Below are 57671 nucleotides of genomic sequence, written 5' to 3'. Positions count from 1 at the left end.
TTTTCGTTCGGTTCGCCCATATCCATAATTACTTTCATGGGTTCCCAGCTTTTACCGCCATCGGTACTTCTGCTCATGCCCACGTCGATATTTCCGGGTAAATCCCCTGAGTTTTTATAGCGGATATCGTATACAGTAATCAACGAACCTTTGTCTGTTGTAGCAATTCCAGGGATCCGAAAGGTATTAATGCCGTTTTCGCCAGCCTTTTTTACTGCTATCCCCAATCTTTTAACAAAACCTTGCCCCTCTTCCTTAACGGTATATTTTTTAGCATTGGTGTCTTCCATCTGATTCACATGAAATTCAATTTTCGAATCGATATCGGCCTGATCTTTTAATTTTGCACTAAACCAAATGTAATACATACCCGGCTTGAGCTTAATGTTCACCTCAATGCCCATATTTACAGCTATTGGATTAATGGTAGTTAGTTTATTTTTTGCTGAAAAAAGTGGTTCCTGATCGGTAAAATAAACATCAATCTTTTCAACCGACTGCAGTCCAGCGGGATTGAGCTTGGCCGCTATTTTTTTAAACGTAATTTCTTTATCACCTTCCGGGATATAAATCAATACCCGCAAAAGTGGGTTTGAATCCATCCCTTTTAAAACAGGAACTACGGGTGAAGAAGCGGTAATGCTTAACCCTTTTAATGGGGAAGCCTGTAAGGTGAATGTGGTAAGCATGAGCAGCAAATTCAAGACTGCCCCTATTTTAATAAGTTTCATATTTTTTTCTGTTGATTTAAGCATCTTCAAAATCGTTAAATTTTGGACGCAGGAAATAAAGTTGAATCATTAAGGCAATAAAAACAATGATAGAAAGCATGGCAAAATCTTTCCCCAGACTACCTGAATCGGTCGATTTGCCCAATAAATCGGTAATGAAAGCCCCGGCAAAAACACCGGTCATATTCATCACCCCATATGCTGTAGCCCTAGATTTTGAGGAAACAAACTGACAAAGAATTGGCATATTGTTGGCATCAAACATGCCATAACCGAAACCAAAACAAAAAGCAGCTCCAATGATATTGAACAAAGAGTGGCCAAAACCAATAAGCAATAGTGATGGAATGGTTAAACCCAAGCCAATGGCACTGGTGTAAATACGCCCTTTGATATTTTTTTGCACCCACCTATCGGATAAAATACCTCCGAAAATTACCCCTAAAAATGAGGATGCCGCAATCGTAATGGTCGAAATGGGTCCGGCCTGTGCCATATCGATGCCTAAATTATTGGCAAATAAAGTAGGGAGCCAGTTTTTAGTGGCCCAACCAGGCAAACTGGGAATGGCAAAATAGATGAGAATTACCCAAAAAGAAATATTGCTGAATAAAAGCGCCAGTCCTTTAAAAAGCGGTTGTTTAATCCGGATCGTTTCGGTACCCTGTATTTCAGTATGTTTTTTCTCTCTTAAAAAGAACATCAGGATTAATGCATATACAATACCTACGAAGCCGAAAGAATGAAAGGTAGCCTGCCAAGAGAATTTTGAAGCTATAGTTGCACCAAAACCACCTAAAGCCTGCCCCATGTAAAGTCCTGTCATGTGTATACCAATGGCGACAGATCGTGTTTTAGAACTGTGGTAATCGGCAATGAGCGATAATCCCGCAGGAATATAAAGTGCTTCACTAACGCCCATTAATGCCCTTAACCAATAAATCTGATTAAAAGTAGTGGCGTAGCCCATTAAAAAAGTAACCAGCGACCAAACCATTAAACTACCAACAATTAACCACTTACGATTCAATTTATCGGCAATGATTCCTGAAACAGGGCTCATTAGACCATATATCCACAAAAAAATAGCCATCAGATAGCCGAAATTAGTGGCCGATTTTAGCTCAGCAATATCCATCTGCATGGCAGGTTTCATGGTCGAAAGCATTTGGCGGTCCATGTAATTCAACAAGGCTACAAACCAAAGCAATCCCACTACTACCCATGCGTATCTTTTCTCTCTCATTTGTTTGGTTTTAATTTCCCCATTAAAATATTAGGCGTTCTTACCCCCGCTTTAATTTCACCACCTGGGATAATCACCTCCTGACCTAAAAGCACGGCATTGGTGGTCACTGTACCATAAGGCAATAAACCATTTAGGCTGAGCCAGGTATTCTGTTTTAGATCATATTTTAGCACCGACTTACTAAAACCAGGGTGATTAGACTGAAGTTTAATTTTCTGCTGATTTAAACTTTCTTTTTTTACAGGATCTTTCTCCCGATCTATTCCGGCAATTAGTTTTTCTGCCTGATGAAAGGTTTCACCCTGATCTCCACTAAAAATGAAAAGATCTTGCGCATTTGCTACACCCGAGGCGGCAGATAAAGCATAAGGTAATGATTCTTTTATGGTCCAGGTTTGCTTGTCGATATTATAGGTAAATACATTTTTATAGAGCGTACTGGTATCGCCCTGGTTTCTTTTTCTACCCCCGATGATGAAAATTTCCCGGCTGGTTTCAGGATGCAGCAATACCGTATGTGAAACGGGATGAGGAAGATTGATCATTTTTTTCCATCCATCTTGTGGTTTTGTTAAATTCAAGGATAAAAATTGATCTGTTGCTCCATTTTCTACTTCGCCTCCAGTGAGGTAAACAACATCTCCTACTGCGGTTAGCGCGCCATTGCTTAGTCCATTTGGTAAATCGGGAAGAAAGCTGATCTGCAATTCATTTGCTTTCCAATTCAGGATCAATACTTTTTTGCTCAGTCCGTTTTCATTTTCACCGCCGGCAACAACAATACCATGTGGAGTACTACAAACTGCACTGTATGCCAGGTTAAAAGGTAATTTTAAGTCTTTCTTAGCGGGCATTAAACGCAGGTTACTATTGGCTTTTCGATACAGAAAAACATCATCGTAGTATTTCTTTTTGCCACCGTTCCAGGGCATTTCATTAGGAAAATTTGTTCCTCCTGCAATAAGCAACATGTTTTGACTGGTACCTGAAATCGCACCAGCTAAACCCATAGCGGTTGTTTGTTTAGGAGCAGGTGGTATTTTGGCGGCTATATTCCAGCCTATATTTTTAACATAGTGGTGCTGAGCCGATAATTCTGGTGATATGATAGATGTAAGCAAGAAAGTAAGGTATAAGATGATCTTTTTCATGAATACGAAATAGGGATTAAATAAAGATAACCATTGCTTAATGATAATTGAGCGCAATGCGGTTAAGCTTTAAACCTTTTCAATTTTATTTAGCCCGGCTGTTGATTTAAAACCTTCAAAGTCTAAACTTTCAACATCCTTTTTAAAGCGTTCGAATGCGGCTGTATCCATATTTTTAACCGGCAACCTGAATTCGCCGCAGTCTAAACCGATCATTTTCATATAAGCTTTACCTGTTGCAATTCCACCATATTTACCCAATAAGCGAATAAAATCAATTGATTTCTGCTGGAAGGCAACGGCGGTTTTCAGGTCATTTTGCTCAAAAGCTTCAATTAACCGGTTGTATAAAGGCGTCAAATAGTTAAATGTACTGCCTACAGCGCCTTTCGAACCTAAAACCAGCGCAGAAAGCATATTTTCATCACGTCCCCAAAGCATATCGTATTTATTATTTTTGAAACTCATGCAGGAAAGAAAGTCCATAAAATCCTCGTGGGTATATTTTACGCCTGCGAAATTTGCAATTTTACCGTCGACCGCTTCCAATAAATCGATCATATTGAGGTTTGCCCCGGTTAATACCGGAATGTGATAATAATAAAAAGGCATTTCGGGCACTTCTGCAGCAATTTCGGCACACATTTCGGCTAAAACCCCAACATTTGAAGGCTTGAAATAAGAAGGTGCGGTAAAGGAAACACCATATAAACCGATTTCGGCTGCATGTTTTGCCAATACTTTACAATCGGCCAGACAGGTACCACCAAGCAAAGTCATTACCTTAAAATCCTGATCATTTTTGGTGGCTGTTGCCCAGGCTTCGGCAACTTCCATTTTTTCTTCACGGCTAAGTGAAACCCCTTCTCCTGTTGAACCACAGATAAAGGCTCCTGTAACACCGTTTGACTTAAGAAACTGGTAATATGCTGGTATGATTGATAAATTTAATTTTCCTGATGGATCAAACGGCGTGAATGGCGCAGCGATTAATCCTTGTAAATGTTCGTGTTTCATTTGTATTGTTGATAATGGCTATGATGTAATTTGATAGCAGATAACTATCGGAAGGCACTTATCCCGATAGTTATCTGGTGTTATTATGTCCCTTTATATCCAGGGTTTTGATCGCCTTTTAAAGTTTCATCCTGGTTCAAAGTCGATAAATCAATCGGCCACAAAATTTTGTGGTTTTGCCCGGCAATGTTATCTAAAACCCCAACCAATGGCAAATCTTTACGAAAAACCAGTGGATTACCCGAAGCATCCTGCATTCTGCGTAAATCGTACCAACGTTTACCCTCAGCCACAAATTCTTTGGTTCTTTCGGTAAATATGGCCAATTCATTTTGCTCAAAGGTACCGTTAACAAATACTGGCGCAACGCCTGGTGCATATGCGCGATTGCGGACGATCATTATTTCTGCCGCAGGGCTTTGGCCTTGTTTGTTTTTCACTTCAGCCAGCATTAAATAGGCTTCTGCCAGGCGATATACCGGAAAATCATCAGAGTAGTTACGCGCGCCCTCTACTACCACACCAGGGAATTTTCGCAAATTAGTGGCATGAATGGTACCTTTGTTGAAATTCAAAAATGTAGCATTTGCACGTTTATCGTCAACATCAAACAAATTGTACAATTCTATTTTGTATTCGTACCGAATAATTGTTCCACCGCCATTTACCTGTAACGGGTCGGCAGGAATAGCCACACCCTTATCATCTACATAACCGCTTAAAGGATCGGTGATGGCGTAAATGAACTGGGAATAACTATTAGTTGCTTCACCAAACTGATTTCTCATGGCAAATATCATTTCGTTATTACCTTTACTCGCAGCAATACTTGCCGATTTAAAAACGTTACCAAAATCGGGCAATAAACTATATTTCGAAATTACATCTTCCAAAGCTGTTCTGGCCGTAGCTAAATCTGCTACAGTTGTTGCAGGCACCGCATTATCAATTTTAACCTTGGCCGACCATAGGTACACCTCCGCTTTCAACATCTGTGTGGCGCCAAGCGACCATTGTGCTTTTTGAAATTTTGTAGTGTAATTGGTTCCAAAGCTCGATGCCGATTTATCGATATCAGCTTTAATAAAATCAAGCGTTTCTTTTTCTGTTTTTGCCCTCGGCAAGTACATTTCCTGAGCCGATTTTGGATTTTTAATCAATAAGGTTGGCTCCATGGCTAAAGGTACCCGGCCAAAAGTACGGAACAAATGAAAATAATAAAATGCCCTTATTCCGTAAGCCTGACCTAAATAATAAGCCTTATCAGCAGAGGAAAGGTAATTCGCCTGTTCTACCTGATAAATGAAATTATTCACATCAAAAATTGGACGGTAAAAGCCCGACCAGCCGGTTATGCCAGTGCTCGATTCGCGGATATCCTGATTGATTACATTTGCAGAATTCAGCGATGCTGTACCTGTAAAACTGGTTCCGGTTCTTAAAGTTCCGCCACGCATTTCGCCCAGTGTGAATATGGTAAATTGAAAACCTCTCAATTGACTATGAAGACCAACCATCCCCCCCTCTACCTGGGCCGGACTTTTCCAGAAACTTTCGCTGGCAAAATAATCCTCAGGGGTGAGTTGTAATTTTTTACACGCACTGAAAGCGGTGCTTAATATGATTAAGGCAAAGCCTATTAGTATCTTTTTCATTGCAGTTTAATTAGAAAGTAAATTGAAGACCAAAAATTATCGTTCTAGGTAAAGGGTAACCACCACTTCCGGCACCACCAATTCCTATGCTGCTGCTTTCTGGAGAATAGAGGGTCGACTCGCTAAAATAAGCCAGGTTCTGTCCACTTACCGACAGGTTAATTCCTTCACTTTTTAACTTACTGGCCAATTTAGCTGGTAACTTATAGGTTAAGTTAACTTCTCTCAGTGCCAGATAATCTCCTTTATGATAATACATGCTTGATTCGCGGAAAGTATTGTTTTTATAAAGTTGATCTGCCCAGTAATAAGTTGGGAATTTTGCATCCGGATTACTTGGCGACCAGGTGTCCAAAACATCCGTAATGGTGTTAAATGTGCCCTGTGCATTACTTGCAAACCACGATCGTGGTCCATCATAAGCCATAAAACCTAAAGCATAATCAAAACGGGTACTTAGGGTGAAACCTTTCCAGCTTGCGTTTGCACCAAAACCTCCGGTAAAACGCGGAACGGTACGTCCCATGTAAACACGATCGAAGCTATTAATCACATTATCTCCGTTTACATCGGTCCACATTACATCTCCTAAAGCAATCGGAAAGTGCAGGTTTTTATCAGCAGCGCTCATTGCATTATACACATTAGGGTGCACAAGTCTTCTCGCTCCAATTAAATCAACAAAAGATGATGAAGCATAAGCATCTAAATCGGCCTGGGTCCTGATGATGCCTTTAGCCTGATAGGCATAAGCCACGTTTGGATCCTGACCTTCCTGCAAGCCTCCAACCCAGATCAACTCTTTGGTATTGGGATCGTAAACCTGCGTACCCCCTTGCCTGTTGTTTTCTAACCCGTTGGCAGGAAGTTTTAAAATTTTATTAGCATTATAAGCCATATTGAAATTAAAGTTTACCGTCCAGTCTTTGCTTCTCCATACGCTGTAATTCAAATCAACCTCTACCCCCTGGTTTTGCATATCGCCGTTATTGGTCGTAATGGAGGTTATCCCTGCACTGAGCGGAAATGTTAAGGATGCAATTTTATCACTGGTGGTTCGGTGATAGTAAGCCACAGAAAGATCAATCTTGTTTAACAAACGGGTTTCTAAACCAACCTCTTTTGTAATTAAACTTTCCCAGCGCAAATTGGGATTTGGAATATTGCCCAGCAAATAACCAATGCTGCTGTTGTATTTATTAGAGCCATACGATCCCTGTAAAGTATAAGCGCCAATAAAATCGTCACTCACATTACCGTTTGCACCATAACTGGCCCTTAATTTTAAAGTATTCACCACGCCGGTAAGTGATTTAAAGAAATCTTCTTTATGTAAGTTCCAACCTACCGAAACGCCTGGAAAATTACCCCAGCGATTGTTTAATAACCTGGAATATCCATCGCGGCGTAAGGTTGCGGTTAGCAGGTATTTTCCATCATAATCGTAATTCATACGACCAAAGAATGATAAAATGCGCTGACGGGTATGATAGGTATCTGTAGCACGTCTATCTTTTTCTGAATTGGTAAGTGCCAGATCAGAAAAGTCGTCAGTAGGTGCGCCGCTTCCTGAAGCAGATAAACCCTGGGCATACGTATCATAATATTCAGTACCCACCATGGCATCGATATGATGTTTGGTTGCTATCGTGGTGTTATAATTGATTACGCCATTATAGGTTTGGCTTAGCGTTTTATCAAAAGATGCCGACGAAGTACGGGTTCTGTTATAATTTCCGGGGCTAGATAAAAAATCCCTGTTGAAAGATTCATAATTCCCGTTGTTAAAGAAGTAGTTTCCACTCACCCTTAATGACAGGTTCTTCAAGAAATCTACTTTTAAAGCCTGGCTTAATGTAAATTTATCTGTATTGTTATTCCGGATAAACTTATCGTCGTTTACCGCCGGGTTGCCATCAAGATAATCTCTGCCGACCAATAAATCACCATTCTCATTCATTCCCCTCATGGTTGGTGGCGCACCTAAAGCACGGGTAAGATAATTTCCTTCCGAGTTAATCGCATCTCGCCATTTGGCATTGGCAAAATTTAAACTGGAAATAGAAGTTAACCAGGGTTTTATCTTATAATCGCCATTTAATACGAAGGTTAATCGTTTATAAAAGGTATTAATGGGCATTCCTTTTTCATCATAACTGCCCAAGCCTGCATAATATTTACCTTTCTCATTCCCACCTGTCATCGATACATTATAATCCTGTGTCAAACTATAATCTCTAAGTGCATAGTCTGAGTAGTTAAAATCCTTATAGATGATCTCTCTGTTTATCCCATTCGGATCATAGGCTCCCGCAGCATTGGTTTTTAAAGGGTCAGTCATCACCTGCCATCCTTTTGCCAGTAATTCTTCATTGGCAGCACTTCTAAACATTGGACTCCACACTGCCGAAGCATTCAGGTTTCCATCCAGAATATTCCCCGCAGCATCTTTATATAAGTTACCTGTACCAAACGGACCTGTTGTATTTAATTGCGTTAAACGGCTAGGTTCGTACATTCCTGAAGTTTCAATTGCTTTTCTCGACCAATAAATGTATTGCTCTGCATTTAAAAATTCGAACGGGATGTTTAATTTATTAATACCTACTTTAGATTTTATAGAGATATTGGAAGCGCCCTCTTTACCTTTTTTAGTGGTGATCAATACCACACCATTACTGGCCCTGGCGCCATAAATGGCCGTAGCAGAAGCATCTTTTAACACCTCAATCGATTCAATATCATCCTGGTTAATGTCGCTAAAACCCGATCTCAGCAAACCATCCACCATTACCAATGGCGAGCCGCCCCCTGTGTAACTGGTACCACCACGTAAAACAATATTAGGTACCGAACCCGGACGGCCAGAAGTTTGCTGAACCCTTAAACCAGGGATTGTACCAGCCAAAGCAGATGCCGGGTTAGAACGTATACCCGTTTCCAAAACTTTAGCATCCAGTTTTGATACCGAACCTGTAAGTTTCGATTTTTGGATAGTACCATAGCCCAAAACAACAACTTCATCTAAATTCTTGTTATCCTCTGCCAGCGCTACATTGATACTGGTGTTATTACCAACTGTAATTTCTTTGGCGGTGTAGCCTGTAAAGGAAAATACCAGAATATCTCCCTGTTTAGCGGCAATGCGGTAACGACCGTCATTATCGGAGGCTGTGCCTGTTTTCGTGCCTTTAACAAGAACGGTTGCACTTGGAATCCCCATTCCAGATACGTCAGTAATTCTACCCGATACCGTACCGGTTTGTGCCACGGCTGTTAGCGCAGTTAAGCAAACAGCCAAACTAAGCAGAAACTGCCTAGCAAATGTTTGGTAAATTTCTTTCATAATTTGGTTATCTTATTTTGTATTATGTTATACATAATAATACTAAGTACCGACTTATTTTAGATATTTGCAAATAGTTTCGATAAACTTTGAGCGAATATTTAGTTGCTTAACTTTATATTTGCCCAGAAAGCTATTTAAAGACCGATTTTAAAAGAAAATAAATTATACATAATAATGGAGAGCATCAGTAATTTTAAACAAGTGGATACCAGTTCGTTGGTAGATCGTGTAGAAGATAAGCTTGTTCAACTATTGCAGGAACGCAAACTTAAAGTTGGAGATAGCATCCCTACAGAGCTCGAACTTTGTGCCGCGCTGGGTGTAAGCAGAACAGTAGTTCGCGAGGCCATGTTGAGATTACGAATGATGGGATTAATTGAATCGAAAAAGAAAAAAGGCGCGGTGATCACCAGTCCGGATTTATTTGGCATCCTTTCCAAAAGTATGAATCCACATATTTTGGATCAGGGAACGCTAAAACAAATATTCGAAATCAGGCTGGTGCTCGAAATTGGAATGGCTGATTTTCTTTTTCAGCGCATTACCGCCGAAGACCTGAAAGAACTGAGAACCATTGTGGATAATGAGCCCGAGGCTTCGCAAGATCATTTATTTAATATCGAGCACGAGATTGCTTTCCACGGAAAGCTTTATGATATCACCGGAAACGAAACCCTGAGAAAATTTCAGAGCATGTTATTACCAATATTCGATTTTGTACACAATAGCGGCTTACTAAAAAAGCAAGGGCAACTGCATAAGTTTGTATCACATAAGGGTTTAGTCGACATTTTAGAAAACGGATCGCCTGAACTTTTCCGCAACGCGATGAGAAATCATCTCGAAAATCATTTTAACCGCTTATTTGCTGAAGAGTAGTTCATTGGTCATTAGTTCATTGGTTCACTAGTCATTAGTTCACTGGTCATTAGTTCACTAGTCATTAGTTCATTCGTTCAATGGTCATTAGCTAATTAGTATGGATAATTGGTTAATTGATTCATTCGTTCAATGGTAGTTAGTTCATTATGATGGTAATTCTTTAACTAACGATCGAATTTAAGCTCCATCCTCGTTGTAAGCCGATTTTCACCAGTAATCCTATCTACAGCGCAACCCCTTAATGTTCTTAACCTCTTAATGTTTTAAGATTTGTTAACATTCATTCCCTCAACAATGGCCTGATTTGATCTACATCGCTTGAGCTATGCGTAAAAGAATCCTAAAACAAAAAAAGGCTTTCTTTATGATAAAGAAAGCCTTTGCCCGGAAATGATCCGTCTAACTTAGGATAATCTGGTAATTTACATTTACTCTTTTCGGATAATTGCTTTCCTCATTATTTAAGGAAACAAACGCAGCATTATCATGAACTTCATTTTTCAATGCATGTTCATAATGCGATTGGATAGTTTCTTGATAATCGTGCTGAAGGTTTTTCGTTGTTTCGGCTAAAAGATTTCTGTCATTCAGGTTTTCTGGCAATAAAGTAATATCGCAGTTTCCTTCACTGATTTCTTTGACTAAGTATTTCATTTTTGGTTTTAAATCTTCGTTTCCTGTTTTATAAATAAGATTTCGAGAACGGTCAAAAATATGGTAAGTCTTTATTTTGTATGTAATCTAAAAGTTAATTTTTTACTTAAAATGATGTATTAACTTTTATGCAGCATGCATTACAATAGCTACATAAAACCATTGGAGTGTAACTAAGGTTCTCCTATTCAAAACCAATCGTTGTGCTTTCCATAAAAACAGATTGAAACCTTTTAGCCTGGCCATTGTTAAGCAAACACAAGTAATTTATTTACAATAGGTTAATCAGTCACAATAACCTGATGGAGAACGAGAAAAATGAAAAGAATATTAGTGGTTGACGATAATCAGGAAATACTGGAGCTTATAGAATTAATTTTAAATCTGGAAGGTTATCAGGTAAGTGGATTAATGGATGCAAGTCATTTTAACCAGCGGATTACCGATTTTAAACCTGATTTAATTTTGCTGGATGTGATGTTAGGTGCCCTGGATGGGCGTGATCTTTGTAATCTGCTCAAAGCAGACCAGTTAACCTTACATATTCCGGTGATTATGATTTCTGCCAGTCATAACTTAAGCGATATGAAAGGCAGTATTTGTCACCCTAACGATTTCATTGCCAAACCATTCGACATCAGCAACCTGATTAATAAAGTAAGCGCACAGCTAGCAGCCTAAAAGATATTTAAGGTTTTGCGTTAAAATAATTACTCATAAAAACGCTCTGAAACTTAATGGCATTGGCCCAATAGTCCCAGTTGTGTACACCAGGTCGGGTGGTAAAATCGTGCGGAATATTGTTATACAAAAGCTCGTCATGCAAACGTACATTCATTTTATAGAAAAAATCTTCGGTACCACAATCGATGGCAATGGCAAGTGCACCAGGTTTAATGCGATAAATCATGTCAATCACACTGTTCTGTTTCCACCGTTCCGGAAATTCATCCTGCGTACCTAACCTTTTCGAAATATTCCACCCATTTGGAAAAGGTTTAATGTCTACGCCCCCACTCATGCTGCCCACCGCACCATAAACATCCTGATGTTTAATCGCCAGGTATAATGCACCATGTCCGCCCATACTTAAACCCGTAATGGCCCTGCCCCTTTTTTCGGCAATGGTTTTATAATGTTCATCGATATAGCTTACCAGCTCTTTAGCCACGTAAGTCTCATATTTCCATTCAGCATCTACCGGACTATCGAAATACCAGCTGGTTACATTACCATCCGGGCAAACAATAATAAACTGATATTGATCGGCCAGGTTTTTAATGCCCGGTACTTTTTTGGCCCATTCGGCATAGCTGCCACCAGCACCGTGGAGCAGGTAAACCACTGGGAAAGTTTTTCCGGTTTTATAACTATCGGGCTTAATAACCACCGCCTTAATATTTTTTTTCATTGATTGGCTATAGGTCAAAGCAGTGTCTACTTCAGCAGCATTTAAGATATGGCTAAACAAAAACAAACAGATGGCTATTAAAAAGCTATTTCTCATGGGTAATTTTAACTATTAATACGATACGGTGCTAAATTTATAAAAAACCAGCTATTGTTTGCCTTTTCTACTCATGAAAATCAAAAAATAATTGGGTTTGGGGCATCTATTCCTTAAACAGCTAAAAAACTTTAAAACAATTTTGTTACCTTATGGTTGTTGAACGGTGAACCCATCTAAAAATGCTTAAAACCTACCCATTTTACATCAAAGCTCCTGTAATTCTTTTAGGAATCGTAATTACAGTATTTATGATGAGTGTGCTGAGAGATATTCTTGTGCCACTTGCTTTCGCAGCTTTAATTGCGATATTACTTAATCCGCTTACCAATCGTTTCGAAAGGAAAATGCCCAAAATAGTAAGCATTATGCTCGCTATGATTATCGGTATTGTGGTGGTCGTTGCCATCCTTTATTTTCTATCCTCGCAGGTCGCGCACTTTTTTGATGACCTGGACAGCATTAAACACAAGTTATCACAATTGTTAGAAGAAATCAGAGCCTGGCTACAAACTACCTTTGGCATTTCTTCACAAAAACAAATGCAAATGGTTAACGATGCCGCAAATGGCAGCAAGGCATTAATCGGCCAGACCTTAAGTGGCTTAATGGGTGTATTAAGTGTGGTTTTTCTAATACCTGTATATACTTTTTTAATCCTGTTATACAAAACACTGATCTTAAACTTTATTTACGAAGTTTTTTCAGAAGAAAACAAACAAAAAGTTGCCGAGATTTTAGGCGAAACGAAAGCGGCGATTCAAAGTTATATTATCGGTTTACTGATCGAGACTTCAATTGTTGCGGTCATGAACTCGGCCGCCCTGCTTATTCTTGGTGTACAAAATGCCATTCTGATTGGCGTTATCGGGGCAATATTAAACCTGCTACCCTACATCGGAGGGATTATTGCCATTGCCTTACCCGTATTAATGGCTACTTTAACCATGGATGGTTTTACTACTCAACTTTTAATTATAGGTGCTTATGCGCTGATCCAGTTTATCGATAACAATATATTAGTACCACGCATTGTTTCGAGTAAGGTGCAAATTAATGCGCTGATCTCTATCGTAATTGTATTGATGGGCGCTGCGCTTTGGGGCATACCCGGTATGTTCCTTTCCATTCCTTTTATTGCGGTGCTGAAAATCATCTTTGACCGGATTGATGGCCTTAAACCCTGGGGGAAATTGCTGGGTGATAACATCCCGACTGAACACATGGGGCAAGTGAAAAGATTTAGGAGGAAGAAAACCGTGGCTACTGGTAAATAACATTCCTTTTATTTATTTGAAAACAGGCATTCAATAATTGGCCACCTAGACCCGATTGGAGTGGGCATCCCGATAATCATCGGGATAAAACGGAAAGCGGGAACAAACCTTAATAGTCGCACCAAATTGCGCACCTCATTTTCAACCTGGTCATGTTCAGCATGAAAGGGCACATATCATTTGCCGCAAATTTCGCAGAAAGCGCTGATTTATAATTTTAATCTGCGTTCATCCGTGTGATCAGCGGGAAATATCTTTCGACTCCGCTTAGGGTGACAGCCGAATGGATAAATTGCCAGGCATTGATATTTTAATCGCACCAAACTGTAACCCCAATATTTAATTTTGTCATGTTCAGCATGAAAGGGCGCATATCATCTCCCGCTAATTTCGCAGAAAGCGCTGATTTATAATTTTATCTGCGTTCATCCGTGTGATCAGCGGGAAATATCTTTCGACTCCGCTTAGGGTGACAATCGAATGGATAAATTGCCAGGCATTGATATTTTAATCGCACCAAACTGTACCCCCAATATTTAATTTTGCCATGTTCAGCATGAAAGGGCGCATATCATCTCCCGCTAATTTCGCAGAAAGCGCTGATTTATAATTTTATCTGCTTTAATCCGTGTGATCAGCGGGAAATATCTTTCGCCTCCGCTTAGGGTGACAATCGAATGGAAATCACATATGATCTTCCGATCAATTGTAAATTTTATTACTTTTGGTTTATTCTAATCAACATGAAACCAACCGCTTTTCTTTACTTAACGCTACTGCTAACGGCATTAATTTCTAAAACTTTTGCCCAAAACAAGTTACAATCTTCATCCTTCATCACTTTTAATGGCTATAGCCATACCATTGCTGAAAAATTTGGGAAAAGCGAACCCGTAACCGTTGCCTTTTTAGGCGGATCGATTACCAATATGGAAGGCTGGCGTGGATTGGTATGTAACTATTTAGCCAAAACGTATCCGCAAACAAAATTTAGGTTCATTAACGCTGGTATTCCATCATTGGGCAGTTTACCGCACGCCTTCCGCCTTCAGCGCGATGTACTTGATAGTGGAAAAACAGACCTCTTATTTATAGAGTCTGCGGTTAATGACCATGTCAACAAAACAGCAGAACAAACACAGCGAAGGGCTTTAGAGGGCATCATCAGACACACCTTAAGTAAAAATCCGAAAACCGATATCGTCATGATGGCTTTTGCCGATGAAGATAAAAATGATGATTTTGATAAAGGTAAAATCCCAACTGAAGTAAAGGTGCACAGCGATTTAGCCGAATATTACCATTTGCCATTTATTAACCTCGCTTTAGAAATTGAGAAGCGCATTGCCAATGGCGAATTTACCTGGAAAGGTGATTTTAAAGACCTGCACCCTGCACCTTTCGGACAGCAACTTTATTTTAATACGATCAAAACTTATCTGGAAGAAAATCAGAAAAATGCCGGCAAAAAAGCTTCTGCGAGTCTTCCTAAAATCATTGATAAATTTGCTTATACCAAAGGACAGTACATCAGTATTAATGCTGCCGAAAACTTAAATACTTTTAGCATCAATAAAGACTGGAAACCAAACGACGGATTGGAAGGCAGGCCTGGTTTTGTTCATATCCCGGTGCTTGAAAGTGATACCAGGAACAGTACCTTCGATTTGATTTTTAAAGGCAATGCTGTGGGAATTGCGATTTTATCGGGTCCGGATGCCGGAGCGCTTCATTACCGTATAGATGATGGAGCAGAAAAAATGGTCGATCTGTATACACAATGGAGTTCTAGCTTACATTTACCCTGGTACTTGTTACTCGGCGATCAATTGACTAACGGCACTCATAAATTAAGTGTACGCATCAGCGATCACCACAACTCAAAATCAACAGGTTATGCTTGTCGCATTGCTTACTTTTTGGCAAATTAAAATTAGACCAATATCGTGGTCGTTTGTAACCTATTGTTTGGATAGATGTTTTGAGCGTTTTGCTAACTAACTTTAATAAAACGCAGGTTCTACCGAAGAACGCCGTCAATCCCAAGGGCCTGAAAAATCAAAAAACAGGTGCTCAATAGTAAACATTGCATTAACAAACCTTAAACGCAGTGGTTTTGTGTTCATAAATGCTAATTTAAAGTTTTTAGGAACATTGAACACAAAACGAAGTGCCACTGTTTTTTGATGTGTGTGGGATTGTGTAAAAGGCCCATTGTTGGATTGACAAAGCGCTTTGGGTACTTTGGCGCGACAAAGTACCATGCCACCGCGGCAGAGAGCGGAAAAATCAAAATTTGTGTCTAAATATTAGTTTGTGTTAAATCTTTGTGATCATTCGAAACAGGTTTCTAATCTGTAAATAAGTATTCTATATTTGCTATACTTAATCGATTTAGTTTAATTCATTCAAACAATATTGATTGACGATTGCTTATAAAGAAAATAACTCATGAAAAACATCAAATTAATTATCCCGGCAGTATTATTATTATTTTCGGCCTGTAGCGAAGCCACCAGAAATACAGCTAATAGCAAAAGCGATAGCATAACACAAACAGGCATGACCAGCAGAACTGATTCGCTCGAAGCCTCCATTAAGGTAAATGGTAATGTAGCCCTGGGCGATCCATTAATGTTAAGGTTTGTGGTATACAATAATTCTGATACCACTAAAAGTTTTTGCATCTGGCATACACCATTTGAACCCTTAATGAGTAGTTATTTAAGCATAACAAATGAAAAAGGAGAAGAAGCGCAATACAAAGGTGCAATGGCCAAAAGGATGATGCCTCCACCCGCTTCCAGCTATTCTACTGTAAAACCTGGTGATAGCCTGGTTGCTAACGCCGATCTGTTAAAAGCTTATGACCTGAAAGAAGGATCGAGTTATAAAGTAGTTTACACTGGCGGGAATATGAGCGGACTGGTATCCAGAGATACTATCACCTTTGTTTATACCGAATTGCACTAACAAAAAGCATATCTACATCATATCATCTAGTTTTTTAGCCACAGCTTTACACGGATAAACACAGATCTGACCATTTTATGGCTGAGTCATCGTTTTTACCTTCCGAGAACCTAAACAGGCTGTGGTTAATTTAAACCTACCGATTGTGGCATTTCCACCCCCTATTTTGTCGCATTTACACTTTCTGAGTTGTTAAAGTTCCCCTAACTTTATTAAAAAATTAAACACTTTAAAACATGGAAAATAAAACATCAATCACTGTTGAAACTACAGTAAATGCGCCGGTAGAAAAAGTCTGGGAATTTTGGAATAATCCGGATCACATTACTAAATGGGCATTTGCTTCGCCCGATTGGCATACGCCCTACTCAGAAAACGATTTAAAAGTTGGTGGCAAATTTAAAAGCACCATGGCTGCAAAAGATGGCAGCATGAGTTTTGATTTCGGAGGAACCTATACCACCGTTGATCAACATAATAAAATTGAATACACCATGGAAGATGGCAGAACAGTAAGCATTATTTTTGATGCACTAGGCGAAAAAACCAGGGTAACCGAAACTTTCGATGCCGAATCAACCAACCCTATCGAAATGCAACGCGGCGGATGGCAGGCCATTCTGGATAATTTTAAAAGTTACACTGAAGAATCATAAACACATTTTTAATAACATCTTGCGAGATAACAAGTCTATAAACAGGTTATCACAGATAGTTCCAATAAAAAAGTCGTCATTGCGAGGTACGAAGCAATCTTAAAGCGCTCGCTGCTAGCGATAGTTGTAAGATTGCTTCGTCGGCTGAAAAAGCCTTCCCGCAATACTGATTTGATTTTCTAAACTCAGTTTTCGATTAAATCGGCCCCATGCTAAGCCTTAAGTAACAATTCGATTATTATTTGATTCGCATAATTTTTGATTTGAACCGAATACTTTGATATTGTGATCATAATTTACATTTGCCGTGTAAATTATACACTATGTCTCGTACATCTTTATTTTATTTTTCGCTATTATTATTTATCAGTCTATCCATCGGTGTAAATGCACAAACACTCAGCTTAAAGCAGGCAGTTAATACCGCATTAAACAATTATGGTACGATTAAAGCCAAGGATAATTATGCAAATGCATCAAAAACATCTATCCAACAGGCCAAAAGAGAGTATCTCCCAAACTTTAGCCTAAGTGCCCAGCAAGATTACGGAACCATTAACGGCCAAAACGGGCCACAGTATGGTTTGGGTGGTTTAGGAACAGCTTCTTCTGGTCCATCTCTAGACAAACAAAACTGGAATGCCGCATTTGGCGGGCTCTATCTGGCCAACGTAAACTGGGATTTCTTCACTTTCGGAAAAATCAGAGAACGTATTAAAATTGCCGATGCCGCTTACCAAAGAGACAAGAATGACCTGGAGCAGGAAAAATTCCAGCAGGAAATCCGTGTTTCTGCCGCATATTTAAATTTACTGGCTGCACAAAGGTTAAGCAAATCGCAACAGAAAAATCTCGATCGTGCCATCACCTTTAAAAACACTGCCGTAATCAGGGCTAAAAATGGATTAATTGCTGGGGTAGATTCTTCTTTCGCAAAAGCCGAAGTTTCTAACGCTAAAATTGCTTTAACAAAAGCGAAAGACCTGGAACAGGAACAGGCCAACCGACTGGGCGTTTTAATGGGATTAACTGCAATATCCTACGAGCTGGATACTGCATCGATTACGCGCATCCCCGGCAATCTGCTCGAAGATACAGTGATCAAAAGTTCACATCCACTTTTAAAGTTTTACCAAAACCGTGTAGAGGTTAGCCAGCAACAGGTTAATTACTTCAAAAAACTATACTATCCTACGTTTACTTTATTCGGTGTAATGCAAGGCCGCGGTTCGGGTTTCAGTCCGGGTTATGCCTTAGACCAAACGGCTTATTCTACCAGTTATGCAGATGGTATAAATCCTACCCGCGGAAACTATTTGATTGGCATAGGAATGACCTGGAACCTGTCAACCTTACTCAAAAACCGCCCGCAGGTACGTGCACAGGAATACATTAGTCAGGGATTAAAGGAAGAATATAACCTTGTCGATCAACAGTTGAAAGCTCAATTGGCCCTTGCCGAGACTAAATTAAGCAATGCTTTGGCTAACTATAGAGAAGCGCCCATTCAGGTAAAAGCTGCATCAGATGCCTATTTGCAAAAAAATACGCTTTACAAAAACGGGCTCACCACATTGGTTGATCTTACACAAGCGCTTTTTACCTTGAACCGAGCCGAAACCGATCGGGATATTGCCTTTACCAATGTTTGGCAGGCCTTGCTGCTAAAATCGGCAGCGCTTGGCAATTACGACATATTTATCAACGAATTTTAATCTGGCTATATCAATGAATTTAATACGTTTCGCACTCCGCAAACCCATATCCATCTTAGTTTTAGTGGCTGGATTGTTCTTTTTCGGTATTGGGGCCATCAATCAGATCAAGGTTGATATCCTTCCGCAGATGAACCTTCCGGTAATTTATATTGCCCACCCTTTTGGCGGATATACCCCTGATCAAATGGAGGCTTATTTTGGTAAACAATATGTTAACATCCTGCTTTTTGCAAACGGTATTAAAAGTATCGAAACCAAAAATACGCAGGGTTTAATGTTAATGAAACTAACTTATTACGAAGGCACCAACATGGCGCAGGCCGCGGCAGAGCTAAGTGCGCTTTCTACCAGGGCGCAAGCCATTTTCCCGCCAGGTTCGCAACCGCCCTTCGTGATCCGTTTTGATGCTTCGTCGCTTCCGGTTGGGCAATTGGTATTAAGCAGCCCTATCCGCACCAACAACGAATTGCAGGATCTGGCCAACACCTATGTACGTCCTAGTTTTTCCGCTATACCGGGTTTGCTTTCTCCCGCCCCTTTTGGTGGTAGCCCAAGAACAATCGAAATTAATGTGAATCCTTCACTTTTGCGTTCGCATAACCTAACGGTAGACCAGGTGGTTGAGGCCATCAGACTGAATAACCAGACTGCGCCTTCAGGAAATGTGCGGATTGGCGATAAAAACTACATCACCCCCACCAATTATACCATTAAAAAGGTTAAAGATTTTGAAAATATTCCCTTATTTAAAGGCAGCGTGCAAAACTTACAACTCCGCGATGTGGCTACTATAAAAGATGGTGCCGATTTAGTAGCGGGTTATGCCCTAATTAATGGTAAACGCTCCGTGTATTTAAGTATCGCTAAATCTGGAGATGCCTCTACCTGGGATGTAGTTAAAAACTTAAAGAAAAACCTACCGAACATCCAAAATACCCTACCCGAAGATGTTAAACTTTCTTACGAGTTCGACCAATCTGTTTATGTAATCAACGCGGTAAAGAGTCTGATTAGTGAGGGGGCAATTGGTGCCATATTAACCGGACTAATGGTTTTACTTTTCCTGGGTGATAAACGTGCAGCATTGATCGTTATCCTCACCATTCCTACCTCTATTATTGCTGGTGTTTTGTTCCTGAAATTATTCGGACAAACGATCAATATTATGACCCTGAGCGGATTGGCTTTAGCCATTGGTATTCTGGTAGATGAATCGACCGTAACTATAGAAAACATCCACCAGCATTTTGATATGGGCAAACCGAAGGCACTGGCCATTTGGGATGCCTGTAAGGAAATCGCTTTCCCGAAACTATTGATCCTGTTCTGTATCCTCGCTGTATTTGCACCTGCCTTTACCATGACAGGGATACCAGGAGCACTATTCTTACCGCTGGCATTGGCAATCGGTTTTTCGATGGTGGTTTCATTTCTCTTATCGCAAACTTTTGTACCCATTATGGCCAACTGGCTGATGGTGGCACACCCGAAAAAAGGCAGTGAACATCACCCGGGTATTACACAGGATGAGGCTGATTTTGCTGCAACCGGAATTACATTGGAGTCGGAAAAAGATACTTTGAACCAGAAAAGGGTTTTAGTCGAGCGTGAAGATTTTAGTGGCAATGGCAAAATTGGTTTCTTCGATAAGTTCAGGAACCGTTTTATGCGTTTCCTCGACCGGATATTACCTTACCGAAAATCTGTTGTTTTGGTTTATTTGGTGGTTATTATCGGTTTGGCAGCGTTACTATTGGTTAATATAGGTCGCGATGTTTTGCCAAGAGTAAATTCGAGTCAGTTTCAGTTGCGCTTACGTGCACCCGATGGAACACGTTTAGAACGTACCGAAGAAAAAGCGAATGTGGTTTTAGCTGAATTGAAAAAAATGGTTGGCGAAGAGCATATGGGTATATCATCCGTGTATGTTGGTCAGCACCCTGCCCAGTTTTCAGTAAATCCAATCTATCAGTTTATGGCGGGTCCGCATGAGGCCGTTTTCCAGGTAAGTTTAAAAGACTTTGAAGAAGATATGGACGATTTTAAGGATCAGTTCAGGGAAAAAATCAAAAAAGTACTGCCTGATGTTAAACTTTCCTTCGAGCCGATTGAGCTAACCGATAAGGTATTGAGCCAGGGCTCTCCTACACCTGTTGAAGTGCGTATTGCAGGGAAAAACAAAAAACTGAATGAAAAGTATGCCAATAAAATCCTGGCGGAATTGAAGGAAATCCCATACATGAGGGATGTTCAGCTCGCGCAGCCCATTAAATATCCATCGTTAAATATCGATATCGACAGAACACGTGCGGCACAGATCGGGGTAGATATGGCTGATATTTCGAGATCATTAATTGCCTCAACTTCGTCATCCCGTTATACAGATAAAAATATCTGGCTGGATGAAAAAGCCGCTTTGCCTTACAGTGTTCAGGTTCAGGTACCACTTAATCAAATGACGAGTAAAGATGATATCGGAGAAATTCCTTTATTAAAAAATTCGGCACGACCGGTTTTGAGCGATGTGGCAAAAATCACGCCTGATACCACTGCAGGTGAAAATGATAACATTGGTGCTATGCCTTTCCTGTCGGTAACGGCCAATCTTTACCATACCGATCTGGGCTCAGCATCAAAAGATGTAGAAAAAGCCATTAAGGACGTTGGCGAACTGCCACGTGGATTAAATGTTACCGCTATAGGCTTAAGCAAAGTGCTGACTGATACTTTAGATAGTTTACAATCAGGTTTATTTGTAGCCATTGTGGTCATTTTCTTAATGCTGGCAGCCAATTTCCAGTCTTTTAAAGTACCATTGGTTATTTTAGCCACTGTACCCGCGGTTATTTTAGGCTCGCTGTTGTTATTAACGATTACCGGATCAACCTTAAACCTGCAATCGTATATGGGCATTATCATGTCGGTTGGGGTGTCTATCGCCAATGCGGTATTGCTCATCACCAATGCAGAGCAATTAAGAAAACACAACGGCAATGCGCTCGAATCGGCACGTGAAGCCGCTGCATTACGTTTACGCCCAATCATCATGACCAGTATCGCGATGATTGCGGGTATGTTACCCATGGCCATTGGTCATGGCGAGGGTGGTGGGGCCGTTTCACCACTGGGTAGAGCCGTTATTGGTGGTTTATTGGCCTCAACATTTGCCGTACTCATTATATTGCCACTGGTATTTGCATGGGTGCAGGGAAAACAGACTACCGATTCGATATCGCTTGATCCGGAAGACGAAGAAAGCATCCATTACATTAAAGGTTTACAAGAAAACGAATAAATCATCATCACAAATGAATACGAAGATATTTTCAACAGGATTATTAAGTACAGGGTTTTTAGTGCTAACGGCCATATATGGCTGTGGGCACTCTGAATCGAAAGTAACGCCCAGGAAAGAAAAAGAAGCAGCGATAGCTACCTTCGACCTCAAAAAAGAAAAGCTATCTACCAAACTAAGTTTACCGGGCGAATTAATTGCTTTGCAACAAGTAGATCTCTACGCCAAAGTAAGCAGCTTCGTAAAAACCTTAAAAGTCGACATCGGCTCTGAAGTAAGCAAAGGCCAGTTGTTAATGACTTTGGAAGCACCAGAAATGACTTCGCAGCTGGCGGCCACACAATCGAGGATAAAAGCACAGGAAGCCATTTATACGGCCAGCAAAGCCAATTATAACCGTTTGTACGAGACCAGTAAAACTCCTGGAACCATTTCTACCAATGATCTGGATCAGGCAATGGCCAAAAAAAACGCAGACCTGGCACAGCTCGAAGCGGCGAAAGCGGCTTACAAAGAAGTGGGTTCCGTTCAGGATTATTTAACCATCAGGGCGCCATTTAGCGGAATTATCTCGGCCAGAAATGTGAATTTAGGCGCTTATGTAGGTCCAACTGGTAAAGGATCTGATTTGCCTTTGTTTACTTTACAGGATCAGAAAAATTTGCGTTTGGCGGTTTCCATTCCTGAGGTTTATACCGGTTATTTGAAAGCTGGCGATGAAATTAGTTTCACGGTTAAATCATTACCAAGCCAAACTTTTAAAGCAAAAGTGAAACGTTTATCGGGTGCTTTAGATCTTCGCTTACGCTCCGAACGCATTGAAATGGATGTGCCGAATGTTGACAAGATTTTGTTACCGGGTATGGTTGCGGAAGTGAACATCCCGCTTCCGGCCAATGCCAGCACTTTTATCATATCTAAAAAAGCTTTACTGGATACCAGCGAAGGATTATTCGTGTTAAAAGTAGCCGACAACAAAGCGGTTAAAGTAGGGGTAAAAAAAGGTAGGGAAACCGATGACCAGGTCGAAATTTTTGGCGATTTAACAGAAGGTGACAAATTAGTGGCAGAACCAACCGAAGAAATGCACGAAGGAATGACGATTAAACCCTAACTTTACTTGTATTAAGCACTTAAAATATGTTATCAAAAAATCAAGAGCTTTCTACCCTTCAAAAAAAGGAAACATTAGAGGATTTTTATAATAAATTAAAAATCACGCGGCCAGAAATCCCTACGCCTAGCCTGGGGATGATTAATGATATCGGGCACTTTAATGTTTTTAACAGAACTACCGTGTGCAGCAATGTACCATCTGTTTTTAGCCGCAGAGATTTTTATAAAATTTCCTTGATCATTGGCAATGGCATTTTGCATTATCCTGATGCACAGATTGAAATTAAAGGACGGGCATTACTGTTTACCAACCCAAACATTCCATATTCCTGGGAAAGTACTTCGCCAAAACCTGCTGGTTTCTTCTGTTTATTTACCGAAAATTTTATCCATAACCGGAACGAAACCCTTCGCGATTCTTTATTGTGGCGAATTAACGATAATCCGGTAATCCACATTAGCGAAGAGCAGGAAGTAACCTTAAGGGATATCTTCATCAAGATGATGAAAGAGATGGATGGGGATTACATCCATAAATATGATCTGCTGAGAAATTATGTGCAGTTGATCGTTCACGAAGCACTAAAGGTTAAACCTCAGGATGTTGTTTTTAAACAGAATAATGCATCGGCACGCTTAACTGCATTGTTTATCGAATTATTGGAAAGGCAGTTCCCTATTGGTTCTACCGAGCATATTTTAGAGTTAAAAACGGCGCACGATTTTGCCTTCCGCTTGTTGGTGCATGTAAATCATTTAAACCATGCCGTAAAAGAAGTAACCGGCAAAACCACATCTGAGCATATTTCTAGAAGAATAGCAACCGAAGCGGTGGCCCTACTGAAACATACCGAATGGAATATCGCACAGATCGCTTATTGCCTGGGTTTCGAATATCCGGCAAATTTCAACATATTTTTTAAACGTCAGATGCATTGTACCCCAAAGGGTTTTCGTGCAAATTGATGATAATCTTATTAAACCTAGTCGTTTAAATAGTCGAAGCGCCAATCCTGAACCGAGGAAATGGCGCTTTTTTATTGTCAGATAGCTAAATGGCCCATCATCTCCGATCGTTTCGTCATTTCGAGGGGAGTGTAATGAAACCTGAAATCTATGGAGAGGGTCGTCACCCTGAACTTGTTTCAGGGTCTTATCACTAATGATTTTCAGAAATAGATGCTGAAACAAGTTCAGCAGGACGCACCTTTGAATAAGAATCCCTTGTATTTGCAATTCCTTTTTAATCTACCACCGCAACATGATCGCTTTTATCAGCATTCAATACCTATCCAACAGAGATTTATCCAATCTTTAACCAGCCTGTAATACTCATTCGTTGTTTATGGGTAAGCAACACTTCGTGTGCCAAATCAGAACTTTTAAAGAAAACACTTTTGCCGTTATTGGGTGGTATATCCTGTTCCTCATCAACATGATAAATGCGCAATTCTCCCCCATCTTCCATTTTCCAACCGGCATTTAAATACATAATCATCGAATATTGCCGGCTTCCGTTGTGCTGAAACTGATCGATATGTTTTTTATAAAATGTACCCGATTCGTAAAGTGTGTAATGAAACTCATAGCCGGTAATTCCCGTATAACAGGTTCGGTTTAAGTAGGCAACAAATTCGTCCATCAGGTCGAAGAAATCATTTTCGTACTGGTTTTCGTGTTTTCGATCCAGCCAGTAAATCACATCGCTCCTGATTAACTTATCCTGATTCACTACCACATCGTTACCCACACCAGCATTTAAAAGTTTTTTGTTTTCGAATAACCCGATCAGGTTATCTTTAAGGTGTGCCGCCAGTGAAACACTTAAAAAGTTCTCGGCTATCCCTACTTTATCCTCGATAAAACTATCAATAAGGCAATCAAATATTTTCTCCAACAGATTAAATTAATCTTAAAACAGCTCGCCTAAGGGCGGTAAGGTAGTCTTAATTAATGGCTAATCTTAAAACTAATTGTTAAATTGCCTACAAAAGTCAAATCTTATGAAATATCTATTTACGCTCTTACTATCAATTTGTTCCTGTGCCTTGATTTTTGCCCAGGACACGTCAAAATCCGTTCAAAAAAAAGTAATTAAAGTATCTACCTCAATAGCACATAGCAAACTCGATACCAACAGAGTTGTATACGATGAAACGGGGAAAGCACTCCGCTATTATCAATATAGCAAGGTGATGAATACGGGAGAATATTCGATTAACTATGACGGAAATCCATCTCTGCCAACCACTAAAGCCTTTTTAAAGAAAATCTCTCAGGAAGAACAATTCAAAAGGTATGAAATGATAAAAGAATTCATGAAAATCAATAATTCTGCTATCGCTGAGGGCAAAACACTGGATGTTTCTCCCTTAACTGCATTTTATGAAAAAGAAAGGCTCGAAAATAAAGCCATTGTTTTGGTATTCTGGTACGCAAACTGCCCTCCATGTACAGAAGACTTTGCAGATATTGGTACCTTTATGAAGCAAGTAGATAACACAAAGGATTTATTAGTGCTGGCAATTACCACTGATGAGCAGAAAATTGCTGCAGCTAAACTAAAAGAAAAACCTTTGTTATATGCAGAATTAATTAGTTCGGGGCGCGCCATTGCCGATGCCTATCAAATAAAAAGTTATCCATCGTATATTGTCACCGATAAAAACCATGTTATAAGGTATGCCATTGCCGGTAGTTCTCAAATTACCATTCCCGGATTAAAAAATGCTATAAAAGCTGTTTTACAACAATAATGAACATTTTCCCAGCCCAATATTCCACTTTATCAGCCGCGGCTTTAAAGGATTATTTAATTACAGCATATCAGTTAAATCCGTCTACAACATGCCGGTTACTCATCCGAAATGTAAGTGATACTTATATTCTGGAAAATCCGCAACAGAAATATATCTTCAAAATTTACCGCGATGCACACCGGAAACGCAACGAAATCGAAGCTGAAGTAGAATTGCTCAACATTTTAAAAGCAAATGGAAATTCGGTTTCCTGGCCAGTTACAGATGTGGAAGGAAAACAGATCCAACAGCTTAATGCCATAGAGGGTGTTAGAAACGGCGTGTTGTTTTCTTTTGCTGAAGGAAAAGTGATTTTAGACCTGGAAGATACACAGCTCATCCAATTGGGGCAAGACATGGCCAAACTGCATCAAACTACTGCTTCGTTAAAACTCGGGAACCCACGACCTGTATTCAGTTTCGAAACCACTTTATTTGAACCCTTAAAAGATCTCGAACCTCATCTTTCAGAAATGAAGGAAGAATATGAATATTTGCGCAACATTTCAGAAAAAGTAGTTAAAAAGTTCGAAGCATTCGATACTTCAAAATTCAGTTATGGTTATTGTCACTATGATTTCTTTCCTAAAAATTTCCATTTTGATGAGCAGGGAAAAATTACCTTCTTCGACTTCGATTTTGCAGGCGAAGGTTATCTGATTAACGATTTAATGTCGTTCCTTAACCACTATTTCTTTCATCAGCTCAATAACCTGATTACAAAAGAACAGGCAGAAAAGGATTTTAATACCTTTTTAAATGCTTACCAACAGGTGCGCCCCTTAACTGATGATGAATTAAAAGCCATCCCTTACCTGGGCATTACCTTTCATATTTTCTTTTTGAAATTCTTTTATGATAATTACGATGATTGGTCGAATGCTTTTTTAAGCCCCCGATATACAAAACACCGTGTAACGCTGATTAAAAAATGGGAAGAAATGTATTGTAACTTTTAGGCAATGCTACCTTAAATCTCGACATCCTTGTTTATCTTGTATGGTAATTCAAAATCAATAAGATGGATCAGAAAATAATTAACCTGTATGATGAGTATACCCACAGTCAGGTAAGCAGAAAAGATTTTATGAGAAAGCTGGCTATCCTGGCGGGCAGCACTGCACTGGCCATGACTATTTTGCCGATGCTGGAGAATAATTATGCGGCCGCGGCAGATTTTACCAGCGATGATATCGAAGTTGAAAACATTACCTATACAGGTGTTGATGGTGAAATGAAAGCTGTACTGGCTAAACCAAAAGGCAAAAAGAATTTGGGTTGCGTACTGGTTATTCATGAAAACAGAGGTCTGAATCCACATATTATTGATGTTACTAAACGTGTAGCCGCCGAAGGTTTCCTAGCCCTTGGTGTTGATGCGCTCTCGCCGCTTGGCGGAACCCCTGCAGACGAAGATAAGGGGCGCGAACTGATCGGGAAATTAGATCCTGAAAAGAACTTACAGAATTATTTAAAAGGCCTGGATTATTTACGCAAAAGAAAAGACGGAAACGGTAAAGTTGGCTGTGTTGGCTTTTGCTGGGGCGGTGGAATGGCCAATAAATTAGCGGTTAACGACCCTAAACTGCAGGCCGCTGTTGCTTATTATGGCGCACAGGCCAATGTAGCAGATGTTCCGAAGATTAAAGCCAGTTTAATGTTACATTACGGAGGTTTGGATGAACGCATCAATGCCGGAATTCCAGCTTATGAGCAGGCTTTAAAAGAGAATAAAATTGATTATAAAGTTTACATCTACGATGGGGTAAACCATGCTTTTAACAACAATACCTCACCCACCAGATACAATGAAGCAGCTGCAAAACTGGCCTGGAGCAGAACAATTGATCTGTTTAAACAAAAACTGGCCGTGTTAACGAGGTAATAAATTAAATTCGCCATGTCCGTCCGTCATTTCGAGTGGAGTGCAGCGGAATGGAGAAATCTGTTAAAGATGCAATTAAACCAAATTTAAAAGGCTTCGCCAAAAAGCGTGGAGGCAAGTCATCTTCCGCTATGCAATAACAATTGCTCTATTTTGGAAACGTACGTTCAGTGTTTCATAGATGCTGTAGCCCCGCCATCGCTTATAGTCCTCACTGCGTTGCGGGCTATTCCGCTCTGTCGGGTTTATTAACAGAGGCAGGTAGAATAATACCCTAATCGTACCACTAATGCCGCCCCTTAAACCCGATTGCAATGTAAAGCCCACAGCGAGGCACGAGCGAGGACTTGGAATAAAAAGCGGGACTGCCAACACCGAAAAGTGCTGTAACTGCTTTCACCAAAAAAACTAACCTTGCATAAAGACTTAATAAGATTGCTTCCAAAAAGCCGAGGCAAGTCATCGTCCGATATGCAATAACAATTGCTCTATTTTGGAAACGTACGTTCAGTGTTTCATAGATGCTGTAGCCCCGCCATCGCTTATAGTCCTCACTGCGTTGCGGGCTATTCCGCTCTGTCGGGTTTATTAACAGAGGCAGGTAGAATAATACCCTAATCGTACCACTAATGCCGCCCCTTAAACCCGATTGCAATGTAAAGCCCACAGCGAGGCACGAGCGAGGACTTGGAATAAAAAGCGGGACTGCCAACACCGAAAAGTGCTGTAACTGCTTTCACCAAAAAAACTAACCTTGCATAAAGACTTAATAAGATTGCTTCCAAAAAGCCGAGGCAAGTCATCGTCCGATATGCAATAACAATTGCTCTATTTTGGAAACGTACGTTCGGTGTTTCATAGGTGCTGTAGCCCCGCCATCGCTTATAGTCCTCACTGCGTTGCGGGCTATCCGCTCTGTCGGGTTTATTTAACAGTGGCAGGTAGAATAATACCCTAATCGTACCACTAACGCGGCCCTTTAAACCCGATTGCAATGTAAAGCCCACAGCGAGGCACGAGCGAGGACTTGAAATAAAAAGCGGGACTGCCAACACCGAAAAGTGCTGTAACTGCTTTCCAAAAAAAAAACAACTAACCTTGCGCTACAAAATTGCTTCCTGGAAAAGCCGAGGCAAGTCATCGTCCGATATGCAATAACAATTGCTCTATTTCGGCATGATATTTCTTAGCTGCCCTTAGGTGTCTCAGGTGGTAAAAAAGTGCCAAAATAAATCCCCCTTCAACATATCCGATTAAAATTTATCCAATACTTTTTCAGCATCGCCCGAAATGATGATATCGCTTTTATGTTTTTTAGGATAGTTAAACAATAAGGATGTTAATACGGGTATAATGAAAATTGCCACTGTAAAAACAGACACAAAAAGATCGGTTCTTTCACTTTCAATAACACGGGCAACAGGCGAATCTTTATAGAAATGTGTTACTAAGGATGAAGTAAGTTTAATTCCTAAAACAGCAATTACGATGAATGCTATCGTTTCTAAAAAGGTAAATTTCTCCATCAGTTTAACAAATGCCTGTGCTACAAAACGCATAGCCAAAATCCCGATAAAAACACCAATATAGATTAACCAGATATGATCGGTAAAAGCCACAGCAGCAAAAACATTATCGATAGAAAAAGCCAGATCCATTACCTCTACTAAAGCAACAGTTGCCCAAAAATTCCCCATTAAGCCAACAGTAGATTTATAAATCCAGCTTTTGCTTTTGTCTACTTCCTCTTCTTCTTCCTTGCCTTTATTGTTCTTTTTTCTACAATAATCGAAAGCCAGGTACAACAGGTATAAACCGCCAAGTGGTTTCAACCACCAGATTTTAACTAGCCATGCAGCCAGGAACAAACAGATCCCTCTAAAAACATATGCGCCAATAATACCATATTTTAAAGCTTTTTCTCTTTGCGATTTTGGCAAATCCATTACCATAGTAGCCAAAACAGCAGCATTATCAACCGAAAGCAAACTTTCGATCACAATTAAATTTAAAATAATGAGTAATCCGGCCTGTATATCATCACCTAAAATCGTGTGCAAAAAATCCATTGACGGCGTGTGTGTTAATTAAAGTATTAGTTGGGCAGCAAAGAAACAAAATTTATCAGTCCAAAATGCTTCAATCTTTTTTATTAGTTAAATCGTCTTTCAGATTAGCTACTTTATCAATAAAACCTTTACCTTACAGGTCTGAAATTTTATTTGCTGATCTCCAGTTGGTAAATATTACCTTTTTCTCCAGCCAGCACAATCTGTTTTCCTTTCTTCGCTTTTTGAATCGCATTAAAGCTTTTATCGGAAATGTGTTTCCAGTTCTGACCACCATCTGTAGAAATATCTGTTCCTGAGGTACCCGTAGCGATTAAAGTTTTAGCATTAATATAGGTTACGCCTGATCGGAAGCCTAAAACCGGCGTAGCTGGCTTTTGCCATGTTTTCCCCCCATCGCTTGTTAAAAGAATATTATTCGAATTTTCTTTATCTTTTACGTAGTTACCCCCAACTGTTACACCTGTTTTTTCATTAAAAAAATCTATTGAAAAAGGACCGGTACTCCCCTCGCCCTGTAAAATCGGGCATTTAAATACTTGCCAGGTTTGGCCATAATCGGGCGAAAAGTAAATGTTAGATACGGTTCCGCCTGATGCAATCCAGGTTTTGCCACCAGGTAATGTTTTAATGGTTGTACCACTGGCCGCAAAACTGGCTTCGCCTTTGCTTAAGTTAGTTTTGAGGTTTGCAGAAATATCCTGCCAGCTTTTACCGGCATCTACAGTTTTAAGCAACTGCATTTTATCATTTATGGGATCGCCAAAAATGAGTCCTTTATTTTTATCCCAGAAACTTAGCCCATCCAAAAATATGGCCGAATCTACATTTTTATAGCTTTCTGTCCAGGTTTCGCCACCATCTGTGGTTTTCAAAACATATGCAGGAGAGGCAATACCCACAATAATGGCCTGCTTATCGTCGAAAGCTTCGATATCCCTGAAATCGATTTTCTCGTACCCTTTTGGTTTTAACCATTTCCAGGTTATACCACCATCAGTAGTTTTTCCTACCGATCCATTACTACCACTTACCCAGGTAACCTGGTCTGATACCACACTTAACCCACGTAAACTGGTTTTGGTATTTTCATTCAATGGTTTAATGGAATACGATTGCGCAGCGCAAAAAAAAGGTGCCACTAAAAGGCACCATAAAATTCTCTTCATTTATAAATTATTTTACTCGTCTAAAAGTCTCTGACCGGCCTAAAAGAGAAATACCAACATAACCACGAACGTTTAACACATCGTTACTTTTTAAAGACAGGTTACAGCTGTAGGTTTTACCGCTTTTCGGATCGTAAATCGTTCCATCCGTCCACTTACCATCATCGTAAACAAAATCTTTCAGTATTTCCAGATTCAATAAAGCGCGCTTCTGTAACTTTTCGTCAGGGTTTTTCGCATCTAATTTAGGTTTACCATTTAAATTCGGCTCCTTCATCCAGGCTAATTTTCCATAATACTTATCGCCTTTTTTATAGATTTCTATTTGCCCTTCTCCTGAAGGATTAAGCCATTTGCCCACAATAGCATCTTTGTTCTGCGCAAATGCAGAAAACGATACCGCAACAAAAAGCAACATTAAAAATGGTAACTTCCTCATATTTTTTATTTCTAGTTAGTTTTTAAAGATAATAATTACACCTTATATCAAAACACTAAATAAAGAGAAAAAGTATGAGAATGTTAAAAACTATAAAATTTACTTCGAAACGATTGGTAAATACTTAGCCCGGTAAGCATAAAACAAGAATAAATTAAACAGGAGCATCACTGCAACCATCGGCAAATCTTTCGGACCTAAAAATGCATGGTAAAGAAAAATATTTAAGGTAACCGGGAAAATTACCAGCGCAGCTAAAGGTGCTGTACGGCCAATAAGCAATAGTATACCTCCCACCAGTTCGGTTATTTTAATCAATGGAAAAAGATACACGGAGGCCATCAAGCCAGTCATAAAACTCGTTTGTGCCGCGGTCATTTCCGGAGCTTTCGGCATTATATTAAGAAAATAGCTCACAGAAGCAAAAAGATACATGGCGGCTAAAAGCACGCGTACAATAATAACTGCAATTTTCATAGTGGTTTTAATTTTGGGTTTCTATATTTAAAAATAATAAAAGTTACTTATAGTTCAATAGTCATTGGGCATTGGTTATTAGTTCATTAGTCAATAGTTCATTGGTTATTAGTTCATTGGTCATTAGTTCATTGGTCAATAGCCAAAGTTTATCAACCATGAGCCATTAACCATTAGCCACCAATCCAAAACTACAGACTCATGACTCAGGACTCATGACTCCGGACTCAGGACTCCCCCCCCGTTCCCTCACTTCCGACTATTTATTATAATCGTAATTCACCATCCATTGAATACCAAATTTATCGGTAGCCATACCAAAAAGCGCGCCCCAGAACATTTTTTCTAAAGCCATTGTTACTGTTCCACCTGCTGATAGGCTGTTAAAAAGGGTGTGTGCCTCTTCTTCGCTTCCCGCATCAACTGATAGTGAGATTCCGGTACCGAAAGTAGATGCAGGCATTGGGTCGGTAATATCGGTCCCCATCAGTATGTTGCCGCCAATCGGCAAAGCGACATGCATAATTTTGTTCTGATCGCCTACCTCCATGCCTTCGCATCCCGGCGAATCTTTAAAGCGTTGCAGTACAAGAAAATCGCCTCCGAAAACAGATTTATAAAAGTTAAATGCTTCTTCGGTGTTACCGTTAAAATTTAAATAGGTGTTAAGTGTAGCCATTGTTTTGTTGTTTTTTCCCGGGATGGTTAATTATTATTTGTTTCGATTAGTTTAATCCAGTTATTTACAAACTGCTCCAGCGCAACCTGTTTCTCTTCAATATCAATCATGCTGTAAAACCTTGCCTCTCGCCTATCTTTCCAATTGCCCTGCAATAGCGATGAATCTTCGATCATTTTTCCATCGTAAAAAATAAAAATGATCTGTACATATCCATTTGCCCGAAGGTTAAAAGCAGCCAGATCTTTTATATAATAAAAGCTTGGTGAATTCCATTTAATCCTTTCCTGCAGTTTAGGATTTGCATTCAGGATGATATGCCGTAACCGCTCGATTTCCTGCTTAAAAGGATGCTCAAGTTTTTCCATGTAATCATTAACCTGATCTGCTTTCGGCATCTGCTCCTTACTCCTCATGTGCAAGTTTCGTTAATTTAATGTCCATCCATGGCACCCAGTTTTTACCATCAAACTGTTCCCATGTTCCTTCAATGGTATTGGCTTTGAAATTTCCTTTAAATCTTTCCGTATCGGCAAATATTAAAATGATATCATCGTAAATTTTAAGGGTTGATATGGCAATATTACCTTCACTATCGAACGATTGCGACCTAAAAACATCTTCCATATCATCATAATGTGTAATTTCTAATGAGCGGATCTTTTTATCACCGAACATCACATCTACCTGGTGTGTTAAGAAAAAACCGCCGTCAACCCACTCATAGGTATCTGTTCCGGTAATGACATCACCCGATTTTGTTAAACCTTCTGTTTTCCATTTACCGATATAGGGATTTAGCAGATTAAGCCTGTTGTTTCTCATAAATTTAGTTAAAAATCAATTGCTATCCAGCTCGTTGTAAATATTTTTTAATTGGTGTACGTGTCGTTGTGTATGATAAATTACAAAATAAACCGCCTCTAAACGGGTTAGAAAACCATAACCGGGCAACTCAAAGGCGCTGCAGGTTTTAGTTAAATCCAGTCCTGCTATAGCAGTTGAAATCCCATCCCTGATCTGTTTCAAACTTTCTAATAATGCATACTGATGATAGGTTTTATCTTCAGGATAAATCTCTTCAGGTGAATTGAACTTAACATTGAAATTCAAAAAATCATTTCTAATCTGCGCTACCATCAAATCGGCTGGCTTATCTGTTTCGGTTACCGGACCATTTATCACTTCCAGAAAACCCGAATTCGACAAAATCATATGTTCGGCCAATTGGCCTGCCGTCCAGCTTCCTTCAAAAGGTACCACATTAATTTGCGCGGTATCAAATTTTGATAACGTATTTTCTAATGCCGACAAAGTTTCGTTAGCTTCTTTTATTATCTTTTCCATAACTTACATGTAATTCATTCCAGGGTATCCCAATAACCTCCGCCATAAGGCAATCTGTCCGATACAGTTCGCTTCGCGGTAGCTGCTAAAACTGATCATTTCAAACAATGTTATTTCCATTCCGGGGATACTGAGTTTCTCTTCCAGTTTCTCATCGGTAGCCTGGGTTAAAGCTTCCTGCAGCTTTGGCGAAATTGCTGTCCAGTCTTTTATCAAATCTGCTAACGATGGATAAGTGGCATCATCAATAATGCCTTTATTGTTTTCAAAAAGTTCGTCGGTTATAGAGGGGAGATCGATTCCAAATGATTTAGCTAAAAAATAGCGCCCATGTACCACACTCCCTGTAATCCATGCAATATGGTTTGCTTTAGTATCTAATCTTTTTTGGGCATCCTTTTGGTCTATGCCATCCAAAGCCCTCAATAAAAAATCTGTCTGCATTTCGTAAAGCACAATAAAGCCGTACATTCTGCTACTCGTTGGTGTGGTTTTCATATCGTTATTGGTTAGGTAATTAACTTGAATAAAGTTAGGGCTTAATTCAGATGAACACCCTTGCCGTAAAAGTCAATCTTAAGGGGCATTTCAGACAATTTTTATATATTTACGATACCTTAATTTTTAACCAAATGATACAAGTAGGTGTTTTACTGCCCCAAAATTTCAGATTATTAAGCATAGCGGCTATTTTAGACGTATTTGATACAGTTAATGGTTTTTACAGAAAAGATGCCCTTGAAACGCCATTTAACATTAGTTTAATTACCCTCGACGATAAAAATTATAATTTTAGTACACATCCTTGCGTGCCTTTGCAAAAAACCGGGCAGTTTGAATTGATTTTAGTGCCATCATTTGCAACCAATGATATTAAAGACTGCATTGGGGCCAACAGGGGTTATATCCCATGGTTAAATAAACAACATGCAGCAGGGGCCGAAATTGCGACCTTTTGTACCGGGGCATTTTTACTTGCCGCATCGGGACTGTTGGATGGCAAAGCGGCCACCACACATGTTGATGCCTGCTCTGCTTTTTCTCTTGCATTCCCTTTGGTTCATTTAAAGGCTGATAAAACGGTAACACAAGATGGCAAATTATTTACTAGTGGTGGCGCCACCTCTACTTTTCATTTATTACTGCATCTTTTACAGCTTCATTGCGGAAAAGACATGGCCGTTAAAGTGGCCAAGATTTTTGCGATCGATATGGACCGCGTAAACCAATCTTATTTTAGCACCTTCCAGCCTATCCGTCACCACAATGACGATATCGTTGCCTCTGCGCAAGAAAAAATTGAAAATAATTACCAGGATGTGGCCACTATTGAAGAGATGATTAAAGATATTCCTTCCAGTAGAAGAAATATTGTGCGTCGCTTTAAACAGGTCATCGGCATTACCCCTATCGAGTATCTTCAGCAAACCCGTATCGAAGCCGCTAAAAAGTTATTAGAGCAAACGGCGCAGCAAATGACAGAGGTGATTTACAATTCCGGCTATAACGATCCAAAAGCATTTAGAAAAGTGTTCAGAAAATCAGTCGGCATGACGCCAACGCAGTATAGAGATAAATTTCAGGCCAGGTAGATTTAAGAATTGAGACTTTCCAGCCCGTTGTTTAATTAGATACCATATTTCAGACTGGCTGTTTATTTTTTTGAAGCGCAAAGCTTGTGGTTCTTGGTAAATGGCTGTCCCGCTTATCCTATTGTATGAACACATCTTTTGATTTGGATTTTTTATGCATTTTGCCAACCAACGTTAATAAACTTCAAGTTTGCCGAAGAACGTCGTCAATCCCAAGTGGCAGAAAAATCAAAAAAACAGTTGCAGAATAGAACAAATAGCACTACCAAACCTTAAACGCAGTGGTTTTGTGTTCAATAATCATGATTCCCAGTTTTTAAAAGGTATGAACACAAACCCCGAAGGGCTCAATCAGACCAAAGAAAAGAAAAACAATTCCTGATTAAACGAAGTGCCGCTGTTTTTTTGATGAGCATGGGGTAGTGAAAAGCCACATTGCCGGATTGACAAAGCGCTTTGGGTACTTTGGCGCTCCAAAATGCGCCAGCATTCTTGAGCACAAATAAAAACAACATAATCTGCGAAAAACTACCATGCCCCCGCGGCAGAGAGCGGAAAAAAAACCAACAAGATAGTTTATTTAAGAACAAGGGGGCTTAATAGCAAGGAAAAATGCTGATCCCGAAGCTTCGGGACAGTATAACAAACGCCTTTGGACTATGTGCAAACAATACAGGCTAACAAAGTTGTGTCCACACGATGGATGCAATCGGGGCTATAAATGCTTTAATCTGTACCAAACATCAAAAAACACTATTGCTTAGAAAAAGCCTGCTGGTATTTTAATGGCGTTTTGCCAGTTATTTCTCTAAAATATTTATGAAAACTGGTAAAATTATAAAACCCACAGTCGTAGCAGATTTCTTTTACCGTAAGATCATTTTCGATCAATAATTTACAGGCCTGCCCTACCCTGATCTCGTTCAGAAACTGCGTATACGTTTTTCTGCTTTTAGTTTTAAAGAATTTACAGAACGAATTGGGGCTAATTTTAGCTACCGCAGCAATTTCCTTTAGTTCTATTTTATTTTTGTAATTGCTGATGGTATAGTTATAAATAGACTGGATCCTGTCTTTTTCGTTCTCCAAAAAGTTTGGTTTAAATCCTAATGAAACCAATATATTTTTTTCTTCGCAATTGGCTATTTCAGTTAATACTTCGAGTATTTTTATAATCCTCATCGTACCTGTAGCCTCAATAATCTGCGGCATTAAACTGGCAATCCGCTCTTTCGAAATTCCTTGCAGCTGAATGCCTTGTCGCGATTGCAGCAAAACTTTTTTGATTTCCTGATTTTCTGGAAGCTCGAGAAAATCCTTGCCTAAAAAATCCTCTTTAAAATGAATCGCATAAACATCTACCGGTTCACCCGCTTTTTCGTCAAAAAATTCGGAGTCAAAGCGCCAATAATGGGGCAAATTGCTCCCCAATAAAACAACATCACCATCCTTAAAATTTTTAATGCTATCGCCAATAAACTGCGTTCCTCTGCCTTTTTTAACGTAAATCAATTCTAAAGCAGAGTGGTAATGCCAGCGGTTGTTTATATCGGGCATAACATCTCTTCGAGCGCTAAAAGAATCTACCGAATTAGTAGATACATTAAGTAAATGCGGTTTCATAAAATCTTAAAAAATCAATCTAATATGCAAAATTATTTTGCAATGTAAAAAATTGAGCCAATATCATTTAATAATTAGGTAATAAAGTTAAATTTTTATTAACGCTTAACGGCTTAATTTGTAAAGCAACAACTCACTAAAAACATTTTATGAAAGTTGGATTATTTATTCCTTATAATATAGACCAGTTGTATCCTAAAGTTGCCTTTGCAAGCTTAGCATTGCTGGAAAAACCTGGTTTAAATTGATCATTGTGCCCACGGAGCCAGAAGTTTAACTATTTTTATCTTGGCAGAACCTGCTTAACCATTTATAACCAAACATCATATGAGCCACACACCATCAACAAACTTTCAGGTATCCGATACGCCAAAAAACGGCAAGGGATACTTATTCCCATTAATTTTGGTCACCAGCCTGTTTTTCTTCTGGGGCTTTGTCCATAACCTCGATCCGGTATTAATTCCGCATTTGCGCAAAGCTTTCCAGTTAAACGTTTTCGAATCTACCCTGGTCGATTCATCTGTTTTTATCGCTTATTTTTTACTGGCACTGCCTGCAGGCTATATTATGCGCAAGTACGGCTATAAAAGCGGTATTATACTGGGCCTTGTTTTGTTCGCCATCGGCTGTTTATTATTTATACCCGCAGCAAATACCGCACAGTATATATTTTTCTTAGGCGCACTTTTTATTATCGCCTGTGGTTTAACCTTTTTAGAAACCGCGGCAAATCCTTATGTTACCGTGTTAGGGCCACCGGAAACCGCTACCCAACGATTAAACTTCTCTCAGTCATTTAATGGATTAGCGGCATTCTTAGCCCCCGTACTCGGTGGTAAATTTATTTTTACAGAAGTAAAATATACCGATGCCCAGTTGGCGAAAATGTTGCCTTTAGAAAAACAGGCTTATATGCTTGAAGAGGCCTCGACGGTAAAAGCACCTTATTTAATTTTAGGCATTCTGATTATTGTGGTAGCCATCCTGTTTATTTTCACCAAGCTGCCTGATATTAAGGAAGAAGAAAATGCCCAGGAAAAAAGCAGTTTTAGTCATGTATTAGGCCATAGCCATTTACGCTGGGCCATTATTGGGCAATTCTTTTATGTAGGCGCACAGGTTTGTGTATTGAGTTTATTTATCAGTTTCGTCACCTCATCGGCTGGTATCAGTCAGGATGCAGCAAAATGGTATGCCGGTGCAGCAGGCCTGGCTTTTATGGTTGGCAGATTCGCTGGAACGTTCTTCATGAGATACGTAGCTGCCCATAAATTGTTAATGCTTTACGCATTAATCAGTGCTGTACTTACCCTCGTATCTATTTTTGCAAGCGGCATGATTACCGTTTATGCTTTAATCGGCGTCTCTTTCTTTATGTCGATCATGTTCCCAACCATATTCTCATTGGGTATAGCAGGTCTGGGCAAGGATACAAAACTGGGTTCGTCGTTAATTGTAATGTCAATTGTTGGCGGTGCTTTTTTACCGCCGGTATTGGGTTTAATATCAGATGCAACACACAATATACAATATGGGTATTTAGTGCCTTTTGTATGTTTTTTAGTGGTTTTCTACTTCGGCTGGAAAGGATGGAAACCCAATCACATTGAAAAAGAAATTAGTTTAGAAGTATAATATACAATGAGCCATCATGATTTTTCAAAACGAATATAAAATCATCACGGCTTCATAACCGATAAAAACAGATTATAAATAGATGAAAAAATTAGTCATCAAGATTAACCATGCAGATAACGTTTTGGTTGCGTTACAAGATTTACCTAAAAACACCGAAATAGTGCATGAAGGAAATACCTACGTTACTGTTGATGAAATCCCTGCCAAGCATAAATTTTTTATGCAGGATATGAAAGCAGGCGATGAGGTAATGATGTATGGCGTTTTGGTTGGAAAGGTACAGTTTGATGTAAAAGCGGGTATGCGAATGAATGTGGAGAATACCAAACATGCAGCAGAGCCATTTGCCTATCGCAATGTTAATTATAAATGGGAAGCACCTGATGTTAGTAAATATGCCAACCGCAGTTTTAATGGTTATCACCGTAAAAATGGCGAAGTGGGTACCGCAAACTATTGGTTGTTTATTCCGACTGTATTTTGCGAAAACAGAAATCTCGATATCATTAAAGAATCGCTGTATAGTGAGCTGGGTTATGCAGTAGATGATAAATATAAATCTTACACCCACAAACTGGTTCAGGCCTACGAGAATGGAGAAGATATCCATAACATTAGTTTCGAGCCTAAAGTAGATAAAGCCAGCCGAACCTTTAAAAATGTAGATGGGATTAAATTCCTCACACATAATGGTGGCTGTGGCGGAACACGTCAGGATTCGGATACGCTGAGCAAATTATTGGCGGCTTATGCCCATCACCCCAATGTAGCCGGTATTACGGTTTTAAGTTTAGGTTGTCAGCATTTGCAGGTAGAAGATTTTAAACGCGACTTGTTTGCACTTGATCCTGATTTTGATAAACCCCTTTTAATTTTCGAGCAGCAAAAAGCACAAAGCGAAGAAGAATTAATCCAAAATTCTATCCGCAGTACTTTTGAAGGATTGATGTTCATTAATAAACAAGCGCGCGCAGCAGCACCATTAAGCAAAATGTGTGTGGGTGTAAAATGTGGCGGTAGCGATGGTTTTAGCGGCATTTCAGCCAATCCATCTGTTGGATATTGTGCCGATTTATTGGTGGCCTTAGGCGCCAAGGTCTTATTGGCCGAGTTTCCTGAACTTTGTGGTGTAGAACAAGAAATGATTGATAGATCTGTGGATCAGCCGACCGCCGAAAAGTTTATCCGTTTAATGACGGAATATGATGATCTGGCGCATAAAGTGGGTTCTGGTTTTTACATGAATCCTTCTCCAGGCAACATTAAAGACGGTTTAATTACCGATGCGATTAAGTCGGCAGGTGCTGCACGAAAAGCAGGCTCCGCGCCTATTGTCGATGTTTTAGATTATACTGAACCTGCCACTAAACCAGGCTTAAGTTTGGTTTGTACACCAGGGAATGATGTGGAAGCAACTACAGGTAAAGCGGCTGCCGGCGCAACCTTAATTTTATTCACCACCGGTTTGGGTACTCCAACCGGAAATCCGGTTTGCCCCACCATTAAAGTAGCAACCAATTCGATCCTGGCGAAACGCATGAGTGATATTATCGATATCGACACAGGCGCTGTAATCAATGGCGAAAAAACCATTAACGAAATGGGCGAAGATATATTGGAATACTGTATTAAAGTGGCCAGCGGCGAGGAGATCCCTAAAGCGGTACAACTTAATCAGGATGATTTTATCCCCTGGAAAAGAGGCGTAAGCCTTTAACATGGAAGATGGACGAGGGAAGAGGAAAGATGTATGTCCTGAGCTAAATTTGAGTTAGCATGATACAGGCAATTCAGGTCAGATGCTGTCATGTTGAGTTTCCCGAAGAATCGGGACAAGTAGTCGAAACACCTTAAGAGAGTTTAAATAGGTCCTTCGACAAGCTCAGGATGACAAATCTACATTTATGATACAACCTCGTAATGCTTTCAACTTAAACGCTTTGCGCTCAGCAGTTATAACAACAAAACATTAACCAAATATGAATTTAAATTTAGACGGCAAAATAATCCTGGTGAGCGGTGGCGCAAAAGGCATTGGCGCAGCAATTGTGAAAGCTTTAGCTATTGAAAATGCTTTCCCCATCATTATTGGCCGTAACGAAAATGATAACCTGAAAATGCTTCAGGAAATAACAGATCTAGGCTTAAAAGCAGATTATTTTACGGCAGAGCTTACCGCACCTGAAAGCTGCAAAACCATTGTTGATGCAATATTGGCAAAATATGGCAGAATAGATGGCTTAGTGAACAATGCTGGAGTTAACGATGGTGTTGGCCTTGAAAATGGCACTTATGAAGGTTTTATGGAATCGCTACATAAAAATGTGGTGCATTATTACCTTTTAGCCAAACATGCCCTGCCTGCACTTAAACAAAGCAAGGGTTCGATTTTAAATATCGGTAGCAAAACTGCAGAAACCGGACAAGGTGGAACATCTGGTTATGCCGCATCTAACGGTGCCAGAAATGCCTTAACCCGCGAGTGGGCAGTAGAATTGTTGCCATTTAGCATTCGTGTTAATGCCATTATTGTGGCCGAAGCCTGGACTCCGTTATACGAGAAATGGATTAACTCTTTTGAAGACCGTGATGAAAAACTAAAGAACATTACCGATAAAATCCCTTTTGAAAACAGAATGACCAGTGTGGATGAGATTGCCAGCATGGCGGTATTCTTATTATCAGATAAATCCAGTCATACTACAGGCCAGCTGATCCATGTGGATGGCGGTTACGTACACCTGGATAGGGCTTTGTTGTAAATATTTATACTCAATTCATCAAGACGCGTCATTCCCGCGCAGGCGGGTAATCTTAAAGCACTAGTATTTGGCATTAAGATTATCTTCATGAGCACACTGTGGTTCCCAATCAACCCGATAGCTATCGGGTTGGGAATGACGTAACGCGCTTAACTAAGCTATTTCTTTTTCCTTTCTTCCAGATAAGCATGCCATAACAACATTGTAGCAATGGTTCGGTGAGGTTTAAATTGATCAGCTACTGCCAATATTTCTTCTTTACTAAGCCCTGCTTCCAAGCCTTTTACTTTCTTTAATGAGTTAACCGCAGCCAAATCACCGATCGGAAAAACATCGGTATGGTGCAAAGTAAAAATCAGGTAAATATCTACCGTCCAATCGCCGATACCTTTAATGCTTTTAAGCTGGTTTCTAATAGTTACATCGTCCATTGTTTCCATTTTGCTTAAAGACAATGTTCCACTGATCAGGCTTTCGGCCAAATGACGAACATAAATCGTTTTTTGCCGACTGAAATAACAATCTCTTAATTCCTGATCGGTAAGCAAAAATAAGCGTTCAGGCACAACTTCTCCTATCTTTTCTTTCAGCTTATTTAAGGCAGCCAATGCTGATGCCAAAGAAACCTGTTGTTCCAGGATAATATGTATAAGTGATTCGAAAGTATTCGGTCTCGACCAGAAAGGTGGGTATCCATATTTATCCAAGATGGGTTGTAAATCTGCATCGCTGCTGCCTACTAAATTACAAAGCTGGTGGAAGTTGGTCTGATCAAAAGTTTCGAACATTTTTATGGATGTTGATTGGAACGGATCAATTTTGTATATTCAATTATAATACAATCAACAAATTAACCATTTTAATCCCATTTTAAGATGAGATGGTTACTTTTGTCGGATGCTAAAGATTGGAATAGCTGAAGACGACCCTAAAATTGCTGAACTCTTAAAATCGGCACTCGAAGAAAACGATTACCAGGTGTTTACTGTAGCCAACGGTATTGATGCACTGGAGCTTTTCTTGGGCGAAAGCTTTAACCTGTTCATTATCGATGTAATGATGCCGCGGCTTAACGGCATTCAGCTTTGTAAACACATCCGTGGAAATGCCGTGCAAACACCGATTTTGATGCTTACCGCTTTGGGTGCTATTGATGATAAGGTTACAGGCCTGGGAGCTGGGGCTGATGATTATCTGGTAAAACCTTTCCACCTGAAAGAACTCCTGGCAAGAGTTGCTGCACTTTTACGCAGACAACCTATTGTTACCGCTCAAACTGATCATAAATTATATTTCGAAGACCTAGTGCTCAATACTTACAGCAAAGAAGTAAGCCGTGGAGGAAAAACCATTGAACTTAGCGCCAAAGAATTTGTGCTGCTCGAACTGTTTATGCACAATCCCAACCGTTTACTCTCGCGGCAATTTATAGCAGAGCAAGTTTGGGACATCAGTTTCGAAACCGGAACCAATGTAATTGATGTGTATATCAATTTCTTACGAAAAAAGATCGAAAAGGGTTTTGAACGGAAACTCATCCACACCAAAATCAATATGGGTTATATCCTGAAATAATGAAAATAAAGGATCGCATAGCATTATATTTTACATTGATCAGCACCTCATTGCTGTTTGCTGTACTTTGTACTGTGTATTTTACTTTCATGAAATTTTTGGAAGCAGATTTTTTCGAGCGCCTCACCGACCGTACCATGGTTACGGCCAAACTTTACCTCGAAGCCGACGAAATTAGTCGGGATGCGTTGAACAATGTGCGCCATAAATACCTGCAAAAGTTAAACGGCGAAGTTACTCGCATTTACGACAATAAAAACAGGGCCACCTTTATTGGCGATTCTGCTCAATACTGGACTAATTCTACTATCGATGAAGTTCGCAAAAAAGGCCGTTTAAAATATACTGATGGCCAGCGGCAGGTAGTTGGCATTTATTACAAAGATAATCAGGGCGACTTTGTAATCCTGGCTTCAGCAGATGATCAAGGCTCGCACAACAGGCTCGATAAGTTATTGAAGATCATGATTTTCATCTTCATTCTAATTTTCCTCATCGTGCTATTGTTGAGCCGGTGGATTGCACAAAATATGCTAAAACCCCTACAAAAGTTTATGCAGGAAGTAAAACAGGCGGGCTCGCAGAACATGGAGTTCAGGGTAGAAGAAAAGCACAATAAAGATGAAATCAACCTGATTGCCAAAAGCTTCAATCATTTAATGGAAGAACTGGAACAGGCTTTTATTTTACAGAAAACCTTTGTGGCCAATGCCTCTCACGAACTTCGCACACCCGTAACGCGGATCATGATGAATGCTGAATTAGCTTTATCCAAAGAAAGAGACCATACAGCTTATGAAAAGGTAATTGCTTCTATGCTCGAAGATGCCGAGAAAATGGAACACATCATTACCGGATTGCTCGCTCTTGCAAAAATGGATCTGGAACTGATCAATTCTCAACTTATTCCAATCAGGTTAGACCACCTGCTTCTCAAAATACAATCTGAGTGGAAAGCGCAGAAAAACCTTGACCTTAAAATTACCTATCAAAATCCCATTGATCCAAAACCTGAAATATTGGCCAATGCTGTACTATTACAAATTGTCTTGGATAATATCATTTCAAATGCTTTTAAATTTTCTGACAATCAACAGGTAAGCGTTGTTGTTGAAGCAGCTGAAAATGACTTTCTCATTCACATTACGGACAATGGAACAGGTATCGCTACTGAGGAACAGGAAAATATTTTCAAACCCTTTTATACGCGGGCAAAAGATTTTGGTCGTCATGGCGAAGGAATGGGACTTTATATGGCTCAAAAAATTATCGATCTGCTAAAAGGTGAAATAACTACCACAAATCTTGAAAAAGGAGGTTGCACTTTTACGGTGAGATTGACAAAGCTTTAGTAGCTATTTATTACTTCATTCTAATTTTACAACTCGATCGTCACCCTGAATTCATTTCAGGGTCTTAGCGACAGAATAGATGCTAAAATAAATTCAGCAGGACAATTAGCGTCCCAACTTTAATTCCCTTTTAATTTCCGTTTAATCTCCCTTTAATTCGGCAAGGATAGCTTTGCCATATGAGAATAATATGTACGTTGCTCATTTTCTTTTTGGCGATCAGGCCTGGAGCAACTTTTGCACAAAAAGATACGCTAAGCTTAACCCTTAGTAAAACAGAAAGCCTTTTTTTAAAACACAATTATGATCTCCTGGCCGGTAATTACGAGATCGATCAGGCAAAGGCCGAAATTATTACCGCCAAACTCTTTGATAATCCTACCCTTGAATACGAAAATCTGTTTTACAACCACGAAACAAAGAAATTCCTGCAAACCTCTTATGCTTACGGACAATACGCGGCTTCTATTTCGCAGCTATTCAAACTTGCTGGCAAACGCAATAAAAACATCAAACTGGCTCAAACCGGGGTTAAGCTAGCCGAATATGAATATTTCGATCTGATGCGAACATTAAAATTCGAACTGGTCAACACGTTTTATAAAACCTATTTCTCCGCACAATCAGTTAAACTGTATCAGGAACAGATCAGCTCTACCGATCAATTATTAAAAGCTTATAATATCCAGTTAAAAATGGGCAATATTGCCGCAAAAGATGTCATCAGAATTAAATCACTGTTAATCAATCTTAAAGCCGAACAGGCGGGCTTACTGAACGACCTGGAAGATCATTACAAAGACCTTAAGCTACTCTGTGGTTTGGATGCCAATATTTCACTTTCTTTAATTGTAGATCAAGCAGATTTTAAGAGCGGATTGCTCGATAAAATCCCTTACAGTTCCTTATTAGATTCTGCAAGAGCCAACCGCGCCGACCTTAAATTAGCCAAAACCGAGCTCCTTTACAACATGCGGAATTTAAAACTGCAAAAGGCTATGGCCATTCCCGATATAGAAATCGGCCTTAGTTATGATTTAAAAGGTAATTATCCTGAAAAATATACAGGTTTGGGCATCAAAATTCCCATTCCACTTTTCTCCAGAAACCAGGGTGAAATTAAAAAAGCCCAAGTTGGTATAGCTGCAGCCGATTTGAACATCAAAAAACAGGAAGCCCTACTCGAGAATGAAGTATTTAACAGCTACAAAACCGCTTTACGCAACGAAAAATTGTACCAAGAGATCGATCCTGCCTTTAGTACCGATTTTAATATACTCATTTCTGCCCTCATTAAAAATTTCAAAGCAAGGAACATCAGCCTGATCGAATTTTTAGACCTCTATGATGCCTACAAAGAAAATACGCTACAATTGAATAAACTCCAATTCGAAAGAATGAGCACCCGTGCTGAGCTCAATTATGTAACCGGTTCTAATATTTTTAAATAAATCTCATGCAAAATCTTTATAAAAACACTGTACTCATTGCTGCAAGCAGTTTAATATTTTCCTGCAACGAACATAAAACGACCGTGCCAAACGATAAATTTGCCATTACCGATTCCCTGATTAACCGCTTGCTGATTGATACCGTGCAACAGGCCAACAGCAAAACAGAACTGATGTTTTCAGCCAAAATTGCAGCAGATGAAGAACGTCGCTCAGAACTTTTTCCGATGGTAAGCGGCATCGTAAATCGCGTTGGTGTAAGGTTGGGCGATCAGGTTGTGAACGGACAAACGCTGGCCACGGTAAATAGTTCTGAAATGGCCGGATTTGACAAAGAGGTAATTACCGCAAACGCCGAACTTAAAAATACTGAGCGATCGTTAAAACAGGCCGAGCAGCTTTTTCAAAGTGGTTTATCCTCGGCAAAAGAGCTCGATGAAGCCAAAAACGATTACCAGATTAAAAAAGCAGAAGCCAAAAGGGCTAACTCCGTATTAAAACTCAATGGTGGAAGCAGTACCGGATTATATGCTATTAAATCGCCCATTAATGGTTTTGTGATTGAAAAAAACGTAACCCAAAATATGCAGTTACGCAGCGACAACAACAAAAGCCTCTTTACTATTGCCGATCTCTCCAATGTTTGGGCTATGATCAACATTTACGAATCGGATATTTCGCGTGTTAAAGCCGGTGATGAAGTGAGTTTATTTACCCTCTCCTATCCCGACAAGGTTTTTAAAGGAAAAATAGAGAAATTATATAATCAGGTAGATCAGGATAGCAAGGTAATGAATGCAAGGGTTGTGATCCCAAATCATGAATTTTTATTAAAACCAGGTATGCTCGGAACGGTAAAAGTTTCAGCAAATTCGGCCATCGATCTTCCGGTATTAAACTCAAGGGCAGTTATTTTCGATGAAAACAAAAATTATGTGCTAGTCTTAGGTCAGGACCACAAAGTGAGGGTCCAGGAGATCGAAATCGGGCGGAAAACAGCCGACAAAACCTACATCAGCAAAGGTGTACAGGCCGGCGATCGCATCATCGCGTCTAAACAGGTTTTCTTGTTCGAAAGTCTAAAAACTCAATAATTTCTTTTCATTCCTAGATTTCAAAAATGAATAAATTCATAAAAAGCATTATAGGCTTTGCACTGAAGAATAAATATTTCATCTTTTTTGCCACTTTTCTCTTAATTCTGGCAGGTTATTTAAGCTTCAAACACACCACCATTGATGCGTTTCCTGATGTTACCAATACCAATATCACCATCATTACCCAATGGCCAGGCCGAAGTGCCGAAGAGGTAGAAAAGTTTGTAAGCAGACCTTTGGAAATTGCCATGAATCCTACCGAAAAACGGACCAGCATCCGTTCTTCTTCCCTATTTGGTTTATCCATTGTAAAAGTAAGTTTCGAAGATGATATAGATTATGCTGAAGCACGCGTACAGGTAAACAACCACCTCGATGAAGCAGACCTGCCCGAAGGAATCCAACCCGAAGTACAGCCACCTTACGGGCCTACTGGTGAAATATTCCGTTATACCTTATCTAGCGACACAAAATCTGTAAGTGAGTTAAAAACCTTACAGGATTGGGTGATACAAAGAGAACTTTTATCTGTTTCGGGCATTGCTGATGTAGTAAGTTTTGGAGGCGAGGTAAAAACCTACCAGATTACTGTTGATCCACAAAAAGCCATCCAATATGGTGTAAGTGCGAAGGAACTCTTCGAAGCGGTATCTAAAAGCAACATCAATGTGGGCGGCGATGTAATTGTACAAAGTGGTCAGGCTTATGTGGTGCGCGGTATCGGCGTGCTCAACAATATCGACGAAATCAGAAATGTGGTGGTTGATAATATTAATGGCACTCCTGTTTATGTTAAAACCATTGCCGATGTGGCAGAATCGGCTTTGCCAAGGCTAGGGCAAGTTGGCCGCGATAAAGATCCCGATGTGGTTGAAGGCATTATTGTAATGAGGAAGGGCGGTAATCCAAGTGATGTAATTGCCAGGCTGAAAGAAAAAATAAATACGATCAATTCCAGTATTTTGCCTGATGATGTAAAAATCAAACCTTTCTACGACCGCGAAGATCTGGTTAATTACTCCGTACACACCGTGATGGGCAATATGCTTGAAGGGATTTTATTTGTTACCCTAATCGTATTCCTCTTCATGGCTGATTGGCGCACCACCTTAATCGTTTCTATTATCATTCCTTTAGCACTTCTTTTTGCGTTTATCTGCCTCAAATTAAAAGGCATGCCAGCCAACCTGCTTTCTATGGGTGCAATTGATTTCGGGATCATTATAGACGGCGCCGTAGTAATGGTTGAAGGAATTTTCGTCGTGCTGGATGCAAAAGCCAAAAAAGTAGGCATGGAAAAGTTTAATAAAATGAGCAAACTCGGTTTTATTAAAAAAGCCTGTTTAGAAAACGGAAAAGGCATTTTATTTGCCAAACTGATCATCATTACTGGTTTGCTCCCCATTTTCACCTTTGAAAAAGTGGAAGGTAAAATGTTCTCTCCCCTAGCCTGGACTTTAAGTTTTGCCTTATTGGGCGCTTTAATCTTAACCTTTACACTTGTACCGGCCATGGCCAGCGTACTTCTAAAAAAGGATGTAAAAGAGAAACACAATATCTTTTTAGAATGGATTACCAAAGCAACCCTTAAATTTTACGATCTCTGTTTCAAAAAAAAGAAACTGGTTTTTGGAATTTCTATTGTAGTGCTGTTTTTAGGTGCTTTTAGTTTTAAATTTCTGGGGACAGAATTTTTGCCCAGTTTAGATGAGGGCTCCATTTATGTGCGTGCTACTGGCCCGTTGAGTATTTCGTTGGACGAAACCAAAAAACTTTCGAACGAGATGAGAAAGATCTTTTTAAGTTTCGAAGAGGTAAAACAAGTGATGTCTCAGACTGGCCGGCCAAACGATGGAACGGATGCAACGGGCTTTTACAACATGGAATTCCACGTGGATATTTACCCCCGAAAAGAATGGAGACAGAAACAGACTAAAGAACAGCTGATTGAGCGGATGCAGGAGAAATTAAAGCGCTTTCCTGGTATCAGCCTTAACTTTTCTCAGCCAATTTCTGATAATGTAGAAGAAGCTGTTTCAGGTGTAAAAGGATCAATTGTAGTGAAGCTGTTTGGCGAAAATTTCGAGTACATCGAAAAGGAAGAGGAAAAAATAGAAGATATTTTAAAAACGGTAGAGGGTATTGAAGATTTAGGTATACTCAGGAATCTGGGGCAGCCAGAATTACAGATTAATCTCGATCAGAAAAAAATGGCCTTATATGGCGTAAGCACAGCAGATGCTAATGCAGTGATCGAAATGGCGATCGGTGGTAAAACCGCTACGCAGATTTATGAAGGTGAACGCAAATTTGATCTCATCATCCGTTATCCCGAAGATTTTAGGAATGACGAAAGTTCGATCAGTAAATTACGTATACCAACGCTATCGGGTTCAAATGTTCAATTGGGCGAAATCTCGAGTATCCGTAAAATTACCGGACCAAGTATGATTTACCGCGATAAGCACAAGCGTTATGGGGCGATCAAATTCTCCATCAGAGGCCGTGATATGGGCAGCGTAATTGCCGAAGCACAACAAAAAGTAAATGCAAAAATCAAATTGCCACAGGGCTATCAGCTCGAGTGGGCCGGTGATTTTGAAAACCAGCAAAGAGCCATTGCACGTTTATCGCAGGCTGTTCCGGTAAGTTTGTTGCTGATATTTTTTATCCTGTTTGTGCTTTTCGGCAATTTTAGGGATGCGCTATTGGTACTCAATAACGTTCCTTTTGCCATGATCGGTGGCATATTGGCGCTGTTGGCCGCAGGTGTAAACTTTAACATTTCAGCAGGCATTGGTTTTATAGCATTATTCGGTATCTGTGTGCAGAACGGTGTGATCCTGATTACCCGCTTCAAAACCAACATCACCGAGCTGAAACACCACGCCACGTGGACTTTTACCGATGCCATGCGTGATGGGATTGCCAGCAGATTTAGGCCGGTATTAATGACGGCCTTAATGGCCGCTATTGGTTTAATGCCAGCAGCACTCTCTACCGGAATCGGTTCCGAAGCCAGTAAACCACTGGCCATTGTAGTTATTGGTGGGTTAATTACCAATACCTTGTTTAACCTTTTTGTGTATCCGATTGTATTTTATTGGTCGTACGGGAGAAAGGTACATAAAGCGATGAGTGATGTAAAAATGTAAGATTGACTATCGAAAATGTAAGACAGTAGATGTAAATGGATGATGGAATTTCAATGCTTAATTAACGAAAAAAAAGTTTTTAGTAGCGTTTTTGGTTGCTGTACCGTATAAGCTATAAATTAAAGCTTTATGAAAAAGGTATTATTACTCCTCCTGGCTGTAACAGGCCTTTTGTATGTATCATGCAAAAAAAACGATAAAGATAACGATGGGCCTGGTGAAGTTTATGGTAAGTGGAAACTCACCGAAACGATGCAGGATCCCGGGGATGGAAGTGGCAGGTATAAAAAGGTAAGCGGCCAGATCAAATATCTTATTCTAAACAAATCAGCAGATAATGCCGGTAAATTTGAAGGCGATGCACTTCCGGATTTATTTTCGTTCCGGATTTTGGATAGTGTAAAAATGGAGGTTTACAGCAACACCTATAAAATGCCGATGATTTATCAGTACAAGGTTTCGGCAAAATCGCTACAGCTTAACCCTCCTTGTTTCGAAGGTTGCGGGTACAGGTTTGTAAGGGAATAATCTTTTAGGTAAGGTCCTTAAAAAGATTAATTTATTTGAACCTGGATTCAACAAGATGCTTCTTAAATATGATTGTCCTGCTGATTCGATAACGATCAGATCAGCAGAACATCATTCTTTTTCAAACAGTCAAACTATCCCAGATCACCTGATAAACATCCGGTGCATGTAAGGTTTTATCGATTGCCTTTGGGGTAACCAGAACAGGTTTAAATCGATCAGCTACATTAATGCTGCCATGCGACCCTTTAACCAGTGTAGCATCGAGCGGAATGACATCCATCACATAACGGAAACCGGCTTTTTTCCTTAAAAGTTTGTATCCTGCCCTCAATTTAGAAGTCATGAACATTTCTACAGGATCGTAGCCAGGTTTTTTATGAATGTCAACTACCCGCGCATAATCCGGCGCTTTAGCATCGTCAAGCCAAAAATAATAGGTAAACCAGCTGTTTTCTTTTGCCGTAAGCACCAGATCACCTGAACGTTCATGGTTAATGTGGTGTTTCTCTTGTCCTGCCTGATCCAGTATCAATTCAATTTCTGGTACACTTTTCAATAAAGCCTTCACCTGCTCCGTTACACTTTTATCATTAATGTAAACATGTGCAACCTGGTGATCGGCCACTACGAATGCTTTAGAAGCACCCAGATCGAGTAACTCCAACCCTCTTTCTTCACGGATCTGAATCAAACCGTTTTCCCTGAACAAACGGTTAAGGTGGATTGGCTTATTTACAGGGGCAATACCATATTCAGAAAGCAAAATGATGCGTGCACCCCTGCTTTCATAAAAACGAACCAATTCTTCTACTACCTGGTCGATTTCTTTCAGTTCAGTACTGATTTTATCGAGCTCGGGGCCAAACTTTTGCAGGCAATAGTCTAAATGGGGCAGATAAATTAAGGTAAGCGTAGGATTGTGGAGTTTTTCAGTTTCCATCGACGCATCTGCAATCCATCTGGTTGATTTAATATTTGCACCAGGGCCCCAGAACTGAAACAAGGGGAACTGCCCCAGTTTATTTTGTAAATGGTCGCGTAGTTCTGCCGGATGAGAATAACAGTCGGGTAGTTTACGGCCATCGGCCAGGTAATTGGGACGTGGTGTTACCGAAAAATCGGCTGTCGAATACATGTTGTACCACCAGAACATATTGGCACAGGTAAAATCCGGATCTTCTTTTTTAGCCTGATCCCATATTTTTTCGGCATTCACCAGTTTATTAGACTGTTTCCAGAATTTAATTTCACTATCCGTATCATCGTACCATCCATTACCCACAATGCCATTTTCTGAAGGATATTTACCCGTTAAATAGCTCGACTGTACAGCTGTGGTAACTGCCGGCAACAAAGGCTCGACGGTAGTTAAATGGTTTTCGGAAATATATCGCTGAAGAAAAGGTGTATGCGTTCCAATTACGGAAGTAGATAAGGCTACGATATCGATAACAACGGTTTTGTGCATATTTCTTAAATTATAATAAATTTTTAACCCAGGCGAGCTCCCTAATGATTGAATCGTTCAAAGGTGCTTTTAAAGCTGTTGGTAAAACCTCCCAGGTGTAGGTTTCGACTTCTAAATGCGTGGTAAAAGGACTGTTTTTTTGCAAGTTTAGCACCTCGGTAATGTCTGACTGTGTAGATTGGATCAAACCCATATCTTCAACAAAAATGGGAACATGGAAATGTGCCCTCCACTCCTCTACTTCAGGATTTTCACCCGCTGCCAGTGCATCCGACAGGTCAGGATAACGCAATAGCGTACCGTCATTTTTTCGTGCAATTACCTGGTGGAGGTAAGTAGGTTCATCAAAACGGCCTAACTGATCTAATACAGCTGTTCTTGCTGAAAGAGAGGCAGGTAATTTTGCTTTTAATGCCGCACTAATCTGAATTTTCCCAATCTTAATCCCTTTCTCCTGCAGTTCTTTGATGATGGCCGTATGTGGTTCATATCCGATTGCAAAATGACAAACATCATAACACAAACGGATATGCATTTTGATTAAATTTTCTGCTTCATTGGCGTTTAAGCCCGATCGCTCCGCAAAATATGTTTTTCCAATTGGTAAAAGCTCGTTTTCAAACCAGTTGATAAATTCCTCGCCAGATTCCAAAAAACCATCTGGTTCTGGTTCGATATCGAGGTGGATCATTTTATCTGTTTGCTGATGGATTTTTGCTAAACCTTGTGCAACTGCTAAAACATGTGTGCTTGCGGTGGTAGTAGCTTTTTCCTTCTCTAAAGTATCCTTAAACCAGGGTTTATAGCTTAATGGTGAAGTCGAAATCCCACCATCTAAGTCTTCCGGGAGTAATTCGGAAAGGATTTCAGCTAAACGAAGTGTATATGCAACGCGGTCTCTGGTCGTCCAATCGGGCGCATGTACCTTATCTTTAACCCTGGTATGGTGAAAACCACCATAGGGAAATCCGTTCATGGTAAATACATACCCACCTTCCTGCTTAAGCCATTGTTTAAATGTTTCCAGGTGATTTTCTTCCAGCAATTCGATACTGGCGAGATTGGAAAGGCGTAAACCGATGCCCATAGGTGCATCTGGTGATAACTGGGCTTTTAATACCGGAAAACTATCTTTTAACACCGCAAAATGTGCCATCCAGTTTTCGCCTGCATAAATATTGGTACAGAAGGTTAAATGTCCGGAAGTTAATTTCATCGTTTAATGTTGAATAATAGCCGTTTGGTTATTTAAAATTTCGGCAGCTTGTTTTAAAATATCGGCATCAATTTCATGCACTTCCTCTCCACTACCCAGGCCTGTAAGCAAAGTGATGGTTAATTCGCCACCAAGGTGTTCCCTAAATTCTTCCAGCCCCTGTAAAATTGGACTATTGCCTTCAGTAACCTGTAACAAAGGATGAGTTAATTCGAAACCAAGTTGATGGATCAGGCTAATTACCCTTTGCGCGTCTTCCGTACTGATCCTGCCCGATAAATTGGAATATACGGCATCTAAGGCAATACCCATGGCAACAGCCTCGCCATGCCTCACTTCAAAATTAGTCAGATACTCTAGTTTATGCGCACTCCAATGGCCAAAATCCAATGGTCGGGCCGAACCGTTTTCGAAAGGATCGGCACTGCGGATATGCTCCAGGTGGAGTTTTGCGCATTTCCAGATCTGGTAGTTCATGGCGGTGATATCGCGTTGTGCAAGTGCAGTGGCATTCGCCTCCAGCCATTCAAAAAATTCGCGGTCTTTAATCAGTGCCACTTTAATCGCTTCGGCAATACCTGAACGCCAATCGCGATCGGATAAAGTGCTTAAAAATACTTCATCGTTAAAAACAGCAACTGGCGGCGAAAAAGTGCCTAAAAAGTTCTTTTTATTGAAATAATTAATTCCATTTTTTACCCCGACGCCCGAATCGTTCTGCGAAAGCACAGTACTTGGAATCCTGATGTGTTTAATCCCGCGGTGTGCAACCGTAGCCGCATAACCCACCATATCGAGCACCGCCCCGCCGCCAATGGCAGCAACAAACGAATGCCGGTCAATTCCATGAACATTAATGGCTTCCAATACCCGATCAAAATATTGCGTGTCGTTTTTCACCTGTTCTCCCCCAGGGATAACTAAGATATCCTGAACCAATTGCGTTTGAGGGTATTTTGAAAAATATGCTTTAATCTGGTTATTAAGGTCCTGGTGTGCATTTGCCACACCTTCATCTATTACAAATAAAATCTTTTTTACTGCAACTGCCGGATTTAGATTAACTAAAAAACTGTTCAACAGTTCATTTTCTGGCAAAAAGAGCGATGAAGTAAAGAAAACATTATAATTATATTGTACCGTAAAGGATTGATGTAAATGTTCCATATCAATTTGGTAATGTGTGTTTGATGGTTAAGTAACGGCGAATAATTTAGAGAGCCACATGGATAATGGCAATAAAGCTGCAATAATAAAAGCCAAAATCTGGGCATCGAAAGTTACGGCCCAGGCGGCATCCATCAAAATAAGTGAAATTACGCCAGCTTTTACTGCTCCGCCGATATTTTTACCGATAGGTTCTTTTATTGCTTTTAAAAGTGGCCTGAAAATCATAAAGGTAAAAGGAACCAGAAACAGTAGCGACCACAACAACCTATCGTTTACAAAAGCAAAATAAGCAATAGCGCAGATCACGATTGCATATAGAAAGGCCGCCAAATACAAGTTTTTAGCATGGCCTCCGTGAACTTCACCCCGGCTGGTCATCGTAATGGAAAAAATATAAATAACCGGAATAACTGCCAGGTAATAATGACTACAAAGCATTTCTGGCACAATACTCAAACCCAACAGCAGGTTAAAACCACGGCATAGGCCCATATTCAATGGTCCGAAAAAAGAATGGTGTTTGCCAAATTTATTATAAAGCAAAGCGAAAACGGCTACTAAAAGTGCCAATAATCCCGATGTTAAACTATTTAACGCAGCCAGGGTTATTCCAGCAAAAAGCAACAGACTTCCTAAAATGGTTGCATTTTGCAAACTGATCAAACCACTCGGGATGGCCCTTTCCGGGCGTTCTATTTTATCCAGATCGGCATCAAAAACATCGTTGAAAACGATTCCTCCTCCATACAAACAGGCTGTTGATGCGGCTAAAAGCACAATAGATAACCATGGAATGGAAAACCCACTGCTTAAAACACCAGAAATGGCAATTCCCGCTAAAATATCTGCAACTGAAGTAACAATATTGGCAGGGCGCATCATGCGCAGATAGACAATTATTTTTTTCAATACTTTAGCTGATGATGATAGACGATTTATCTGTTCTTGGCTGTTGTCCGCCGCGCAAAATGGTGTTACCTTCGAATTTTTCAGTGAGGTCTACATTTTTTTGCGCATTGAAATCGGCTTCATCCAGCTGTCCGCTCTGTGCAAATGCAGTAATGGCATTGCGGTAAGTAACCAGTTCAATATCCTGATCGCTTAAACCCCGCATTTTCATTAAAGCCGCAGTTTTAGGTACAGCCAAAGGATCGCTGATGCCCCAATCGGCAGCAGAATTCACCATAATACGCTCCGGGCCGTACTGTTTAACAATCTCCACCATACGCTCATTACCCATTTTGGTAAACGGATATATGGTAAAAGCAGCCCAGAAGCCTCTATCTAATACCTCTTTTACGGTCTCTTCATTGTTGTGATCGATAATTACACTATACGGATCGAGGCCATGTTCCAAGGCAATATCCATGCTCCGCTGCGTGCCTTTTTTCTTATCGCGGTGTGGTGTGTGCACCTGTATAGGTAAACCTGCTTCTTTAGCCAGTTCGAGCTGTAGCCTGTAATATTTTTCTTCGGCAGCAGTCTGATCGTCGAAACCGATTTCTCCTATTCCCACTACGCCTTCTTTATAGACAAACAAAGGCAATATTTCCATTACCTGTTCTGCCAGGCTTTCGTTATTGGCCTCTCTCGAGTTTAGTCCAATGGTACAATAATGTTTGATACCAAACTGTGAGGAACGGAAACGCTCCCAACCGATCAGGCTGCTATAATAATCTCTAAAGCTATCCAATCCGGTACGTGGCTGCCCCAGCCAAAATGCAGGCTCTATCAAGGCAACAACACCTGCATCGGCCATCGCCTGATAATCGTCTGTTGTCCTCGAAGTCATGTGAACATGTGGGTCGAAGAATTTCATCCCCTTTACCGCACTGATATCGAACGCTTCAGGCTCCCCCATCAATGCTTTATCTCTTTCAATTGAACTACTGCAACACATATATTTCTGTTTTGAATGTCTAATGGTTAAAATGAATCCCAGTTTAAGTTCCCTTCTGAAAGGGCCAGCTTAAGTTCAGGAAAAGTATGAATATAATCTTTTGCCGGTTGATAATCAGACTGAGCAACGGCAAGTGCAATGGCCCGTTGTTCAATCTGGTCGTAATGCATCAAACCAACTTTAAGGTGCTCAAAAATTTCTGCATTGATAAATTTACCAACCAAACGCCAAAGTTGTGGGTGCACCTTTCGTCCGGCAGCCCAGCGTTCATTTGCATAATCTATCAAAGTTAATGCAAGTTCCAGGTTGGCGCGTTCATCTAAACCAACAATGTGCCTGATATCTTTTTCTGTAAAAAAAGCTTTCAGCACCAATTGGTTCCAGGCGGCATCGTCCAGATTTTCTGAAGGGTATGGGTTGTTTTCCATAATCGCTTCCAAAACCGATCCGATATTACTCCTGATCCCTTCAGCACAACGTTTAACCCAAATTTCAGGATGAGCCAAAAATGGCAATGCCGAATATAAAGCCACGGCCTCACTCATTTCTGCCGAAAGGAACAACCGATCGACAGTTGCATATAATTTCTCCTGATCTGCGGCATTTAAATTGCTTAACAGCCAAACGCGGCAAAGCCTGTCAATAGTCCAGTTACTGATATAGCTGATCCCAGCCGCTGCTATTGAAACCTTTTGAGCCTCGTTAAGCTGAATAACCGATTTCCCTGTTTTGCGTGGCACCATCACAAATGCCTGACTGATCTTATTGCTTTGATCAGCCGATTGTATTACACTTTCTAACCAGTTTTGGCTATCTGCACTCACATTGCTTTTTACAATCGCTGATAAAGCTTCTTGGATAGCCATCGTATCATCACGTTTCATAAAGTATCTGAATAATCGCTTAGCTGGTGATACCCGCCGAAACAAAATAATTGATTAACAAGGCACCTGCAATAATCAACAGCCCAAAAAATTCTCTCGTTTGCTCGATATAAGGTTTAGTGGCCTGCATACTTTCAACCAGACTTGGCCGCTTATATTTC

Annotated in this window: 50 protein-coding genes (2 of these 50 only partly in view); 23 read left to right on the top strand and 27 right to left on the bottom strand. The window is 40.1% G+C overall.

The genetic code is table 11. The annotated features are described in order from the left end of the window. From AC07YT_RS07655 to AC07YT_RS07630, 6 genes are all read right to left on the bottom strand, one after another. On the bottom strand, positions 1-731 hold the 5' portion of the coding sequence (locus tag AC07YT_RS07655; protein ID WP_494945256.1) for an exo-alpha-sialidase. Its footprint begins 823 nt before the window's first position; the window shows 731 of its 1554 coding nt (coding positions 1-731); it begins with the start codon at positions 729-731; its stop codon lies off the left edge, out of view. Between the two features lie 16 nt (positions 732-747). Then, positions 748-1977 (bottom strand): MFS transporter, encoded by a 1230-nt coding sequence (locus AC07YT_RS07650; protein WP_086545494.1) that lies wholly within the window; start codon positions 1975-1977, stop codon positions 748-750. Next, entirely contained in the window at positions 1974-3131 is a 1158-nt protein-coding gene (locus AC07YT_RS07645; RefSeq protein WP_086545493.1) for a hypothetical protein, read from the bottom strand. Before AC07YT_RS07645 ends, AC07YT_RS07650 begins: the two co-directional genes overlap by 4 nt. 69 nt (positions 3132-3200) lie before the next feature. After that, on the bottom strand, positions 3201-4148 hold the full coding sequence (locus tag AC07YT_RS07640) for a dihydrodipicolinate synthase family protein (RefSeq protein ID WP_086545492.1): 948 nt from the start codon (positions 4146-4148) through the stop codon (positions 3201-3203). An 83-nt stretch (positions 4149-4231) separates the two neighbouring features. Continuing rightward, positions 4232-5803, bottom strand: coding sequence for a RagB/SusD family nutrient uptake outer membrane protein (locus AC07YT_RS07635; protein WP_086545491.1), 1572 nt, complete (start codon positions 5801-5803; stop codon positions 4232-4234). Between the two features lie 10 nt (positions 5804-5813). Beyond that, complete coding sequence (locus AC07YT_RS07630; RefSeq protein WP_086545490.1) at positions 5814-9149, bottom strand: SusC/RagA family TonB-linked outer membrane protein; 3336 nt, start codon at positions 9147-9149, stop codon at positions 5814-5816. A 177-nt stretch (positions 9150-9326) separates the two neighbouring features. Between AC07YT_RS07630 and AC07YT_RS07625 the strand changes: the two genes are divergently transcribed. Continuing rightward, positions 9327-10031 (top strand): FadR/GntR family transcriptional regulator, encoded by a 705-nt coding sequence (locus AC07YT_RS07625; RefSeq protein ID WP_086545489.1) that lies wholly within the window; start codon positions 9327-9329, stop codon positions 10029-10031. Between the two features lie 402 nt (positions 10032-10433). Here AC07YT_RS07625 and AC07YT_RS07620 read toward each other — a convergent pair whose 3' ends face one another. Then, complete coding sequence (locus AC07YT_RS07620) at positions 10434-10688, bottom strand: hypothetical protein (RefSeq protein ID WP_086545488.1); 255 nt, start codon at positions 10686-10688, stop codon at positions 10434-10436. A gap of 318 nt (positions 10689-11006) precedes the next feature. Between AC07YT_RS07620 and AC07YT_RS07615 the strand changes: the two genes are divergently transcribed. Further along, positions 11007-11369 (top strand): response regulator, encoded by a 363-nt coding sequence (locus AC07YT_RS07615; protein ID WP_086545487.1) that lies wholly within the window; start codon positions 11007-11009, stop codon positions 11367-11369. A 7-nt stretch (positions 11370-11376) separates the two neighbouring features. Here the strand turns inward: AC07YT_RS07615 and AC07YT_RS07610 are convergent, their stop codons facing one another. Next, the gene (locus AC07YT_RS07610) at positions 11377-12195 is read right to left on the bottom strand and encodes an alpha/beta hydrolase (RefSeq protein WP_086545486.1); all 819 of its coding nucleotides are present in this window, start codon (positions 12193-12195) and stop codon (positions 11377-11379) included. 182 nt (positions 12196-12377) lie between these two features. On the opposite strand from AC07YT_RS07610, the gene AC07YT_RS07605 reads away from it, so the two are divergent. The 8 genes from AC07YT_RS07605 (at position 12378) to AC07YT_RS07570 (ending at position 24196) form a co-directional block, all read left to right on the top strand. Next, positions 12378-13472 carry an AI-2E family transporter gene (locus AC07YT_RS07605; protein WP_086545485.1) on the top strand — a complete coding sequence of 365 codons (1095 nt, stop codon included), beginning with the start codon at positions 12378-12380 and terminating at the stop codon, positions 13470-13472. A 677-nt stretch (positions 13473-14149) separates the two neighbouring features. Further along, a complete protein-coding gene (locus tag AC07YT_RS07600; RefSeq protein WP_086545484.1) occupies positions 14150-15403 on the top strand; it encodes an SGNH/GDSL hydrolase family protein in 1254 nt (417 codons plus the stop codon). 520 nt (positions 15404-15923) lie between these two features. Continuing rightward, a complete protein-coding gene (locus tag AC07YT_RS07595; protein WP_086545482.1) occupies positions 15924-16445 on the top strand; it encodes a hypothetical protein in 522 nt (173 codons plus the stop codon). 236 nt (positions 16446-16681) lie between these two features. Next, the gene (locus AC07YT_RS07590) at positions 16682-17101 is read left to right on the top strand and encodes an SRPBCC family protein (RefSeq protein WP_086545481.1); all 420 of its coding nucleotides are present in this window, start codon (positions 16682-16684) and stop codon (positions 17099-17101) included. Positions 17102-17424: 323 nt separating this feature from the next. Continuing rightward, positions 17425-18816: a TolC family protein gene (locus tag AC07YT_RS07585; RefSeq protein WP_086545480.1), complete on the top strand. Its 1392-nt coding sequence runs from the start codon at positions 17425-17427 to the stop codon at positions 18814-18816. A gap of 13 nt (positions 18817-18829) precedes the next feature. Next, a complete protein-coding gene (locus AC07YT_RS07580; protein ID WP_086545479.1) occupies positions 18830-22114 on the top strand; it encodes an efflux RND transporter permease subunit in 3285 nt (1094 codons plus the stop codon). Between the two features lie 13 nt (positions 22115-22127). After that, positions 22128-23228: an efflux RND transporter periplasmic adaptor subunit gene (locus tag AC07YT_RS07575; RefSeq protein WP_086545478.1), complete on the top strand. Its 1101-nt coding sequence runs from the start codon at positions 22128-22130 to the stop codon at positions 23226-23228. A gap of 26 nt (positions 23229-23254) precedes the next feature. Continuing rightward, positions 23255-24196: a helix-turn-helix domain-containing protein gene (locus AC07YT_RS07570; RefSeq protein WP_086545477.1), complete on the top strand. Its 942-nt coding sequence runs from the start codon at positions 23255-23257 to the stop codon at positions 24194-24196. Positions 24197-24533: 337 nt separating this feature from the next. Here the strand turns inward: AC07YT_RS07570 and AC07YT_RS07565 are convergent, their stop codons facing one another. After that, positions 24534-25127, bottom strand: a complete 594-nt coding sequence (locus AC07YT_RS07565) for a 2OG-Fe(II) oxygenase (RefSeq protein WP_086545476.1) — start codon at positions 25125-25127, stop codon at positions 24534-24536. A 106-nt stretch (positions 25128-25233) separates the two neighbouring features. Between AC07YT_RS07565 and AC07YT_RS07560 the strand changes: the two genes are divergently transcribed. From AC07YT_RS07560 to AC07YT_RS07550, 3 genes are all read left to right on the top strand, one after another. Further along, on the top strand, positions 25234-25986 hold the full coding sequence (locus tag AC07YT_RS07560) for a TlpA family protein disulfide reductase (RefSeq protein ID WP_086545475.1): 753 nt from the start codon (positions 25234-25236) through the stop codon (positions 25984-25986). Next, a complete protein-coding gene (locus AC07YT_RS07555; RefSeq protein ID WP_086545474.1) occupies positions 25986-26987 on the top strand; it encodes a phosphotransferase in 1002 nt (333 codons plus the stop codon). The genes AC07YT_RS07560 and AC07YT_RS07555 overlap by 1 nt, the downstream gene beginning before the upstream one ends. Positions 26988-27049: 62 nt before the next feature. Beyond that, positions 27050-27913: a dienelactone hydrolase family protein gene (locus AC07YT_RS07550; RefSeq protein WP_086545473.1), complete on the top strand. Its 864-nt coding sequence runs from the start codon at positions 27050-27052 to the stop codon at positions 27911-27913. A gap of 1253 nt (positions 27914-29166) precedes the next feature. On the opposite strand, the gene AC07YT_RS07545 is transcribed toward AC07YT_RS07550, so the two are convergent. The 9 genes from AC07YT_RS07545 to AC07YT_RS07505 all read right to left on the bottom strand — a co-directional run bounded on the left by AC07YT_RS07545 (position 29167) and on the right by AC07YT_RS07505 (position 34591). Further along, complete coding sequence (locus AC07YT_RS07545) at positions 29167-29982, bottom strand: TerC family protein (protein WP_086545472.1); 816 nt, start codon at positions 29980-29982, stop codon at positions 29167-29169. 149 nt (positions 29983-30131) lie between these two features. Beyond that, positions 30132-31151: a WD40/YVTN/BNR-like repeat-containing protein gene (locus AC07YT_RS07540; RefSeq protein ID WP_086545471.1), complete on the bottom strand. Its 1020-nt coding sequence runs from the start codon at positions 31149-31151 to the stop codon at positions 30132-30134. A gap of 7 nt (positions 31152-31158) precedes the next feature. Beyond that, a complete protein-coding gene (locus tag AC07YT_RS07535) occupies positions 31159-31590 on the bottom strand; it encodes a DUF2147 domain-containing protein (RefSeq protein WP_086545470.1) in 432 nt (143 codons plus the stop codon). A 99-nt stretch (positions 31591-31689) separates the two neighbouring features. Beyond that, complete coding sequence (locus AC07YT_RS07530) at positions 31690-32067, bottom strand: DoxX family membrane protein (RefSeq protein WP_086545469.1); 378 nt, start codon at positions 32065-32067, stop codon at positions 31690-31692. Between the two features lie 259 nt (positions 32068-32326). Continuing rightward, positions 32327-32746, bottom strand: a complete 420-nt coding sequence (locus tag AC07YT_RS07525) for a VOC family protein (protein WP_086545468.1) — start codon at positions 32744-32746, stop codon at positions 32327-32329. A gap of 26 nt (positions 32747-32772) precedes the next feature. Next, positions 32773-33162 carry a DUF1801 domain-containing protein gene (locus AC07YT_RS07520; RefSeq protein WP_494945255.1) on the bottom strand — a complete coding sequence of 130 codons (390 nt, stop codon included), beginning with the start codon at positions 33160-33162 and terminating at the stop codon, positions 32773-32775. Then, positions 33152-33571, bottom strand: a complete 420-nt coding sequence (locus AC07YT_RS07515) for a hypothetical protein (RefSeq protein ID WP_086545467.1) — start codon at positions 33569-33571, stop codon at positions 33152-33154. Before AC07YT_RS07515 ends, AC07YT_RS07520 begins: the two co-directional genes overlap by 11 nt. 15 nt (positions 33572-33586) lie before the next feature. Then, positions 33587-34093, bottom strand: coding sequence for a DinB family protein (locus AC07YT_RS07510; RefSeq protein ID WP_086545466.1), 507 nt, complete (start codon positions 34091-34093; stop codon positions 33587-33589). Positions 34094-34096: 3 nt separating this feature from the next. Continuing rightward, positions 34097-34591 carry a DinB family protein gene (locus tag AC07YT_RS07505; RefSeq protein ID WP_086545465.1) on the bottom strand — a complete coding sequence of 165 codons (495 nt, stop codon included), beginning with the start codon at positions 34589-34591 and terminating at the stop codon, positions 34097-34099. A gap of 134 nt (positions 34592-34725) precedes the next feature. Here AC07YT_RS07505 and AC07YT_RS07500 point away from each other — a divergent pair, with 134 nt between their 5' ends. After that, positions 34726-35685: a GlxA family transcriptional regulator gene (locus tag AC07YT_RS07500; RefSeq protein ID WP_086549268.1), complete on the top strand. Its 960-nt coding sequence runs from the start codon at positions 34726-34728 to the stop codon at positions 35683-35685. Positions 35686-36438: 753 nt separating this feature from the next. Here AC07YT_RS07500 and AC07YT_RS07495 read toward each other — a convergent pair. After that, a complete protein-coding gene (locus AC07YT_RS07495; RefSeq protein ID WP_086545463.1) occupies positions 36439-37308 on the bottom strand; it encodes an AraC family transcriptional regulator in 870 nt (289 codons plus the stop codon). Between the two features lie 327 nt (positions 37309-37635). Between AC07YT_RS07495 and fucP the strand changes: the two genes are divergently transcribed. The 3 genes from fucP (at position 37636) to AC07YT_RS07480 (ending at position 41711) form a co-directional block, all read left to right on the top strand. After that, positions 37636-38946, top strand: coding sequence for an L-fucose:H+ symporter permease (fucP, locus tag AC07YT_RS07490; RefSeq protein ID WP_086545462.1), 1311 nt, complete (start codon positions 37636-37638; stop codon positions 38944-38946). Between the two features lie 82 nt (positions 38947-39028). Then, a complete protein-coding gene (locus tag AC07YT_RS07485) occupies positions 39029-40666 on the top strand; it encodes a UxaA family hydrolase (protein ID WP_086545461.1) in 1638 nt (545 codons plus the stop codon). A gap of 262 nt (positions 40667-40928) precedes the next feature. Further along, entirely contained in the window at positions 40929-41711 is a 783-nt protein-coding gene (locus AC07YT_RS07480; RefSeq protein ID WP_086545460.1) for an L-fucose dehydrogenase, read from the top strand. Positions 41712-41869: 158 nt separating this feature from the next. Here the strand turns inward: AC07YT_RS07480 and AC07YT_RS07475 are convergent, their stop codons facing one another. Beyond that, on the bottom strand, positions 41870-42499 hold the full coding sequence (locus AC07YT_RS07475; RefSeq protein WP_086545459.1) for a DNA-3-methyladenine glycosylase family protein: 630 nt from the start codon (positions 42497-42499) through the stop codon (positions 41870-41872). A 109-nt stretch (positions 42500-42608) separates the two neighbouring features. On the opposite strand from AC07YT_RS07475, the gene AC07YT_RS07470 reads away from it, so the two are divergent. The 6 genes from AC07YT_RS07470 (at position 42609) to AC07YT_RS07445 (ending at position 50869) form a co-directional block, all read left to right on the top strand. Further along, positions 42609-43286 carry a response regulator transcription factor gene (locus tag AC07YT_RS07470; protein ID WP_086545458.1) on the top strand — a complete coding sequence of 226 codons (678 nt, stop codon included), beginning with the start codon at positions 42609-42611 and terminating at the stop codon, positions 43284-43286. Then, positions 43286-44638, top strand: coding sequence for a sensor histidine kinase (locus AC07YT_RS07465; protein WP_086545457.1), 1353 nt, complete (start codon positions 43286-43288; stop codon positions 44636-44638). The genes AC07YT_RS07470 and AC07YT_RS07465 overlap by 1 nt, the downstream gene beginning before the upstream one ends. A 179-nt stretch (positions 44639-44817) precedes the next feature. Next, positions 44818-46089 (top strand): TolC family protein, encoded by a 1272-nt coding sequence (locus AC07YT_RS07460; protein ID WP_086545456.1) that lies wholly within the window; start codon positions 44818-44820, stop codon positions 46087-46089. A 5-nt stretch (positions 46090-46094) separates the two neighbouring features. Beyond that, on the top strand, positions 46095-47183 hold the full coding sequence (locus tag AC07YT_RS07455) for an efflux RND transporter periplasmic adaptor subunit (protein WP_086545455.1): 1089 nt from the start codon (positions 46095-46097) through the stop codon (positions 47181-47183). Between the two features lie 26 nt (positions 47184-47209). Next, the gene (locus tag AC07YT_RS07450; protein ID WP_086545454.1) at positions 47210-50341 is read left to right on the top strand and encodes an efflux RND transporter permease subunit; all 3132 of its coding nucleotides are present in this window, start codon (positions 47210-47212) and stop codon (positions 50339-50341) included. Between the two features lie 129 nt (positions 50342-50470). Beyond that, the gene (locus tag AC07YT_RS07445) at positions 50471-50869 is read left to right on the top strand and encodes a hypothetical protein (RefSeq protein ID WP_086545453.1); all 399 of its coding nucleotides are present in this window, start codon (positions 50471-50473) and stop codon (positions 50867-50869) included. Positions 50870-50990: 121 nt separating this feature from the next. On the opposite strand, the gene AC07YT_RS07440 is transcribed toward AC07YT_RS07445, so the two are convergent. The 7 genes in view from AC07YT_RS07440 to AC07YT_RS07410 are tightly spaced (at most 37 nt apart) and all read right to left on the bottom strand, a layout consistent with a single transcriptional unit that may run on beyond the window. After that, positions 50991-52340, bottom strand: coding sequence for an alkaline phosphatase family protein (locus AC07YT_RS07440; protein WP_086545452.1), 1350 nt, complete (start codon positions 52338-52340; stop codon positions 50991-50993). 10 nt (positions 52341-52350) lie between these two features. Next, positions 52351-53556: a metabolite traffic protein EboE gene (gene eboE, locus AC07YT_RS07435; protein ID WP_086545451.1), complete on the bottom strand. Its 1206-nt coding sequence runs from the start codon at positions 53554-53556 to the stop codon at positions 52351-52353. 3 nt (positions 53557-53559) lie between these two features. Beyond that, positions 53560-54723, bottom strand: coding sequence for a 3-dehydroquinate synthase (locus AC07YT_RS07430; protein ID WP_086545450.1), 1164 nt, complete (start codon positions 54721-54723; stop codon positions 53560-53562). 27 nt (positions 54724-54750) lie between these two features. Beyond that, positions 54751-55635, bottom strand: a complete 885-nt coding sequence (gene eboC / locus AC07YT_RS07425; protein ID WP_494945254.1) for a UbiA-like protein EboC — start codon at positions 55633-55635, stop codon at positions 54751-54753. A gap of 4 nt (positions 55636-55639) precedes the next feature. Continuing rightward, on the bottom strand, positions 55640-56626 hold the full coding sequence (locus AC07YT_RS07420) for a TatD family hydrolase (RefSeq protein WP_086545448.1): 987 nt from the start codon (positions 56624-56626) through the stop codon (positions 55640-55642). A gap of 26 nt (positions 56627-56652) precedes the next feature. Then, positions 56653-57492 (bottom strand): EboA domain-containing protein, encoded by an 840-nt coding sequence (locus AC07YT_RS07415; RefSeq protein ID WP_086545447.1) that lies wholly within the window; start codon positions 57490-57492, stop codon positions 56653-56655. 37 nt (positions 57493-57529) lie between these two features. After that, a protein-coding gene (locus tag AC07YT_RS07410) for a transmembrane 220 family protein (RefSeq protein WP_086545446.1) crosses the window boundary here: on the bottom strand, positions 57530-57671 show its 3' portion. The gene runs 239 nt beyond the window's last position; 142 of the gene's 381 nt are visible here — the last part of the coding sequence; its start codon lies off the right edge, out of view; the stop codon is at positions 57530-57532.

This window comes from Pedobacter sp. GW460-11-11-14-TSB4 (assembly GCF_059423705.1).
This window is presented reverse-complemented; position numbering and strand designations above follow the sequence as displayed.

Excerpts from the sequence above, each read along its gene's own strand:
- AC07YT_RS07540 (WP_086545471.1), bottom strand. The coding sequence starts at position 31,151 with ATGAAGAGAATTTTATGGTGCCTTTTAGTGGCACCTTTTTTTTGCGCT.
- AC07YT_RS07585 (WP_086545480.1), top strand. The coding sequence starts at position 17,425 with ATGTCTCGTACATCTTTATTTTATTTTTCGCTATTATTATTTATCAGT.
- AC07YT_RS07505 (WP_086545465.1), bottom strand. The coding sequence starts at position 34,591 with ATGAAAACCACACCAACGAGTAGCAGAATGTACGGCTTTATTGTGCTT.
- AC07YT_RS07535 (WP_086545470.1), bottom strand. The coding sequence starts at position 31,590 with ATGAGGAAGTTACCATTTTTAATGTTGCTTTTTGTTGCGGTATCGTTT.
- eboE (WP_086545451.1), bottom strand. The coding sequence starts at position 53,556 with ATGAAATTAACTTCCGGACATTTAACCTTCTGTACCAATATTTATGCA.
- AC07YT_RS07525 (WP_086545468.1), bottom strand. The coding sequence starts at position 32,746 with ATGGCTACACTTAACACCTATTTAAATTTTAACGGTAACACCGAAGAA.
- fucP (WP_086545462.1), top strand. The coding sequence starts at position 37,636 with ATGAGCCACACACCATCAACAAACTTTCAGGTATCCGATACGCCAAAA.
- AC07YT_RS07550 (WP_086545473.1), top strand. The coding sequence starts at position 27,050 with ATGGATCAGAAAATAATTAACCTGTATGATGAGTATACCCACAGTCAG.
- AC07YT_RS07620 (WP_086545488.1), bottom strand. The coding sequence starts at position 10,688 with ATGAAATACTTAGTCAAAGAAATCAGTGAAGGAAACTGCGATATTACT.
- AC07YT_RS07485 (WP_086545461.1), top strand. The coding sequence starts at position 39,029 with ATGAAAAAATTAGTCATCAAGATTAACCATGCAGATAACGTTTTGGTT.
- AC07YT_RS07610 (WP_086545486.1), bottom strand. The coding sequence starts at position 12,195 with ATGAGAAATAGCTTTTTAATAGCCATCTGTTTGTTTTTGTTTAGCCAT.
- AC07YT_RS07650 (WP_086545494.1), bottom strand. The coding sequence starts at position 1,977 with ATGAGAGAGAAAAGATACGCATGGGTAGTAGTGGGATTGCTTTGGTTT.
- AC07YT_RS07445 (WP_086545453.1), top strand. The coding sequence starts at position 50,471 with ATGAAAAAGGTATTATTACTCCTCCTGGCTGTAACAGGCCTTTTGTAT.
- AC07YT_RS07560 (WP_086545475.1), top strand. The coding sequence starts at position 25,234 with ATGAAATATCTATTTACGCTCTTACTATCAATTTGTTCCTGTGCCTTG.
- AC07YT_RS07520 (WP_494945255.1), bottom strand. The coding sequence starts at position 33,162 with ATGAGGAGTAAGGAGCAGATGCCGAAAGCAGATCAGGTTAATGATTAC.
- AC07YT_RS07640 (WP_086545492.1), bottom strand. The coding sequence starts at position 4,148 with ATGAAACACGAACATTTACAAGGATTAATCGCTGCGCCATTCACGCCG.
- AC07YT_RS07460 (WP_086545456.1), top strand. The coding sequence starts at position 44,818 with ATGAGAATAATATGTACGTTGCTCATTTTCTTTTTGGCGATCAGGCCT.
- AC07YT_RS07415 (WP_086545447.1), bottom strand. The coding sequence starts at position 57,492 with ATGGCTATCCAAGAAGCTTTATCAGCGATTGTAAAAAGCAATGTGAGT.
- AC07YT_RS07575 (WP_086545478.1), top strand. The coding sequence starts at position 22,128 with ATGAATACGAAGATATTTTCAACAGGATTATTAAGTACAGGGTTTTTA.
- AC07YT_RS07430 (WP_086545450.1), bottom strand. The coding sequence starts at position 54,723 with ATGGAACATTTACATCAATCCTTTACGGTACAATATAATTATAATGTT.
- AC07YT_RS07635 (WP_086545491.1), bottom strand. The coding sequence starts at position 5,803 with ATGAAAAAGATACTAATAGGCTTTGCCTTAATCATATTAAGCACCGCT.
- AC07YT_RS07465 (WP_086545457.1), top strand. The coding sequence starts at position 43,286 with ATGAAAATAAAGGATCGCATAGCATTATATTTTACATTGATCAGCACC.
- AC07YT_RS07515 (WP_086545467.1), bottom strand. The coding sequence starts at position 33,571 with ATGAGAAACAACAGGCTTAATCTGCTAAATCCCTATATCGGTAAATGG.
- AC07YT_RS07450 (WP_086545454.1), top strand. The coding sequence starts at position 47,210 with ATGAATAAATTCATAAAAAGCATTATAGGCTTTGCACTGAAGAATAAA.
- AC07YT_RS07600 (WP_086545484.1), top strand. The coding sequence starts at position 14,150 with ATGGAAATCACATATGATCTTCCGATCAATTGTAAATTTTATTACTTT.
- AC07YT_RS07555 (WP_086545474.1), top strand. The coding sequence starts at position 25,986 with ATGAACATTTTCCCAGCCCAATATTCCACTTTATCAGCCGCGGCTTTA.
- AC07YT_RS07495 (WP_086545463.1), bottom strand. The coding sequence starts at position 37,308 with ATGAAACCGCATTTACTTAATGTATCTACTAATTCGGTAGATTCTTTT.
- AC07YT_RS07645 (WP_086545493.1), bottom strand. The coding sequence starts at position 3,131 with ATGAAAAAGATCATCTTATACCTTACTTTCTTGCTTACATCTATCATA.
- AC07YT_RS07530 (WP_086545469.1), bottom strand. The coding sequence starts at position 32,067 with ATGAAAATTGCAGTTATTATTGTACGCGTGCTTTTAGCCGCCATGTAT.
- AC07YT_RS07440 (WP_086545452.1), bottom strand. The coding sequence starts at position 52,340 with ATGCACAAAACCGTTGTTATCGATATCGTAGCCTTATCTACTTCCGTA.
- AC07YT_RS07580 (WP_086545479.1), top strand. The coding sequence starts at position 18,830 with ATGAATTTAATACGTTTCGCACTCCGCAAACCCATATCCATCTTAGTT.
- AC07YT_RS07500 (WP_086549268.1), top strand. The coding sequence starts at position 34,726 with ATGATACAAGTAGGTGTTTTACTGCCCCAAAATTTCAGATTATTAAGC.
- AC07YT_RS07615 (WP_086545487.1), top strand. The coding sequence starts at position 11,007 with ATGAAAAGAATATTAGTGGTTGACGATAATCAGGAAATACTGGAGCTT.
- AC07YT_RS07480 (WP_086545460.1), top strand. The coding sequence starts at position 40,929 with ATGAATTTAAATTTAGACGGCAAAATAATCCTGGTGAGCGGTGGCGCA.
- AC07YT_RS07455 (WP_086545455.1), top strand. The coding sequence starts at position 46,095 with ATGCAAAATCTTTATAAAAACACTGTACTCATTGCTGCAAGCAGTTTA.
- AC07YT_RS07630 (WP_086545490.1), bottom strand. The coding sequence starts at position 9,149 with ATGAAAGAAATTTACCAAACATTTGCTAGGCAGTTTCTGCTTAGTTTG.
- AC07YT_RS07595 (WP_086545482.1), top strand. The coding sequence starts at position 15,924 with ATGAAAAACATCAAATTAATTATCCCGGCAGTATTATTATTATTTTCG.
- AC07YT_RS07510 (WP_086545466.1), bottom strand. The coding sequence starts at position 34,093 with ATGGAAAAGATAATAAAAGAAGCTAACGAAACTTTGTCGGCATTAGAA.
- AC07YT_RS07590 (WP_086545481.1), top strand. The coding sequence starts at position 16,682 with ATGGAAAATAAAACATCAATCACTGTTGAAACTACAGTAAATGCGCCG.
- AC07YT_RS07625 (WP_086545489.1), top strand. The coding sequence starts at position 9,327 with ATGGAGAGCATCAGTAATTTTAAACAAGTGGATACCAGTTCGTTGGTA.
- AC07YT_RS07545 (WP_086545472.1), bottom strand. The coding sequence starts at position 29,982 with ATGGATTTTTTGCACACGATTTTAGGTGATGATATACAGGCCGGATTA.
- AC07YT_RS07475 (WP_086545459.1), bottom strand. The coding sequence starts at position 42,499 with ATGTTCGAAACTTTTGATCAGACCAACTTCCACCAGCTTTGTAATTTA.
- AC07YT_RS07605 (WP_086545485.1), top strand. The coding sequence starts at position 12,378 with ATGCTTAAAACCTACCCATTTTACATCAAAGCTCCTGTAATTCTTTTA.
- AC07YT_RS07570 (WP_086545477.1), top strand. The coding sequence starts at position 23,255 with ATGTTATCAAAAAATCAAGAGCTTTCTACCCTTCAAAAAAAGGAAACA.
- AC07YT_RS07420 (WP_086545448.1), bottom strand. The coding sequence starts at position 56,626 with ATGTGTTGCAGTAGTTCAATTGAAAGAGATAAAGCATTGATGGGGGAG.
- AC07YT_RS07470 (WP_086545458.1), top strand. The coding sequence starts at position 42,609 with ATGCTAAAGATTGGAATAGCTGAAGACGACCCTAAAATTGCTGAACTC.